General features: G+C 60.7%; 53 protein-coding genes (2 of these 53 cut by a window edge). 24 read left to right on the top strand and 29 right to left on the bottom strand.

All coding sequences use genetic code 11. The features are described from left to right. The 4 genes from GPL81_RS00960 to GPL81_RS00945 form a co-directional block, all read left to right on the top strand. A protein-coding gene (locus GPL81_RS00960; protein WP_160104846.1) for a M16 family metallopeptidase crosses the window boundary here: on the top strand, nucleotides 1-1,085 show its 3' portion. The gene continues 406 nt to the left of window position 1, outside the view; only the last 1,085 of its 1,491 coding nucleotides appear in the window; its start codon lies beyond the left edge, outside the window; its stop codon occupies nucleotides 1,083-1,085. Further along, nucleotides 1,085-1,693, top strand: a complete 609-nt coding sequence (gene rsmD / locus GPL81_RS00955; RefSeq protein ID WP_160104845.1) for a 16S rRNA (guanine(966)-N(2))-methyltransferase RsmD — start codon at nucleotides 1,085-1,087, stop codon at nucleotides 1,691-1,693. The genes GPL81_RS00960 and rsmD overlap by 1 nt, the downstream gene beginning before the upstream one ends. 63 nt (nucleotides 1,694-1,756) lie before the next feature. Beyond that, nucleotides 1,757-2,755 carry a hydrolase gene (locus GPL81_RS00950; RefSeq protein WP_160104844.1) on the top strand — a complete coding sequence of 333 codons (999 nt, stop codon included), beginning with the start codon at nucleotides 1,757-1,759 and terminating at the stop codon, nucleotides 2,753-2,755. A 3-nt stretch (nucleotides 2,756-2,758) separates the two neighbouring features. After that, nucleotides 2,759-3,604 (top strand): AraC family transcriptional regulator, encoded by an 846-nt coding sequence (locus GPL81_RS00945; RefSeq protein WP_160104843.1) that lies wholly within the window; start codon nucleotides 2,759-2,761, stop codon nucleotides 3,602-3,604. Nucleotides 3,605-3,709: 105 nt separating this feature from the next. Here GPL81_RS00945 and GPL81_RS00940 read toward each other — a convergent pair whose 3' ends face one another. Together GPL81_RS00940 and GPL81_RS00935 are read right to left on the bottom strand one after the other, a co-directional pair. Continuing rightward, complete coding sequence (locus GPL81_RS00940; protein ID WP_160104842.1) at nucleotides 3,710-4,564, bottom strand: sulfurtransferase; 855 nt, start codon at nucleotides 4,562-4,564, stop codon at nucleotides 3,710-3,712. A gap of 28 nt (nucleotides 4,565-4,592) precedes the next feature. Next, nucleotides 4,593-5,264, bottom strand: a complete 672-nt coding sequence (locus GPL81_RS00935; RefSeq protein WP_160104841.1) for a TetR/AcrR family transcriptional regulator — start codon at nucleotides 5,262-5,264, stop codon at nucleotides 4,593-4,595. 146 nt (nucleotides 5,265-5,410) lie between these two features. Here GPL81_RS00935 and GPL81_RS00930 point away from each other — a divergent pair, with 146 nt between their 5' ends. From GPL81_RS00930 to GPL81_RS00910, 5 genes are all read left to right on the top strand, one after another. Next, nucleotides 5,411-6,841, top strand: coding sequence for a coniferyl aldehyde dehydrogenase (locus tag GPL81_RS00930; RefSeq protein WP_160104840.1), 1,431 nt, complete (start codon nucleotides 5,411-5,413; stop codon nucleotides 6,839-6,841). A gap of 28 nt (nucleotides 6,842-6,869) precedes the next feature. After that, nucleotides 6,870-7,415: a twin-arginine translocation pathway signal protein gene (locus GPL81_RS00925; RefSeq protein WP_160104839.1), complete on the top strand. Its 546-nt coding sequence runs from the start codon at nucleotides 6,870-6,872 to the stop codon at nucleotides 7,413-7,415. A 154-nt stretch (nucleotides 7,416-7,569) separates the two neighbouring features. After that, a complete protein-coding gene (locus GPL81_RS00920) occupies nucleotides 7,570-9,165 on the top strand; it encodes a GMC family oxidoreductase (RefSeq protein ID WP_160104838.1) in 1,596 nt (531 codons plus the stop codon). Between the two features lie 115 nt (nucleotides 9,166-9,280). Beyond that, complete coding sequence (coaD, locus tag GPL81_RS00915) at nucleotides 9,281-9,760, top strand: pantetheine-phosphate adenylyltransferase (protein WP_096514383.1); 480 nt, start codon at nucleotides 9,281-9,283, stop codon at nucleotides 9,758-9,760. 183 nt (nucleotides 9,761-9,943) lie between these two features. Then, nucleotides 9,944-10,195, top strand: coding sequence for a YfhL family 4Fe-4S dicluster ferredoxin (locus GPL81_RS00910; protein ID WP_003195146.1), 252 nt, complete (start codon nucleotides 9,944-9,946; stop codon nucleotides 10,193-10,195). 142 nt (nucleotides 10,196-10,337) lie between these two features. Here GPL81_RS00910 and GPL81_RS00905 read toward each other — a convergent pair whose 3' ends face one another. The 3 genes from GPL81_RS00905 to GPL81_RS00895 form a co-directional block, all read right to left on the bottom strand. Beyond that, complete coding sequence (locus GPL81_RS00905) at nucleotides 10,338-10,658, bottom strand: multidrug transporter (protein WP_160104837.1); 321 nt, start codon at nucleotides 10,656-10,658, stop codon at nucleotides 10,338-10,340. A gap of 177 nt (nucleotides 10,659-10,835) precedes the next feature. Then, complete coding sequence (mutM, locus tag GPL81_RS00900; RefSeq protein ID WP_160104836.1) at nucleotides 10,836-11,648, bottom strand: bifunctional DNA-formamidopyrimidine glycosylase/DNA-(apurinic or apyrimidinic site) lyase; 813 nt, start codon at nucleotides 11,646-11,648, stop codon at nucleotides 10,836-10,838. After that, nucleotides 11,641-12,450: an HDOD domain-containing protein gene (locus tag GPL81_RS00895; RefSeq protein WP_178122552.1), complete on the bottom strand. Its 810-nt coding sequence runs from the start codon at nucleotides 12,448-12,450 to the stop codon at nucleotides 11,641-11,643. The genes mutM and GPL81_RS00895 overlap by 8 nt, the downstream gene beginning before the upstream one ends. A gap of 230 nt (nucleotides 12,451-12,680) precedes the next feature. Here GPL81_RS00895 and GPL81_RS00890 point away from each other — a divergent pair, with 230 nt between their 5' ends. From GPL81_RS00890 to ilvD, 3 genes are all read left to right on the top strand, one after another. Continuing rightward, nucleotides 12,681-13,877: a class I SAM-dependent rRNA methyltransferase gene (locus tag GPL81_RS00890; protein WP_008065056.1), complete on the top strand. Its 1,197-nt coding sequence runs from the start codon at nucleotides 12,681-12,683 to the stop codon at nucleotides 13,875-13,877. Between the two features lie 175 nt (nucleotides 13,878-14,052). Then, complete coding sequence (locus GPL81_RS00885) at nucleotides 14,053-15,264, top strand: MFS transporter (protein ID WP_425502492.1); 1,212 nt, start codon at nucleotides 14,053-14,055, stop codon at nucleotides 15,262-15,264. 258 nt (nucleotides 15,265-15,522) lie between these two features. Beyond that, nucleotides 15,523-17,364 carry a dihydroxy-acid dehydratase gene (gene ilvD, locus GPL81_RS00880; RefSeq protein ID WP_160104834.1) on the top strand — a complete coding sequence of 614 codons (1,842 nt, stop codon included), beginning with the start codon at nucleotides 15,523-15,525 and terminating at the stop codon, nucleotides 17,362-17,364. A gap of 185 nt (nucleotides 17,365-17,549) precedes the next feature. On the opposite strand, the gene GPL81_RS00875 is transcribed toward ilvD, so the two are convergent. After that, nucleotides 17,550-18,605 (bottom strand): HAD family hydrolase, encoded by a 1,056-nt coding sequence (locus tag GPL81_RS00875; protein WP_160104833.1) that lies wholly within the window; start codon nucleotides 18,603-18,605, stop codon nucleotides 17,550-17,552. A 240-nt stretch (nucleotides 18,606-18,845) separates the two neighbouring features. Here GPL81_RS00875 and GPL81_RS00870 point away from each other — a divergent pair, with 240 nt between their 5' ends. Continuing rightward, nucleotides 18,846-20,237 (top strand): L-cystine transporter, encoded by a 1,392-nt coding sequence (locus tag GPL81_RS00870; protein ID WP_160104832.1) that lies wholly within the window; start codon nucleotides 18,846-18,848, stop codon nucleotides 20,235-20,237. A gap of 120 nt (nucleotides 20,238-20,357) precedes the next feature. Here GPL81_RS00870 and GPL81_RS00865 read toward each other — a convergent pair whose 3' ends face one another. Next, a complete protein-coding gene (locus GPL81_RS00865) occupies nucleotides 20,358-20,870 on the bottom strand; it encodes a dihydrofolate reductase (protein ID WP_160104831.1) in 513 nt (170 codons plus the stop codon). 99 nt (nucleotides 20,871-20,969) lie between these two features. On the opposite strand from GPL81_RS00865, the gene GPL81_RS00860 reads away from it, so the two are divergent. Beyond that, nucleotides 20,970-22,340 (top strand): DUF2868 domain-containing protein, encoded by a 1,371-nt coding sequence (locus GPL81_RS00860; protein ID WP_160104830.1) that lies wholly within the window; start codon nucleotides 20,970-20,972, stop codon nucleotides 22,338-22,340. After that, complete coding sequence (locus GPL81_RS00855; protein WP_160104829.1) at nucleotides 22,333-23,697, top strand: GTPase/DUF3482 domain-containing protein; 1,365 nt, start codon at nucleotides 22,333-22,335, stop codon at nucleotides 23,695-23,697. Before GPL81_RS00860 ends, GPL81_RS00855 begins: the two co-directional genes overlap by 8 nt. A gap of 112 nt (nucleotides 23,698-23,809) precedes the next feature. On the opposite strand, the gene GPL81_RS00850 is transcribed toward GPL81_RS00855, so the two are convergent. From GPL81_RS00850 to GPL81_RS00825, 6 genes are all read right to left on the bottom strand, one after another. Further along, the gene (locus GPL81_RS00850) at nucleotides 23,810-24,367 is read right to left on the bottom strand and encodes a phosphonate degradation HD-domain oxygenase (protein ID WP_160104828.1); all 558 of its coding nucleotides are present in this window, start codon (nucleotides 24,365-24,367) and stop codon (nucleotides 23,810-23,812) included. A 177-nt stretch (nucleotides 24,368-24,544) separates the two neighbouring features. After that, nucleotides 24,545-25,570 (bottom strand): putative 2-aminoethylphosphonate ABC transporter substrate-binding protein, encoded by a 1,026-nt coding sequence (locus GPL81_RS00845; protein ID WP_160104827.1) that lies wholly within the window; start codon nucleotides 25,568-25,570, stop codon nucleotides 24,545-24,547. 33 nt (nucleotides 25,571-25,603) lie between these two features. After that, on the bottom strand, nucleotides 25,604-27,328 hold the full coding sequence (locus GPL81_RS00840) for a putative 2-aminoethylphosphonate ABC transporter permease subunit (protein ID WP_160104826.1): 1,725 nt from the start codon (nucleotides 27,326-27,328) through the stop codon (nucleotides 25,604-25,606). Beyond that, a complete protein-coding gene (locus GPL81_RS00835; RefSeq protein WP_160104825.1) occupies nucleotides 27,328-28,404 on the bottom strand; it encodes a putative 2-aminoethylphosphonate ABC transporter ATP-binding protein in 1,077 nt (358 codons plus the stop codon). Before GPL81_RS00835 ends, GPL81_RS00840 begins: the two co-directional genes overlap by 1 nt. A gap of 228 nt (nucleotides 28,405-28,632) precedes the next feature. Continuing rightward, a complete protein-coding gene (locus GPL81_RS00830; RefSeq protein WP_160104968.1) occupies nucleotides 28,633-29,496 on the bottom strand; it encodes a LysR family transcriptional regulator in 864 nt (287 codons plus the stop codon). Nucleotides 29,497-29,512: 16 nt separating this feature from the next. Further along, nucleotides 29,513-31,768, bottom strand: coding sequence for a heavy metal translocating P-type ATPase (locus tag GPL81_RS00825; RefSeq protein ID WP_160104824.1), 2,256 nt, complete (start codon nucleotides 31,766-31,768; stop codon nucleotides 29,513-29,515). 85 nt (nucleotides 31,769-31,853) lie between these two features. Between GPL81_RS00825 and cadR the strand changes: the two genes are divergently transcribed. Beyond that, nucleotides 31,854-32,303: a Cd(II)/Pb(II)-responsive transcriptional regulator gene (gene cadR, locus GPL81_RS00820; protein ID WP_160104823.1), complete on the top strand. Its 450-nt coding sequence runs from the start codon at nucleotides 31,854-31,856 to the stop codon at nucleotides 32,301-32,303. A 124-nt stretch (nucleotides 32,304-32,427) separates the two neighbouring features. Here cadR and GPL81_RS00815 read toward each other — a convergent pair whose 3' ends face one another. From GPL81_RS00815 to GPL81_RS00805, 3 genes are all read right to left on the bottom strand, one after another. Then, a complete protein-coding gene (locus GPL81_RS00815; RefSeq protein WP_096514361.1) occupies nucleotides 32,428-33,399 on the bottom strand; it encodes a thymidylate synthase in 972 nt (323 codons plus the stop codon). A gap of 49 nt (nucleotides 33,400-33,448) precedes the next feature. Beyond that, nucleotides 33,449-34,261, bottom strand: a complete 813-nt coding sequence (lgt, locus tag GPL81_RS00810) for a prolipoprotein diacylglyceryl transferase (RefSeq protein WP_096514360.1) — start codon at nucleotides 34,259-34,261, stop codon at nucleotides 33,449-33,451. A gap of 97 nt (nucleotides 34,262-34,358) precedes the next feature. Continuing rightward, a complete protein-coding gene (locus tag GPL81_RS00805) occupies nucleotides 34,359-35,141 on the bottom strand; it encodes a sulfite exporter TauE/SafE family protein (protein WP_096514359.1) in 783 nt (260 codons plus the stop codon). 131 nt (nucleotides 35,142-35,272) lie between these two features. Here GPL81_RS00805 and GPL81_RS00800 point away from each other — a divergent pair, with 131 nt between their 5' ends. Next, nucleotides 35,273-36,019 carry an NRDE family protein gene (locus tag GPL81_RS00800; protein ID WP_160104822.1) on the top strand — a complete coding sequence of 249 codons (747 nt, stop codon included), beginning with the start codon at nucleotides 35,273-35,275 and terminating at the stop codon, nucleotides 36,017-36,019. Between the two features lie 123 nt (nucleotides 36,020-36,142). Here the strand turns inward: GPL81_RS00800 and ptsP are convergent, their stop codons facing one another. Together ptsP and GPL81_RS00790 are read right to left on the bottom strand one after the other, a co-directional pair. After that, entirely contained in the window at nucleotides 36,143-38,422 is a 2,280-nt protein-coding gene (ptsP, locus tag GPL81_RS00795; RefSeq protein ID WP_096514357.1) for a phosphoenolpyruvate--protein phosphotransferase, read from the bottom strand. Between the two features lie 22 nt (nucleotides 38,423-38,444). After that, nucleotides 38,445-38,924 (bottom strand): RNA pyrophosphohydrolase, encoded by a 480-nt coding sequence (locus GPL81_RS00790; protein WP_007897732.1) that lies wholly within the window; start codon nucleotides 38,922-38,924, stop codon nucleotides 38,445-38,447. 143 nt (nucleotides 38,925-39,067) lie between these two features. On the opposite strand from GPL81_RS00790, the gene GPL81_RS00785 reads away from it, so the two are divergent. Beyond that, complete coding sequence (locus GPL81_RS00785) at nucleotides 39,068-39,724, top strand: histidinol-phosphatase (RefSeq protein WP_160104821.1); 657 nt, start codon at nucleotides 39,068-39,070, stop codon at nucleotides 39,722-39,724. A gap of 121 nt (nucleotides 39,725-39,845) precedes the next feature. Here GPL81_RS00785 and GPL81_RS00780 read toward each other — a convergent pair whose 3' ends face one another. Beyond that, nucleotides 39,846-40,271 (bottom strand): DUF2269 domain-containing protein, encoded by a 426-nt coding sequence (locus tag GPL81_RS00780; protein ID WP_121104194.1) that lies wholly within the window; start codon nucleotides 40,269-40,271, stop codon nucleotides 39,846-39,848. 39 nt (nucleotides 40,272-40,310) lie between these two features. After that, the gene (ilvA, locus tag GPL81_RS00775) at nucleotides 40,311-41,825 is read right to left on the bottom strand and encodes a threonine ammonia-lyase, biosynthetic (protein ID WP_121104196.1); all 1,515 of its coding nucleotides are present in this window, start codon (nucleotides 41,823-41,825) and stop codon (nucleotides 40,311-40,313) included. Between the two features lie 308 nt (nucleotides 41,826-42,133). On the opposite strand from ilvA, the gene rpiA reads away from it, so the two are divergent. After that, entirely contained in the window at nucleotides 42,134-42,805 is a 672-nt protein-coding gene (gene rpiA, locus GPL81_RS00770; RefSeq protein WP_160104820.1) for a ribose-5-phosphate isomerase RpiA, read from the top strand. 108 nt (nucleotides 42,806-42,913) lie between these two features. Here the strand turns inward: rpiA and GPL81_RS00765 are convergent, their stop codons facing one another. The 4 genes from GPL81_RS00765 to GPL81_RS00750 form a co-directional block, all read right to left on the bottom strand. Continuing rightward, a complete protein-coding gene (locus GPL81_RS00765) occupies nucleotides 42,914-43,831 on the bottom strand; it encodes an SdiA-regulated domain-containing protein (RefSeq protein ID WP_160104819.1) in 918 nt (305 codons plus the stop codon). Nucleotides 43,832-43,925: 94 nt separating this feature from the next. Next, a complete protein-coding gene (locus GPL81_RS00760; RefSeq protein WP_160104818.1) occupies nucleotides 43,926-44,852 on the bottom strand; it encodes an SdiA-regulated domain-containing protein in 927 nt (308 codons plus the stop codon). 227 nt (nucleotides 44,853-45,079) lie between these two features. Next, on the bottom strand, nucleotides 45,080-45,745 hold the full coding sequence (locus GPL81_RS00755; protein WP_160104817.1) for a fumarylacetoacetate hydrolase family protein: 666 nt from the start codon (nucleotides 45,743-45,745) through the stop codon (nucleotides 45,080-45,082). Nucleotides 45,746-45,782: 37 nt separating this feature from the next. Beyond that, nucleotides 45,783-47,177 (bottom strand): FAD-binding oxidoreductase, encoded by a 1,395-nt coding sequence (locus GPL81_RS00750; RefSeq protein ID WP_096514349.1) that lies wholly within the window; start codon nucleotides 47,175-47,177, stop codon nucleotides 45,783-45,785. Nucleotides 47,178-47,381: 204 nt separating this feature from the next. Between GPL81_RS00750 and serA the strand changes: the two genes are divergently transcribed. Continuing rightward, the gene (serA, locus tag GPL81_RS00745; RefSeq protein ID WP_077048552.1) at nucleotides 47,382-48,611 is read left to right on the top strand and encodes a phosphoglycerate dehydrogenase; all 1,230 of its coding nucleotides are present in this window, start codon (nucleotides 47,382-47,384) and stop codon (nucleotides 48,609-48,611) included. Nucleotides 48,612-48,676: 65 nt separating this feature from the next. Here the strand turns inward: serA and GPL81_RS00740 are convergent, their stop codons facing one another. After that, nucleotides 48,677-49,102 carry a DUF4399 domain-containing protein gene (locus GPL81_RS00740; RefSeq protein ID WP_096514347.1) on the bottom strand — a complete coding sequence of 142 codons (426 nt, stop codon included), beginning with the start codon at nucleotides 49,100-49,102 and terminating at the stop codon, nucleotides 48,677-48,679. A 135-nt stretch (nucleotides 49,103-49,237) separates the two neighbouring features. On the opposite strand from GPL81_RS00740, the gene GPL81_RS00735 reads away from it, so the two are divergent. Further along, nucleotides 49,238-49,822 carry a transporter substrate-binding domain-containing protein gene (locus tag GPL81_RS00735; protein WP_160104816.1) on the top strand — a complete coding sequence of 195 codons (585 nt, stop codon included), beginning with the start codon at nucleotides 49,238-49,240 and terminating at the stop codon, nucleotides 49,820-49,822. Between the two features lie 116 nt (nucleotides 49,823-49,938). Here the strand turns inward: GPL81_RS00735 and GPL81_RS00730 are convergent, their stop codons facing one another. Beyond that, the gene (locus tag GPL81_RS00730; protein ID WP_160104815.1) at nucleotides 49,939-50,424 is read right to left on the bottom strand and encodes a 2-thiouracil desulfurase family protein; all 486 of its coding nucleotides are present in this window, start codon (nucleotides 50,422-50,424) and stop codon (nucleotides 49,939-49,941) included. 2 nt (nucleotides 50,425-50,426) lie between these two features. After that, nucleotides 50,427-51,059, bottom strand: a complete 633-nt coding sequence (locus GPL81_RS00725) for a 2OG-Fe(II) oxygenase (protein ID WP_096514344.1) — start codon at nucleotides 51,057-51,059, stop codon at nucleotides 50,427-50,429. Between the two features lie 108 nt (nucleotides 51,060-51,167). Between GPL81_RS00725 and GPL81_RS00720 the strand changes: the two genes are divergently transcribed. After that, entirely contained in the window at nucleotides 51,168-51,911 is a 744-nt protein-coding gene (locus tag GPL81_RS00720) for a DUF2059 domain-containing protein (RefSeq protein ID WP_096514343.1), read from the top strand. 132 nt (nucleotides 51,912-52,043) lie between these two features. Here the strand turns inward: GPL81_RS00720 and bipL are convergent, their stop codons facing one another. After that, nucleotides 52,044-52,991, bottom strand: coding sequence for a phospholipase BipL (gene bipL / locus GPL81_RS00715; protein ID WP_160104814.1), 948 nt, complete (start codon nucleotides 52,989-52,991; stop codon nucleotides 52,044-52,046). A gap of 96 nt (nucleotides 52,992-53,087) precedes the next feature. Between bipL and GPL81_RS00710 the strand changes: the two genes are divergently transcribed. Together GPL81_RS00710 and GPL81_RS00705 are read left to right on the top strand one after the other, a co-directional pair. Beyond that, complete coding sequence (locus tag GPL81_RS00710; RefSeq protein ID WP_160104813.1) at nucleotides 53,088-53,669, top strand: DUF6436 domain-containing protein; 582 nt, start codon at nucleotides 53,088-53,090, stop codon at nucleotides 53,667-53,669. A 111-nt stretch (nucleotides 53,670-53,780) separates the two neighbouring features. Next, nucleotides 53,781-56,192, top strand: coding sequence for a penicillin acylase family protein (locus GPL81_RS00705; protein ID WP_160104812.1), 2,412 nt, complete (start codon nucleotides 53,781-53,783; stop codon nucleotides 56,190-56,192). Nucleotides 56,193-56,318: 126 nt separating this feature from the next. On the opposite strand, the gene GPL81_RS00700 is transcribed toward GPL81_RS00705, so the two are convergent. Further along, nucleotides 56,319-56,462 carry the 3' end of a GlxA family transcriptional regulator gene (locus GPL81_RS00700; RefSeq protein WP_160104811.1) on the bottom strand. It continues 822 nt past the right edge of the window, so the window shows 144 of its 966 coding nt (coding positions 823-966); its start codon lies off the right edge, out of view; its stop codon occupies nucleotides 56,319-56,321.

Raw genomic sequence — 56,462 nt, 5'->3', positions numbered from 1 at the left:
CCGATTTCGGTAACGGCGCCTACAAAGACATGGCCGTCGCGTCGCTGCGCAGCCTCAGCGCCGTGGACAAGCGTGAACCGGCCTTGAAGCTGTTCGCCGAAGTCGTCGGCAAACCGACCTTCCCCGCCGACTCCTTTACCCGCATCAAAAACCAGATGCTCGCCGGCTTCGAATACCAGAAACAGAACCCCGGCAAGCTGGCCAGCCTTGAGTTGATGAACCGCTTGTATGGCGATCATCCGTACGCCCATGCCAGCGACGGCACGGCGAAAACCGTTCCCGCCGTCACTCTGGCGCAGCTGCGCGGGTTCCACGAAAAAGCCTATGCGGCGGGTAATGTGATCATTGCGCTGGTCGGCGACTTGTCTCGCGCCGAGGCCGAAGCCATTGCCGCACAGGTATCCATTGCCCTGCCCAAAGGCCCGGCGCTGCCGAAAATCCCGCAACCGGCCGAGCCCAAGGCCAGCATCGGCCACATCGAATTCCCGTCCAAACAGACCAACCTGATGCTCGCGCAACTGGGCATCGATCGGGATGACCCGGATTACGCGGCACTGTCCATGGGCAACCAGATCCTCGGCGGTGGCGGTTTCGGCACGCGACTGATGAGCGAAGTGCGCGAGAAGCGTGGCCTGGCTTATGGTGTGTATTCGGGCTTCACGCCGATGCAGGCGCGCGGCCCGTTCATGATCAACCTGCAGACCCGCGCCGAAATGAGCGAAGGCACCCTGAAGCTGGTGCAGGACGTCCTCGCCGACTACCTCAAGACCGGCCCGACCGAAAAAGAACTCGACGACGCCAAGCGCGAACTGGCCGGCAGCTTTCCGTTGTCTACCGCCAGCAATGCCGACATCGTCGGCCAACTGGGTGCGATCGGCTTCTACAACCTGCCGTTGAGTCATCTGGAAGACTTCATGCAACAGTCCCAGGACCTGACCGTGGAGCAAGTCAGGGCCGCACTGAACAAACACCTGAGCACGGATAAAATGGTCATCGTCAGCGCTGGCCCGACTGTGCCGCAAAAGCCGTTACCGGCCCCTACTGATAAACCTGCCGAGCAACCGCTCGGGGTTCCGGAGCATTAATGGCCACTCAATCGAAATCCAAAAAGCCCGTGCACAACGGCGTCAACCAGTTGCGCATCATCGGTGGCGAATGGCGCAGCCGCAAGCTGAGCTTCCCCGATGCCCCGGGCCTGCGCCCGACGCCGGACCGGGTGCGTGAAACCCTGTTCAACTGGCTCGCGCCGTACGTTCCAGGTGCCAAGGTGCTCGACCCGTTCACCGGCAGCGGCGCGCTGTTTCTGGAAGCCTTGTCCCGCGGCGCAGCCATGGGCCAGGCGCTGGACGCCAGCAGCCTTGCGGTGTCCAGCCTCAAGGAGCACCTGGGCACGCTGCGTTGCACCACTGGCCAGGTCCAGACCGCCGATGCCCTGCGCTACCTGGAAACCCAAACAGCAACGGCCTATGACCTGGTGTTCCTCGACCCGCCGTTCAACCAGAACCTGCTGCCCGCCGTGTGCAAGTTGCTCGAAGAACGCCAGTGGCTGGCCGAGGATGCCTGGGTGTACACCGAGAGCGAATCCGCACCGTCGACACTCGGCCTGCCGGGCAACTGGCGCTTGCACCGGGAGCAAAAGTCCGGGCGGGTCTATTATTCGTTGTGGCAACGTATGGCAGAGATCGCCGGCTGATCGACCGGCCTGAACAAAGCGCACGCCTCTAACCAGGCGTGTGCTGCGGCTTCGAGAACAATCGTGTCCCATCCGTCAGAACGCTTCACCCCCGCCTTCGGCCTTGGCAACCCGCACTTGCAAACCTTGTGGGGACCGCTGTGGCGCAAAACGACTCATATCCAGCGCGAACGTGAACGTTTGTGGCTGGAGGATGGTGATTTCCTCGACCTCGACTGGCATGGCCCGCACAGCGCAGATGCGCCCTTGGTGCTGGTGCTGCACGGGCTGACCGGTTCGTCGAATTCGCCTTACGTGGCCGGGATGCAAAAAGCATTGGGTGACCGGGGCTGGGCCAGCGTTGCGCTGAACTGGCGCGGCTGCTCCGGCGAGCCCAATCTATTGCCGCGCAGCTACCATTCCGGCGCCAGCGAAGACCTGGCCGAAACCATCCAGCACCTGCGGGCCAAACGGCCTCTCGCGCCGTTGTACGCGGTCGGTTATTCCCTGGGGGGTAATGTCCTGCTCAAGCATCTGGGCGAGAGCGGCCATGACAGCGGCGTGCTCGGCGCAGTGGCGGTATCGGTACCGTTTCGCCTGGATCAGTGCGCCGACCGGATCGGCCAGGGTTTCTCGAAGGTCTATCAGGCGCATTTCATGCGCGAGATGCTGGCCTACATCAAGAACAAGCAACGCCAATTCCAGCATGACGGGCGCGAGGATGGCCTGGCGGCACTGGCAGCGCTGGGCTCGCTGGAAAACCTGCGCACGTTCTGGGATTTCGATGGCCGGGTGACCGCGCCACTGAACGGCTTCGTCGATGCAGAGGATTACTATCGTCGCGCGTCGAGTCGCTATTTCCTCGGGGAAATTCATACGCCGACCCTGATTATTCAGGCAGCCGACGATCCCTTTGTCTTTCCCCACAGCCTGCCGCAAACCGATGAGTTGTCCGCCTGCACGCAATTCGAATTACAGGCCAGGGGTGGGCATGTCGGGTTTGTCGACGGCTCGGTCCGGCAGCCGGGTTACTACCTGGAACGGCGCATACCCCAGTGGCTGGCCACAGTGAGGCGCGAGTAAGTCATGGGGACCGATCAGGGCGAATCGATCCATTTCTGGCAAACGGCGCCATTGGCCGGGGTCGAATTATTGTCGGCGCGCTACATCGAACACCGTTTCGCGCCCCACGTGCATGACGGCTACGTGATCGGCATGATCATGGCCGGTGCCCAGCGTTACCGCTATCGCGGTGCCGAGCACCTGGCGGGCAGCGGCACGCTGGTGCTGATCAATCCGGACGAACTGCACACCGGTCACAAGGGTACGGAAGACGGTTGGTTGTATCGGGCGTTTTATCCGGACAGCCGCCAGATTCTGTCGTTGCTCGCCGAACTCGAACTGCCGACCCACAACCTCCCGGTGTTTGGCGCCACGCTGTACCGCGACCCGGACCTGGTCAACGGTTTCTGCCAATTGCATCGCTTGTTGGAAAGCCCATCCACGGCCCTGCAACAGCAGACGGCCTGGCGCGAGCTGATGCTGTCATTGTTGCAGCGTCATGCGGCCGTTGCGGATGCCGGCAAGCCGGGCAAGGAACACCGGGCGGTGACGCTGGCCAAGGAGCTGCTGTACGCGCAGCTGGCGGCACCGCCTTCGCTGGAAGAATTGGCGGCAGCGGTGAATCTGTCGCCCTTTCACTTCGCCCGGGTATTTCGCCGCGCCACCGGCATGCCGCCGCACACCTGGCTGATGCAACAGCGCATTGCCCGGGCACGGGCGTTGTTGCAGGGAGGATGCTTGCCACTGGAAGTTGCCACGCAGCTGGGGTTTGCCGACCAGAGCCATCTGAGTCGGCAGTTCAAGCAGGTATATGGGGTGGGGCCGGGGGCGTATCGCAGTGCCCGGCAATTAATCACGGCACGTCTCTAATGTAGGAGCGAGCCTGCTCGCGATGGCGGTGTGTCAGTCAACATCTCAGTCGACTGGCACTCCGCCATCGCGAGCAGGCTCACTCCTACAAGGGGATTGCGGTGATCAGACGCCGGTGGCGATTCCGCGCCCAGGATCATTGATCCACTCGCTCCACGACCCGGCATACAACGCACCCAGTGGATAACCGGCCAGGCACAGGGCAAACAGGTTATGGCACGCTGTCACTCCGGACCCGCAATACGCCACCAGATCATTCGGCGAACGGTCACCCAGTTTCGCGGCGAATCGCTGCTTGAGTTGATCGCCCGGCAGGAAACGCCCATCGGCGCCCAGGTTGTCGGTGAACGCAGCGCATTGCGCGCCGGGAATGTGTCCGGCAATCGGGTCGATCGGCTCCATTTCACCCTTGAAACGCGGCAAGGCGCGGGCGTCGAGCAGGGTCAACTCGGGCTTGTCGAGGCGTTTGTGCAATTCTTCGGCACTGAGCAACAGTGAAGCGTCAGGCGTTCCGGTAAAGCTGCCGCGATTGTTCGCTGGTGCGTCAAGACTCAAGGGCAAACCCGCCGCGTGCCAGGCCTTGAGCCCGCCATCGAGGATGAACACCCCGTCACGCTTGCCCAACCAGGCCAGCAACCACCAGGCCCGCGCCGCGTAGGCGCCCGGACCGTCATCGTACAAAACCACTTCGCTGTCGTTGTCGATGCCCCAGGCCTGCAAACGCTCGATCAGGTCGGCCGGCTCGGGCAATGGATGACGCCCGGTCACCCCCTTGACCACTTTGCCGCTGAGATCACGCTCAAGATCGGCAAAACCCGACCCGGCGATGTGACCTTGCGCATAGCTGCGCTGACCATAATCCGGGTCTTCCAAGGCAAAACGACAATCCAGAATCACCAGCCCTGGCTGCTCCTTTTTCAGGTCCAACGCTTGCGGGCTGATCAGTTGCGCAATGGGCATAACAGGCTCCTTTGATTAGGTTTCGAACCTACTGTACTTCTTCCAGTGCCTGGGCCAGCGGCACGTAAAACTCCTCGAACAACGCGTCGACCGCCTCGCGCGCCTGATCGGTGACAAACCCGGCTTCCAGCACCAGCACCTGATAAACACCGCGCTTGATCGCCTGCTCGCTGAGGTGGCTGGAGTTTTCCCGCGTGGTGCACAAAAAACGCACCCAGGACGTGAGGATGATCCAGGCATTGAGGGTCAGGGACTCGATCTGCACCCGATTCATCTTCAGGATGCCGGCGTCGACGAAGCCTTCGTAGATGTGCGTGCCCTGGATCAGGCATCGCTGGGAAAAACGTCGATAGCGCCCGGCCAGGTCCGGATCGCTGTCGAGCAAGTGCTCGAGGTCGCGATGCAAAAACCGGTAACGCCACATCGCCGAGAGCAACTCCTTGAGGTAGAAGCGCTTGTCTTCCACTGTCGCCGCCCGGCCCTGGGGCGGACGCAGAAAGCTGTCTACCAGGCTTTCGTACTCGCTGAACAGCACGGCGATGATCGCCTGCTTATTGGGGAAGTGGTAGTACAGGTTGCCCGGGGAAATTTCCATGTGGGCAGCAATGTGGTTGGTGCTGATGCTGCGCTCGCCCTGCTGATTGAACAGTTCAAGGCTGTTCTGCACGATGCGCTCGCTGGTTTTTATCCTTGGGGCCATGGCTTGAGCTTAAATTCAGAGTGCGTTGACGGGCATCTTACGACCTATCCGGACAGGGATAAAACAAAGCTGCGCCTGGATGTCATTTGACTTTATAGAGTATAGACTCTAGAAAGTGCCTTATTACAATAAATCCGGAGCCGACCATGACTGCCGAAATTTCCTACCTCAAAGATCTGCAGCTTCCTCTGGAAGAACTCCAGGCCCTGTTTGACGCGCAGCGCGCCGCCTACGCCGCCAACCCCATGCCGCCTGCCGCACAGCGCCAACAATGGCTCAAGGCGTTGCGTGATTTATTGAATAGCGAACGTCAGGCCCTGATCGACGCGATCAGCCAGGATTTCAGCCACCGCAGCGCCGATGAAACCCTGCTCGCCGAGTTGATGCCCAGCCTGCACGGCATCCATTACGCCAGTCGACACCTCAAAAACTGGATGCGTCCTTCGCGGCGCAAGGTCGGCGTGGCCTTCCAGCCTGCCTCGGCCAAAGTGGTTTACCAGCCGCTGGGCGTGGTCGGGGTGATCGTGCCGTGGAACTACCCGTTGTACCTGGCCATGGGGCCACTGGTCGGTGCGTTGTCGGCGGGCAATCGGGTGATGCTCAAGCTCAGCGAATCGACCCCTTCCACCGGCTTGTTGCTCAAGCAATTGCTGGGGCGAATCTTTCCCGAAGACCTGGTTTGCGTGGTGCTGGGCGAGGCCGATATCGGCGTGGCGTTTTCCCGGCTGCGTTTCGATCATTTGCTGTTCACAGGTGCCACCAGCATCGGCAAACACGTGATGCGCGCGGCGGCGGAGAACCTTACCCCAGTCACCCTGGAACTGGGCGGCAAGTCCCCGGCTATCGTTTCCCGTGATGTGCCGCTCAAGGATGCCGCCGAACGCATCGCCTTCGGCAAGACCCTCAACGCCGGGCAAACCTGCGTGGCCCCGGACTATGTGCTGGTGCCGGAAGACCGTGTCGGTTCGTTCGTCGAGGCTTATCGCCAGGCGGTACGCGGCTTTTATCCGACACTGGCTGACAACCCGGACTACACCGCCATCATCAATGACCGACAACTGGCCCGACTCAACGGCTATATCAGCGACGCCACCAGTAAAGGCGCATTGCTGGTCCCGCTGTTCGAACAGGGTCAGGGACGTCGCATGGGGCATAGCCTGCTGCTCAACGTCAGCGACGACATGACGGTGATGCAGGACGAAATCTTCGGCCCGCTGCTGCCGATCGTGCCCTACAAGGAGCTGGATCAAGCATTTACCTACATCAACCAGCGCCCTCGCCCACTGGCGCTGTATTACTTCGGCTATGACAAGCGCGAGCAGAACCGCGTGCTGCATGAAACCCATTCCGGTGGTGTATGCCTCAACGACACGCTGCTGCACGTTGCCCAGGATGACATGCCATTCGGCGGCATCGGTCCCTCGGGCATGGGCCATTACCACGGCCACGAAGGCTTCCTGACGTTCAGCAAGGCCAAGGGGGTGCTGATCAAACAACGCTTCAACGCGGCGAAACTGATCTACCCGCCGTATGGCAAATCCATCCAGAAACTGATCCAGAAGCTGTTCATCCGCTAACGCTCAATACCATCGGGTAATAACAATAATGAGCCCAAGCCTTTGCGATTCTCCCGCGCTGTCACGGCGCGGCCTGCTCAAGTTCAGCCTGGGCGCCAGCGCCTTTCTCGCCACCGCCGGATTGGGGGCCAGTCTCAGCGGCTGTTCATCGAGCATTGTGGCCAGCGGTTTTGCGGCGCTGCGCAGTGGCGACCTGCTGTTTCTGCGAGCGCTGATCCCGGTGATGCTCGACGGTGCCGTGGCCGTTGAGCACATGCCCGGTGCGGTCGAAGGCACCTTGAAAAGCCTGGATTACAGCCTCGACCACTTGTCGCCGGAAATGCTCAAGCTGACCCGCCAATTGTTCGATGTGCTGGGCATGGCCGTGACCCGTGGACCGCTCACCGGCATCTGGGGCAGCTGGGAAAATGCCGGCGGCGACGAGATCCGGCATTTTCTCGCTCGTTGGCAGAACAGCTCGCTGAGCCTGCTGCGCATGGGCCACAGCTCCTTGTTGCAACTGGTGATGATGGCCTGGTATGGGCGCAAGGAATCATGGGCGCATTGCGGGTATCCCGGGCCTCCGACTGTTTGAGACCGCGTCGCGCCCATCGCGGGCAAGCCTAGCTCCCACAGGTTTGAGGTGGCCCACCCTTTTGTGAACGACTCAAACCCTGTGGGAGCCAGGCTTGCCCGCGATGGCGTCAGCCGCATCACCACCCAATTCAAAATAATAAGAGAACCTGAATATGCCCGTACCCGACCCGTTCCGCGAAGGCATGGCCCGTGGCTGGAAAACCCATGATGGCTCGCGACTGACCCAGGACCTGGTCCTGGAAGCGGATGTAGCGATCATCGGCAGTGGCGCCGGCGGCGGGACCACCGCTGAAATTCTCAGCGCGGCGGGCTACAAAGTGCTGCTGATCGAAGAAGGCCCGCTCAAGACCAGCAGCGACTTCAAGCTGCTTGAAGACCAGGCCTACGCCAGCCTCTATCAGGAAGGCATCGGGCGCATGAGCAAGGACGGTGCGATCACCATCCTCCAGGGACGGGCCGTGGGCGGCACCACGTTGATCAACTGGACGTCCAGTTTCCGCACCCCTGAAGCTACCCTGGAACACTGGGCCAAAGAGCACAACGTGAAAGGCCACAGCCCGGCGGACATGGCACCGTGGTTCGAGAAAATGGAGCAGCGCCTTGGCGTCGCCCCGTGGAGGGTCCCGCCCAACGCCAACAACGACGTTATCCGCAAAGGCTGCGAAAAGCTCGACTACAGCTGGCATGTCATCCCGCGCAATGTGCGCGGCTGCTGGAACCTCGGCTATTGCGGCATGGGCTGCCCGACCAATGCCAAGCAATCGATGATGGTTACCACCATTCCCGCCACCCTGGAAAAGGGCGGTGAGTTGCTCTACCTGGCCCGTGCCGAAAAGCTCCTCATCAGCGGTGACAAGGTCACCGGGCTGCAATGCGTGGCGATGGACGAACGCTGCGTCCAGCCCACGGGTCGCAGCATTACGGTCAAGGCACGGCATTACGTATTGGCTGGCGGCGGGATCAACAGCCCGGCGCTGTTGTTGCGTTCCGAGGCGCCGGATCCGCACCAACGCCTGGGCAAACGGACCTTTCTGCATGTGGTGAACATGTCCGCCGGGCTGTTCGACGAGGTGATCAACCCGTTCTACGGGGCGCCGCAGTCGATTTACTCCGATCATTTCCAATGGCAGGACGGCACCACCGGCAAAATCGGCTACAAGCTGGAGGTTCCTCCGCTGCACCCGGCACTGGCGGCGACGCTACTCGGCGGTTTCGGCCAGGAAAATGCGCAGCACATGGCCAACCTGCCCCACACCCACGCGATGCTGGCGTTGCTGCGTGACGGGTTCCACCCCGACAGCCCCGGAGGCAGCGTCGAGTTGCGCGGCGACGGCACGCCGGTGCTCGATTACCCGGTTTCACCCTATGTCTGGGAAGGGCTGCGCCGGGCGTTCCACAGCATGGCCGAGATCCAGTTCGCCGGCGGCGCCAATGCGGTCATGCCGATGCACGCCGATGCGCGGTATGTAAAAAGCCTGGGCGAAGCGCGCACGCTGATCGACAGCCTCAGCCTGGAGTTGTACCGCACGCGGTTGGGCAGCGCCCATGTGATGGGTGGTTGCGCCATGGGCGAAGACCCGAAAAACGCCGTGACCGACAGCCTTGGCCGGCATCATCAACTGGGCAATTTGTCGATACATGATGGCTCGCTGTTCCCCACCAGCATTGGCGCAAACCCGCAATTGTCGGTCTATGGCCTGACAGCGCAACTGGCCACTTCCTTGGCCGAACGTTTGAAAAACCCGTGAAAATGACGAATATTCCTATCGTCTATAGTGCTTTCTTACCCAACAGGCGACTTGGCCGACCGGTAAGGCTGCGATACCATCCGATTCCCCAACGCACTCCCGCCAGGACGACGCGATGAACCGAGTGTTGTACCCAGGTACCTTCGACCCTATTACCAAGGGCCATGGCGATCTGGTCGAACGCGCCTCGCGCCTGTTCGATCACGTGATCATTGCCGTGGCCGCCAGCCCGAAGAAAAACCCGTTGTTTCCTCTGGAACAGCGTGTGGCACTGGCCCGTGAGGTCACCAAACATTTGCCGAACGTTGAAGTCGTCGGCTTCTCGACTCTGCTGGCGCACTTCGCCAAAGAGCAGAACGCCAACGTGTTCCTGCGTGGTTTGCGCGCGGTCTCGGACTTCGAATACGAATTCCAGCTGGCCAACATGAACCGGCAACTGGCCCCGGACGTGGAAAGTCTGTTCCTGACCCCGTCCGAGCGTTATTCGTTCATTTCCTCGACGCTGGTCCGTGAAATTGCAGCCTTGGGCGGTGATATCACCAAGTTCGTACACCCTGTGGTCGCGGATGCACTGACCGAACGCTTCAAGAAATAAATCTCGATCTGTAGGAGCCGGCTTACTGGCGATCAATACAACGCGGTGTAACTGTTACGCCGCTTTCGCCGGCAAGCCGGCTCCTACAATCCGTCGTAGTCGCGTGCAGTACAGGCGCCAATGCGGCACAATTATGCGCATTGATATATTGCGCCCGGGCCCGCCGCCCCGGCTGGAGTTAGCATGTCCCTGATCATCACCGACGATTGCATCAACTGCGACGTCTGCGAACCCGAGTGCCCGAACGCCGCCATTTCCCAGGGCGAAGAGATCTACGTGATCGACCCGAACCTGTGCACGCAGTGCGTGGGCCACTACGACGAACCGCAATGCCAACAGGTCTGCCCGGTGGATTGCATTCCATTGGACGAAGCCCATCCGGAGACTGAAGAGCAGTTGATGGAGAAGTACCGGAAGATTACCGGTAAGGCTTGAGTCAGATATTTTTGTAGTGCTCTTGAGGGCCTCTTCGCGAGCAAGCCCGCTCCCACATTGGATCTGTGTCGCTCACAAGTCCCCTGTGGGAGCGGGCTTGCTCGCGAAGGCGTCATCAGCCACACCGAAGATGTAACTGACTTTACTCCCGCTGCTCAAACCCCTCCCCAATACACCCCAAACACCGCACGAACGCCGCTTTCGCCGGGTCGACCACCAAGGCCTGCCCCGCATCGCCCACACCGCCGCCCAATGCAGTAAAGGGCAGCGACACCACAAAGACGCCCGCACCAATCACCGTCGCCACGACCAGCAGAGGCCGGGCAATCAGCAGATCGCCAATCATCGCGTAAGCAGGTGGATTCTGGATGGCATAGCGCGGATCGCCGCTGCCGCTGCTGGCAGCGGCTGAAGCGCAGATGCCCAGCAACAGCGCGACGACAAGGGTTCGAAACGGATTCATGGCACGGTCCTTCGGCTAGACAGTCACGCACTGACTATAGACCGTCGACACAACACAACCCTGTAGGAGCTGCGATGCGGGGACCCGACTTGCCAGCGAAGAGGTCGGCACATACAGCATCGATGTCGCCTGACACGCCGCCTTCGCCAGCAAGCCGGCTCCTACAGGTCTGGCGTTTCAGCGCTGGCAGCGCGGGCAAAAGACACTGGCGCGTTGCCCGAGTTTCACTTCCCGCAATTGCGTACCGCAGACCTTGCAATGCTCGGCGCCTCGGCCGTACACGAACAGCTCCTGCTGGAAGTAGCCCGGCTGGCCATCACCCCCAATAAAATCGCGCAGCGTGGTACCACCGCGCTCGATGGCGGCGGCCAGGATGCGTTTGATCTCGATCGCCAGCTTCAGGTACCGAGCACGGGAAATGCTTTTGGCCTCGCGGCGCGGGTCGATCCCGGCGGCGAACAACGCTTCGGTCGCGTAGATGTTGCCGACACCGACCACCACTGCGTTGTCCATGATGAACGGCTTGACCGCCATCGAACGCCCGCGGGACAGCTGGAACAGACGGTCGCCGTCGAACAGGTCGGTCAGCGGTTCCGGCCCCAGGCGAATCAACAATTCATGGTTGAGCGGATCGAGGCTCCAGAGCATCGCGCCAAACCGGCGCGGGTCGGTATAGCGCAAGGCCAGGCCCGACTCCAGTTCGATATCCACATGTTCATGCTTGGCGGCCGGCAGGCCGGCTTCCACCAGACGCAAATTCCCCGACATGCCCAAATGGCTGATCAAGGTGCCGACTTCAGCGTTGATCAGCAGGTACTTGGCACGCCGTTCCACCAGCACGATGCGCTGGCCGGACAGGCGCACATCGAGGTCCTCGGGAATCGGCCAGCGCAAGCGACGCTCACGCACGATCACCCGGCTGACGCGCTGGCCCTCCAGGTGCGGGGCAATGCCGCGACGGGTGGTTTCGACTTCTGGCAGTTCAGGCATGGAGGTCGCGAATCGTTTGCTTGAGGGTTTCGAAATCGTAGTCCGAGAGGCCGACGTAATCGAGCACCAGATGCGCGATGCTATTCCATTCATGGTCTTCGGTCTGGTTGCCCAGCACCCGGTAGGACGCACAAATGTGCTCGGCCATCTTCAGGATCGCCAACAGATTCTTCAGCGAACTGTTGTTCGAAGACTCATCGCTGAAGATCGCCAGGGCATTGTGGTGATTGGCGATCGCGGCCGTGACATGGTCCGGCAGGCGCCAGGACTTGGCCGTGTAATAACCGACCACCGCGTGATTGGTGTTGAAGGCCTGGTTTTCAGTGTCCACCACCCGGCAATCGGGACCGGCGTTGGCGTAGGCCTGTTCCAGCACCGCCATGTAGTCGGGGAAACGCTGGAGCATCAGCGGCACGCCACAATCATGGAACAGACCCAGGGCGTACGCTTCGTCACCGGCTTGGGTACCGATGCGCTGGGCCAGGGTCAGGCAGGTCATTGCCACATCCTGCGCGGTGTCCCAGAAGCGGTTCAGGGTGACGATGGTTTCGTCGTTCATCTCGCCCTTGATCGACTGTGCGTTGATCAGGTTGATGATCGAGCGGCTGCCCAGCAGATTCACCGCGCGCTGGATCGAGGCGATCTTGTTGGTCAAACCGTAATACGGCGAGTTGACGATTTTCAGCAAGGAACCGGAGAGGCCAGGGTCCTGGGAAATCAGCTTCGCGATCACATCCAGATCCGGGTCGGGCATGTACTGCTCCATCTGCAGATCCACCATGATCTGCGGTTGGGCCGGCACACTGATGCCTTGCAGGGATTGCTGGATCTGTTCGGGAGTCAACTCTTGGGACATAGGTACACACTCTGGGCCAAGCGCAGATTCTAGCTTCTAAAAGTTGGATCCGACACCTTGAAGGGTCCATCGGCTGAAGTTTCCAGATCCCTGGCCTGACTCACCGCATGTCCATCCGCCGCGCCGTGGCCTTGCGCAACAGGCTATACTCCCGCTCTTTTTTCCGGAGCGACGTCATGTCCCTGCCTAGCCTGCGCCTCAAAGCCAACGCCGACCGCCGTCTGCGCAACGGTCATTTGTGGGTCTATAGCAACGAAATCGATGTAGCGGCGACCCCTTTGCACGGTTTCAAGGCCGGCGATCAGGCGATCCTCGAAGCCGCCGGCGGCAAGCCGTTGGGCATTGTCGCCATGAGCCCGAACAACCTGATCTGCGCCCGCCTGCTGTCGCGTGACATCAAGCTGCCGCTGGACAAATCACTGCTGGTGCATCGCCTGAACGTGGCCCTGTCGCTGCGCGATCGCCTGTTCGACAAGCCGTTCTACCGCCTGGTCTACGGCGATTCCGACCTGTTGCCAGGCCTGGTGGTCGACCGTTTTGGCGACATCCTGGTGGTGCAGATTGCCTCGGCGACCATGGAAGCCCACAAGGATGACGTGATCGCGGCGCTGACCCAAGTGCTCAAGCCAAGCGGCATTCTGTTCAAGAACGACTCCGCGGCCCGTGATGCCGAAGGCCTCAACCGCTACGTCGAAACCGTGTTCGGCCTGGTGCCGGAGTGGGTGGCGCTGGAAGAGAACGGCGTGAAATTCGAAGCACCGGTCATCCAGGGCCAGAAAACCGGCTGGTTCTACGACCACCGCATGAACCGTGCTCGCCTGGCACCGTATGCCAAGGGCAAGCGCGTACTGGACCTGTACAGCTACATCGGCGGCTGGGGCGTGCAAGCGGCGGCATTCGGTGCCAGCGAAGTGTTCTGCGTCGATGCTTCGGCCTTCGCCCTCGACGGCGTCGAGCGCAATGCTGCGCTGAACGGTTTTGCCGAGAAGATGACCTGCATCGAAGGCGACGTGTTCGAAGCCCTGAAAGAGCTGAAAGCCAGCGAGGAACGTTTCGACGTGATCGTGGCCGACCCTCCGGCGTTCATCAAACGCAAGAAAGACATGAAAAACGGCGAAGGCGCCTACCGCCGCCTGAACGAGCAAGCCATGCGCCTGCTCACCAAGGATGGCATCCTGTTCAGCGCATCCTGCTCGATGCACCTGCCGGAAGACGACCTGCAAAACATCCTGCTGACCAGCGCCCGTCACCTGGATCGCAATATCCAGATGCTGGAACGTGGCGGCCAGGGTCCGGATCATCCGGTGCATCCGGCCATCCCTGAAACCCGCTACATCAAGAGCATTACTTGCCGGTTGTTGCCAAACAGCTAAGCCGAACACCGCGCCCATCGTGGAATGCATTCCGCTATGGGCGCGGATTGCGCTGATCAGCACGGACAAGAACGGTCCGACATTTGATCAGGATCGTTCCTACCTCTCCCGCATTGACTTTGCCTGCCGTCGAATCGACTCTCGATCACCCCTCACGGATCGAGCTGCCTGACCGATGATGCACAACGTAAACCCCAAGAAAAAAGCACCCGCCGTTGCCTTGTTGATGACCATGACGATGCTTGGTGTTTTCTGTCTCGACGTGCTGCTCCCCTCTTTCCCTGCATTGGCCCGACACTTTCGGACCACGCCCGAAGACATCGCGCTATCCATCAGCCTGTTCGCCGTCGGGATCTCGTTGTCACAACTGTTTATAGGGCCTCTATCGGATGCGATGGGACGCAAACGCCTGTTGTTGGCGGGGTTGGCGGTTTCAATCGTCGGGGCCGCGGGTTGCGTCCTGTCGAGCGAGTACGCCTGGTTCCTGACGTTCCGTGTGGTCCAGGCCCTCGGCTGCGGCTGTTTCATCCTCGCGCAGGCGCTGGTTCAGGATCTGTTCGAAGGTGTGGAGCGTGATCGCCTGAGGATCCTCATGGTGACGTCCACCGGGATTTTCATTTCCGTCTCGCCATTAGCCGGTGCCGTTTTGCAAGAGCTACTGGATTGGCCGGGCAGTTTCATGGTGTTTGCTGCACTTGCCGCCGGGGTGTTCCTTTGTGCCTGTTTCAGTCTTGAAAAAAACCATGGCGGTGCAATGGGTGGTCAACCCAACTTCATTCAGTCTTATCGACGGGTCTACAGCCACTTCGAGTTTGTGAGTTACTGGCTGATATCGGCCTTTGCCTTCGCCTGCCATTTTTCATTCATTGTTATTTCACCGCTGATTTTCATGGAGCGCCTTCAGCTCTCGGCCCATGATTTCTCGCTGACCCTGCTGATCTACGGAGTGGCCTATCTGGTCGGGGGAGCCATCGCGACCCTGTTGAGCCGCCGTATCGGCAGTGACTATCAGATCATTATCGGGTTGAGCCTCATCCTGCTGTCGGGTTTGAGCATGCTCTACATCTCGGGCCGGTTTGCCCTGTCACCCTCGACCGTGCTGATTCCGATGATTATCTGTACAGCAGGCACCACCATCGCGCGCCCAGCCGCCACCTCCAGAGCCATGAGTTTTTTTCCGAACAACGCCGGGACCTCTTCATCGGCCGGCAGCACACTGGTCTTCATTTGCGGCGGGTTGATCAGCGCGCTTGTCAGTTTGAGCCACGCGTCCGTGCACGATACGCTCGGCTACAGCTTTATCGCCCTGAGCGTGCTGGCGCTAGCCCTGAGCTATCGCATCAACAGCCGAAGTAAAAGTACGGTCCTCCGCCCGGACAGCCAGTAACGGCAACCAGTCGTCATCCCGCACGCTTCGTCAACACCGGATCAATGCTTCCCGGCATTCCCTCCAGCCACCAGCCGTGTAGAATCGCGAACATTCATCGCCAGTCATCCCCGGCGGGTTTATGAGCTCAAGCTGAAGCGCGCGGCGATCCCGCAAAGTTATCGGCAACCTATGGACACACGGCCATTTCCGAGTACTCCAGACGTCAATAGAAGCTCACTTCCCTTTTGATACCTGATTAGCCGCCCGGAGTGCTTCATGCCTGATTACCGCTCGAAAACATCCACCCATGGCCGCAACATGGCCGGCGCCCGCGCACTGTGGCGCGCCACGGGGATGAAAGATGACGACTTCAAAAAGCCGATCATCGCCATTGCCAACTCCTTCACCCAGTTCGTACCGGGCCACGTCCACCTCAAGGACCTGGGCCAACTGGTCGCCCGCGAAATCGAACGCGCGGGTGGTGTGGCAAAAGAATTCAACACCATCGCTGTCGATGACGGCATCGCCATGGGCCACGATGGCATGCTGTATTCGCTGCCGAGCCGCGAGATCATCGCCGACTCCGTCGAGTACATGGTCAACGCCCACTGCGCCGACGCCATCGTCTGCATCTCCAACTGCGACAAGATCACCCCCGGCATGCTGATGGCGTCCCTGCGCCTGAACATCCCGGTGATCTTCGTGTCCGGCGGCCCGATGGAAGCCGGCAAGACCAAACTGGCCAGCCACGGTCTCGACCTGGTTGACGCCATGGTGATCGCCGCCGACTCCAGCGCTTCTGACGAGAAGGTTGCCGAGTACGAGCGCAGCGCCTGCCCGACTTGCGGTTCGTGCTCCGGCATGTTCACCGCCAACTCGATGAACTGCCTGGTTGAAGCCCTGGGCCTGGCCTTGCCGGGCAACGGTTCGACCCTGGCCACCCACAGCGACCGCGAGCAGTTGTTCCTGCAGGCTGGCCGCACCATCGTCGAGCTGTGCAAGCGTTACTACGGCGAGAACGATCAGTCGGTGTTGCCGCGCAACATCGCCAACTTCCAGGCGTTCGAAAACGCCATGACCCTGGACATCGCCATGGGCGGTTCCACCAACACCATCCTGCATTTGCTGGCGGCTGCCCAGGAAGCCGAGATCGATTTCGACCTGCGCGACATCGACCGTCTTTCGCGCAACGTGCCACAACTGTGCAAGGTCGCGCCGAACATCCAGAAGTACCACATGGAAGACGTGCACCGTGCCGGCGGGATCTTCAGCATCCTCGGCTCGCTGGCCCGTGGCGGCCTGCTGCACACCCAGTTGCCGACCGTGCACAGCCGCAGCATGGAAGAAGCCATCGCCAAGTGGGACATTACCCAGACCAACGACGAAGCCGTGCATCACTTCTTCAAGGCAGGTCCTGCGGGCATCCCGACGCAAACCGCGTTCAGCCAGTCGACCCGTTGGGAAACCCTGGACGACGACCGTGAAAACGGCTGCATCCGCAGTGTCGAGCACGCCTACTCGCAAGAAGGCGGCCTGGCTGTGCTGTACGGCAACATCGCCCTCGACGGTTGCGTGGTGAAAACCGCCGGCGTCGATGAGTCGATCCACGTGTTCGAAGGCAACGCCAAGATCTTCGAAAGCCAGGACAGCGCCGTGCGCGGCATCCTCGCCGACGAAGTGAAGGAAGGCGACATCGTCATCATTCGCTACGAAGGCCCGAAAGGCGGCCCGGGCATGCAGGAAATGCTGTACCCGACGTCCTACCTGAAATCCAAAGGCCTGGGCAAAGCCTGCGCCCTGCTCACCGACGGCCGCTTCTCCGGTGGTACTTCCGGTCTGTCCATCGGCCACGCTTCGCCTGAAGCGGCTGCCGGTGGCGCGATCGGTCTGGTGCAGGACGGTGACAAAGTGCTGATCGACATTCCGAACCGCTCGATCAACTTGTTGATCAGCGACGAAGAACTGGCTGCACGCCGGGTCGAGCAGGACAAGAAAGGCTGGAAACCGGTGGAAATGCGTCCACGTAAAGTGACCACCGCCCTGAAGGCCTACGCCCTGTTGGCGACCAGTGCCGACAAAGGTGCTGTGCGTAACAAGGCGATGCTTGACGGGCTGTAAGCGTCAGCCGCCCCCATAAAAATGCCCCGCCAAGTGCGGGGCATTTTTGTTTCTACCGGTCACCTTTCACCTGTAGGAGCGAGCCTGCTCGCGATGGATGAGAGAACGCTGCAGGGTATCAGGCAGCCGGCGTCATCGTTAACGACCATCGCGAGCAGGCTCGCTCCTACAATGAATCAAAATCCTTACTGGATCTCTTGCGGCGTGACGATCACCCAGTTCTTATCGGCAGTCACGGTGAGTCCTTCCTTGGCCTGGGCTGCAGCATTCTTGGCCATCATGCCGTTGATCTGGGTCATATATTTGTCCTTGCGGTTGACCCACAGGTGGATGCCGCCCTTGGCCACGTCGACGCTGTGGAACAGCATGTAGCCGTCGCTGCTCGGGGTATCGCCGCCAACCAGCACCGGCTTTTTCCATTCATCGATGTAGGTCAGGATCGCCGCCTGCTTGCCAGCCATCCAGGTCGCCGGCGTCCACAGGTATGGGGTCAGCTCCAGGCCGAGGTTGGCCTTTTCGTCATACTTGCCGGCGGTGATCTGCTTGCGCGCGGTAGTCAGCTCGCCGGTCTTGGGGTCCTTGAGCAGCATCGACACGCCGATCACGTTCTGCGGTTTGACGTTGTAGCCGTACTTCGGATCGGCCGCGACCATGCGCACCAGCTCTTCGGAGGCAGCGGTCATCACGTAGACCTCGATGCCGTTCTCCATCAACTTGTTGTAGAGCTCTTGCTGGCCGGTGAAGATTTTCGGCGGGTTGACGTCGAGCGTCTTGACCACGTCGCCGTCGTAATACGTGGCCGGCACCGGTTTGCCGGCCGCCATCATCTCATCCACATAGCCCTTGAGCTCTTGCAGCGTAAAGCCGGAAAACACCTGGGCGACCCATGGATAGCAAACCATGTCGTCGACTTCACAGAGGCGGTAGTAGTAGCTGAACAGGCTTTCCTTATGGTCGGCGGTGTCTTTGAACGGCATCAGTTTCAGGGAGGGGTCGAGTTTGTCGCGGGTGATCAGGCCCTTGTTCTCCATGAACGGCAGCAGCGACTCTTCGAGGTCGTAGCGGTAACTGGTGTTGTCCATGTCGAACACCGCGTAGTTACCCTTGTTGGCGTTGGCGGCGATCATCGCGTCCAGCGCCTTGGCCTGATCGGCCGGCCAGTGTTTCAAATCCGTGGCGAATACCTGGCCGGCGAGGCCCAGGCAAAGAGCTGCAGCCAGTAATGTCGGTGCGAACTTCATTGATGTTTCTCCCTGAGTGAAAGACATCGACGCTAACAAATAAGTGTGACAGTCCTCGTCTGCCAGCGACCGTCATCATGCCCATCGCGCCAGCTGCATCCCTGAGGGCGACACACGCTTATTCCAAAAACGACAGTTGCCAGACGTTTTTGGTATTAATTCATTGGAAATCAAGCTGTTAGGCTTGCCGGTTCGCAGCTGCCCCGGAAGGCAGTTGGCACATGTCTAATGGGAGTTCCAATGAATCTGCCGCTGATTCTCAATCTGCTGGTGTTCCTCGCCCTGCTCCTGGGTCTGGCACAAACCCGCCACTCAACCTGGAGCCTGGCGAAAAAAGTCCTGCTCGCGCTGGTACTCGGCGTGGTGTTCGGTGTGGCATTGCACACGGTGTACGGCACCGGTCATCCCGTGCTGAAAGCCTCGATCGGCTGGTTCGATCTGGTAGGCAACGGTTACGTGCAATTGCTGCAAATGATCGTGATCCCGCTGGTCTTCGCCTCGATCCTCAGCGCCGTGGCCCGCCTGCACAACGCTTCGTCGCTGGGCAAAATCAGCTTCCTGACCATCGGCACGCTGCTGTTCACCACGGCCATTGCGGCGTTGATCGGCATCGGCCTGACCAATCTGTTCGGCCTGACCGCCGAAGGCCTGGTGGCCGGCACCCAAGAACTGGCCCGCCTGCAAATCATCCAGTCCGATTACGCGGGCAAGGTCGCCGACTTGAATGTGCCGCAATTGTTGCTGTCGTTCATCCCGCAAAACCCGTTCGCCGACCTGGCGCGGGCCAGGCCGACGTCGATCATCAGCGTAGTGATCTTTGCCGCCTTCCTCGGTGTCGCAGCGCTGCAACTGCTCAAGGATGACGTGGAAAAAGGTCAGAAAGTGATCAACGCCATCGACACCCTGCAAGCCTGGGTAACCCGCCTGGTGCGCCTGGTGATGAAGCTGACCCCGTACGGTGTGCTGGCGCTAATGACCAAAGTGGTCGCCGGCTCCAACCTGCAGGACATCATCAAGCTCGGCAGTTTTGTCGTGGTGTCCTACATCGGCCTGGGACTGATGTTTGTCGTCCATGGCCTGTTGGTGTCGGCGGCGGGGATCAATCCGCTGCGCTTCTTCCGCAAGATCTGGCCGGTGCTGACCTTTGCGTTTACCAGCCGTTCGAGCGCCGCGACCATTCCATTGAGCATCGAAGCGCAGACCAGCCGTCTGGGCATTCCACAGTCCATCGCCAGTTTCGCCGCTTCGTTTGGCGCAACCATCGGCCAGAACGGCTGTGCCGGTCTGTACCCGGCGATGTTGGCGGTGATGGTTGCGCCGACCGTGGGCATCAACCCGCTGGACCCGCTGTGGATCGCGACGCTGGTGGCGATTGTCACGCTGAGTTCGGCCGGTGTCGCCGGAGTTGGCGGTGGTGCGACCTTTGCCGCGTTGATCGTATTGCCGGCGATGGGCTTGCCGGTGTCACTGGTGGCGTTGCTGATTTCGGTCGAGCCGTTGATCGACATGGGGCGTACGGCGTTGAACGTCAGTGGTTCGATCACTGCAGGTGCGATTACCAGCCAGGTGATGCAGCAGACGGATAAAGCGTTGCTGGATGCGGATGAGCATTCGGCGTTGGCTCACGCTTAAACTCTTCAGCGCCTGATCTGGCCTCATCGCGGGCAAGCCCGCTCCTACAGGGATTGTTGGTGTTCACACAATGTGTGTTTCAACACGGATACTGTGGGAGCTGGCTTGCCAGCGATGCTCTTAGGCTTTTTCCCACACTTCGAAGTTGTACGCCGGCTTGTCACCTTCCGCCGCATTCGGCACATCGGAAACCAGTTTCCATTCCTTCAAATCAAACTCCGGAAACCACGCATCCCCTTCCGGGCTCAGCGCCACGCGCGTCAAATACAAGCGATCAGCCTGCGCCATCCCCTGTGCATACAACTGCGCACCACCAATCAGCATCAACTCATCGACACCCTGCTCCTTCGCCCACTCTTCGGCGCGAACCACGGCGGCTTCCAGCGACGGGTAAACCTCGGCGCCTTCCAGCAGCAGATCCGCCTGACGGCTGACCACGATGTTCAAGCGCCCCGGCAGCGGGCGACCGAGGGAATCCCAGGTCTTGCGACCCATGATGATCGGCTTGCCCAAGGTCGTGGCCTTGAAGTATTTGAAGTCCCCCGGCAAGTGCCAGGGCATGCTGTTGTCGACGCCGATCACACGGTTTTCACCGAGGGCTGCGATCAGGCTGAGGGGGAGTGATTTAGTCATGCCGGCGAGGATACCAGAGGCTCGGCTTCTCGCAACGTAGCCCCCCGACAAGCGCCACAGCGGTTATGCTCACAGCTCAATTAAGCGACGGGATGCCGCGTGACTGAACTGAATAATCTCTGGCTGACAGAAACCATCCGCCTGCGCGAAGAACACGCAGGTCCCTTGGAGGATCTGGAAGCCAATCGTCTGGCCCGCAGCGCCGGCGGCGATTTACCGACACGCATTCAACGCCGAGCCCTGTGGCTGGCCGAACGGGATGGCCTGAGTAGCGCGCTCGTTCATTGGCTGCAAGGTGCGCGGCTGGCGCTGATCGTATTGGCGGTGCTGGCCGTGGTCAGCGGTGCCGGTCTGGCGTTCGCCGCACTGGGTGACGGGCAGACGCCGGTCAATGTGTTCTGGGCCTTGGGCAGTCTGCTCGGGCTCAATCTGATTCTGCTGTTGAGCTGGGCCTTGGGCCTGGTGTTTGCCGGCGAACACGGCGCCAGCCTCGGGCGCCTGTGGTTGTGGCTCAGCGAAAAACTCGCCCGCGATGCCAAAGCGGCGCAACTGGCGCCTGCCTTGCTCTTGTTACTGCAACGACAAAAACTCAATCGCTGGGCAATCGGCGTGCTGGTCAACGGCTTGTGGTGGCTGGCGATGTTGAGTGCGCTAGTGATGCTGCTGACGATCATGGCCACCCGGCGCTACGGTTTCGTCTGGGAAACCACCATCCTCGGTGCGGACACCTTTATCACAATGACCCAGGGCCTCGGCACCCTGCCAGCGCTGCTCGGCTTCAGCATACCGAGCGTGGAAATGATTCGCGCCAGTGGCGATGCCGCGCTGAATATCGAAAGCGCCCGCCAGGCCTGGGCGGCTTGGCTGGTTGGCGTGTTGCTGGTCTATGGCGTGCTGCCGCGACTGCTGCTGGCGCTGTTTTGCCTGTGGCGCTGGAAAACCGGTCGGTCGTCCTTGCATCTGGATTTGAACCTGCCCGGCTACGCTCAATTGCGCGAACGCCTGATGCCCACCAGCGAACGCCTGGGCATCAGCGATGAAGCGCCTGCGCAATTGCATCGCGTCGAAAGTGGCGTCAGTGACCAGCAAAGCGACGGCGCACTGCTGGTGGCCATCGAGCTGGACGATCAACACCCATGGCCGCCACAACTGCCGAAAAACGTCAGCAACGCCGGCATTCTCGACAGCCGCGAATCACGGCACAAACTCCTCGAACAACTGAGCCGTTTCCCCCCGGCTCGTCTGGCCATCGCATGCGATCCACGGCGCTCGCCGGATCGCGGCAGCCTGGCATTGATCGCCGAATTGGCCCGCAGCGCCAGCGCCACCCGCGTCTGGCTGCTGCAAGCGCCGCCCGGTGATGCGCTGGATGCCGATCGCCTCGGTGATTGGCACGTGGCCCTGCAACAGCTGGAACTGCCGTTCGCCGATAGCGCCCCGTTGAATTGGCTGGAGACGGGTCATGACTAAGCCTTTGAAGCTCGCCGTGGTCGGCCATACCAACGTTGGCAAAACCTCGTTGCTGCGAACCCTGACCCGTGACGTCGGCTTCGGCGAAGTCTCCCATCGCCCCAGCACCACGCGGCATGTAGAGGGTGCTCGTTTATCCGTGGACGGCGAGCCTTTGCTCGACCTCTTCGACACCCCTGGCCTGGAAGACGCCATCGCCTTGCTCGATTACCTCGAACGCCTGGAGCGCCCCGGCGAACGCCTCGATGGTCCGGCACGACTGAGCCGTTTTCTGGAAGGCAGCGAAGCGCGGCAGCGTTTCGAACAGGAAGCCAAAGTGCTGCGGCAACTGCTGACCTGCGATGCCGGCCTCTACGTGATCGACGCCCGCGAGCCGGTACTGGCCAAGTACCGCGACGAACTGGAAGTATTGGCCGGTTGTGGCAAACCACTGCTGCCGGTGCTGAATTTCGTCAGCAGCGATAACCACCGCGAGCCGGCCTGGCGTGAAGCGCTGGCGCGTCTCGGCCTGCATGCATTGGTGCGATTCGACAGTGTCGCGCCACCGGAGGATGGTGAGCGCCGACTCTATGAAAGCCTCGCACTCCTGCTGGAACATGCTCGCCCGCAGCTGGAGCGCTTGATTGCCGATCAACAGGCTCAACGCCTTGCGCGCCAGCAAAGCGCGGCGCGACTGATTGCCGAATTATTGATCGATTGCGCCGCCTGTCGGCGCAGTGTGGTCAGCGATGCAGAACAGGAACAGCAAGCCATCAACGAACTGCGCAAAAGCGTTCGCCAGCGGGAACAGCGCTGCGTCGAAGGCCTGCTCAAGCTCTACGCATTTCGTCCACAGGACGCAGCCGCGAGCGACCTGCCGCTGCTGGACGGGCGCTGGGGTGATGATCTGTTCAATCCGGAAACGCTCAAACAACTGGGCGTGCGGGTCGGCGGTGGGATCGCGGCTGGCGCAGCCGCCGGGGCCGGGGTCGACTTGCTGGTGGGCGGTATTACCCTCGGCGCCGCCGCACTGGCCGGGGCCATCGCCGGCGGTGCCCTGCAAACCGCGCGCAGTTATGGCAGCCGGTTGCTGGGCAAGATCAAGGGCCAGCGTGAATTGACCGTCGATGACCATGTGCTGCGGCTATTAGCGTTGCGCCAACGGCAACTGCTGCAAGCGCTGGATGCCCGTGGGCATGCGGCGATGGACAGTATTCAAGTAGCCACGCCGCAGGACAAGAGCTGGCGCGAAGGCAAACTGCCAGAAGCCCTGAACAAGGCGCGTGCGCATCCACAGTGGTCGTCGCTCAATGCCCACCCGAAGCTGAATCAGGCTGAGCGGCAGGAGCAGGTGGAGGAACTGGCGCGGCAACTTTAAATGCTGCGGTGTGTGGACTGGCCCCTTCGCGAGCAGGCTCGCTCCCACAGTTGACCGCATTCCCCTGTGGGAGCGAGCCTGCTCGCGAAGGGCGCACCACGGTTCAGAGGTTTTAGGCTGCCAACAGCCGCAACGCCTTTTCCTTCAAAAGACCAAGATCAATCACCGGCACATGCATCTCCTTGGCCAGCTCATCCCACTGGCGCATGCGCAAACTCACTTCGCACAACGGGTCCTGCTCGAAGGCATCTGCTTCGGCGTCGGTCATCACCCCGCCCTGATATTCCAGCGTGCGGCGACTGGCCTCGCTCAAACGCTCGTAATACCCAGGCTCCCTGAGCGTCAGATATCGCTTGGCCTGCACGTGATACTCCACCAACCGTGCCATGCGTTCGCTAAAACCTGCGCTGCGCAGGTAGTCAGCGCCCAGACGTTCATGACTGACCACGCCAAAGCCGCCCATGTTCTCGGCACCCTCGGCACAGATGTGCCCGATGTCGTGGAAGAACGCGGCCAGCACCACTTCGTCATCGAAGCCTTCGGCCATTGCGCACTGCGCGGCCTGGGACATGTGCTCGATCTGCGATACCGGCTCGCCGATGTAATCGGCATCGCCGAAGCGTTCGTACAGGGCGAATACCTTGGCGACGGTTTGTTCGTTGGGGTTCATCAGAAGTCTCTCGATGAATTGGAATGTGTGCTCAATGGTAGACCGCAATCGCGGGCAAGCCTTGCTCCCACAGAGTTTAAGTCGTACGCAATATTTGTGACCGACATTAAACCTGTGGGAGCAAGCGGGCGGCGATCCGACTTGCCCGCGATGTGGCCCTATCAGGCGAAAAATGGCTTACTTGGCCGCCACTTTCTCGGACTTGCCGTCATAACGCTTGCGCCATTCGGTCAGGATCTCGTCGCGATTCTTCGAGGCCCAGGCGAAGTCGTTTTTGATCAGGCGCTGCTCATAATCGGCCGGCAATTCGGTCTGCGGCTTGGCGATACCCGGTTGTGCGAGTACGGCGAAGTTCTCTTTATAAAGCTCCATCGCCTCAGGGCTGGCCGAGAAGTCCGCGAGTTTCTTCGCAGCGTCTTCATGCGCGGTGCCTTTGATCACGGCAGTCGCTTCGATCTCCCAACCCAAACCTTCTTTCGGCAGGATGATGTCCAGCGGCGCGCCCTGGCGCTTCAGTTGAACTGCCGGGTATTCGAAGGAAATACCAATCGGGAACTCACCGGCAGCGGCCAGTTTGCAGGGCTTGGAGCCGGAGTGAACGTACTGGCCGATGTTCTGGTGCAGGTCGTCCATGTACTGCCAGCCCTGCTTCTCGCCGAAGGTCTGCAACCAGGCGCTGACGTCGAGGAAACCGGTGCCGGAGGACGCCGGGTTCGGCATGACGATCTTGCCTTTGTATTCAGGCTTGGTCAGGTCTTGCCAGCTGACTGGCTTGGTCAGGCCCTGCTTCTCGGCTTCGACAGTATTGAAGCAAATGGTCGCGGCCCAGACGTCCATGCCGACCCAGGCGGGCGGGTTGGCGGCGTCGCGGTAGTTACCGCCGATTTTGCCCAGGTCTTTTGGCGCGTAGCTTTGCAGCATGCCTTGCTGATCGAGGATCGCCAGGCTGGAAGCCGCCAGGCCCCACACGGCGTCAGCCTGCGGGCGAGCCTTTTCGGCCAGCAGTTTGGCGGTGATGATGCCGGTGGAATCGCGCACCCACTTGATTTCGACGTCCGGGTTGGCCTTTTCGAAAGCGTCCTTGTAGGTCTTCAGTTGTTCGGCTTCGAGGGCGGTGTACACCGTCAACTCGGTTTTCGCAGCGTATGCGTTCAGGCTGAAAGCAGTGAGGACAGCAGCGGCCAGGGCCATAGGCTTGAACATGATCTTTTCCTGTTGTTGAGTTGAGGGATTGAATCAATGACCGGGCGCGGTCTGCCGCCAGGCTTGTGAGCGGCGCAGCAAACCGCGCGAGGCCCAGGCCAGCAGCAGGGATACGCCCGCCGAGGTGAACAGAATCAGGGTCGACATCGCCGCCGCGCCGCCGACGTTGCCGGCGTCGTCCATGTTCAGCACTGCCACCGCCGCAAGGATCGTGTCGGGGCTGTAGAGGAAGATCGCCGCCGAGACGGTGGTCATGGCCGAGACGAACAGGTAGCGCACGATGTCCAGCAGCGCCGGCAGGCAAATCGGCACGGTGACCCGCAGGTAGTGCCGGTACAGCGGCGCCTTGAGCGACAGCGCGGCCGCTTCGAACTCGGCGTCGAGCTGGCGCAATGCGGTGGTGGCGGTCATCTGCGCGGTGGTCAGATAGTGCGCAATGGTGCAGACCACCAACAGGGTCATGGTGCCGTAGAGCACGTGCAGCGGATTGCCGGTGAGGTTGAAGAAGAAGACGTAACCCAGGCCGAGCACCAGGCCCGGCACCGCCATCGGTACGAAACTGAGCATGCGCAGGGTCAGATTCAGGCCGCGCTGGCCCTTGGTTTTCTCCATCAGGTAGGCACCGGTGAAGATCAGCACGCTGCCGATCAGCGCCGTGCACAACGCCATCTTCACGCTGTTGCCATAGGCCAGCCAGCCACCGCCCGCGGTGTCATTGAACTGATAGTGGTTCAGCGACAGCGACAGGTTGTACGGCCAGAACTTCACCAGCGACGAGAACACCGCCATGCCGAACACCAGCAGCAACGCGGCGCAGATCAGCAGCACGATGGCCAGGTAGCAACCGTCGCGCAGTGTCGACGGCGCCGGCTTGAAGACCTGCGCCCGACCGCTCATGGAATCGCCATGACGCCGACGCAACCAGGCGTCGACACCGAAGCTGAACAGCGCCGGCAGCAGCAACACCATGCCGATCAAGGCGCCGCGACCGAACTGCTGCTGGCCGACCACGGCTTTGTAGGCTTCCAGCGCCAGCACCTGATAGTCACCACCGACCACCACGGGCACGCCGAAATCGGTGATGGTCAAGGTGAACACCAGGCAGAACGCGGCGAACACTGCCTGACGCGTCGCCGGCCAGGTGATGCTGCGAAAGGCTTTCGCGGGACTGGCGCCCATGCTGGACGCGGCATCGAACAGGCGCGCATCCGCCAGGGACAGGGCTGACAGCAGAATCATCAAGGCATGTGGGAAGGTGTAGATGACCTCACCCAGTACAATGCCCCAGAAGCCGTAGATGTTGTCCGAGAGCAAACCGCGCAGCATGCCCTGGTTGCCGAACAGATAAACCAGCGCGATACCGGGCAGCATCGACGGCGCCATCAGTGGCAGCAACGAAATGCCGCGCCAGATGCCTCTGCCAGGTATCAACGTGCGTTGCAGGGCGTAGGCAAACAGGTAGGCCAGCGGTACGACGATGGCCGCCACACTGAGGGAAACCTTCAGGCTATTGCCCAGCAGCCAGTGGAAGTTAGCGCTGGTCACCAACTCTTTGGCTGCAACCCAACCACCGCCCTGCCCGGCCTCGGCACTGAAGCCACGCCAGAAGATCGCCAGCAATGGCATCAACACGGCAACGCCGAGCATCACCAGCAGCAGGACTTTTCCGCCGACCACAAACAGCCGATCACCGATCTCGGCACGAGAAACTGGCCGCTCCTGCTTGCGCGGTAGCGGCAGCGCGATGTTCGCGCTCATCAGGCAAACACCTGCAGGCTGCGCGGTGGCAAGGCGACCATGATCTGCTGCGCGCCAAGACGCGGCATGGCTTCCGGCGCCAGTTCCGCCAGCAAGGCGTGGCCGGGCAAATGATCGAGTTCGAAGCTCATGCGGCAGCGGTTGCCGAGGAAAGTGATTTCGCGAACCTTGGCCGGGAACAGGTTTTCTTCGTGCACCACCGGGTTGACGTTGATCGCTTCCGGGCGACAGAACAAACGACCTGATGCAGCCCTGGCGCTGCCGTCGACCAGACGCAGGTTCATCCCGCCGACCTGGGCGTGACTGTCGCTGCTGCTGTGGAACGGCAGCCAGTTGCCCTGGCCGACGAACTCCGCCACGAACGGCGTGGCCGGGCGGTTGTAGATTTCCTGTGGCGTGGCGTACTGCTCGACCTGGCCGTTGTTCATCACGGCGATGCGGTCGGCCATCAACATGGCCTCGTCCTGATTGTGGGTAACCATCAGGGTGGTGATACCGAGCTCCCGCTGCAGTTGACGCAATTCGGTGCACAGGTGCTCACGAACGCGGGCGTCGAGGGCCGACATCGGCTCATCGAGCAGTAACAACGACGGCGCCGGGGCCAGCGCCCGAGCCAGTGCGACCCGTTGCTGCTGACCGCCGGACAATTGGCCGGGGTACTTTTTCTCACTGCCGCTCAGGCCAACCAGTTCGAGCATCTGCCCGACACGCTGGCGCACTTCATCGCGACCGCTGCCGGCCAGGCCGTAGGCGATGTTCGCTTCGACGGTGAGATTGGGAAACAGTGCGTAGGACTGGAACAGAATGCCGTAGTCCCGAGCCTGAGGCGCCAGGTGGGAAACGTCGCGACCGCCCAGGTACAACTCGCCACTGTCCTGTTTCTCCAGGCCGGCGATGCAGCGCAGCAGAGTGGTTTTGCCACAACCGGAAGGTCCGAGCAGGCACACCAGCTCACCGGCCGCCACGTCGAGGGACACATTGTCGAGCGCGGTGAAGGCACCGAAACGCTTGTGCACGCCGCGCACTTTCATCGGCGCGCCGGGGTTGGTCAGGGCAGTTGCGATCGAGTTGTTCATGGACGGACCTCATCTAGCAGATGAAGGCCATCCTAGAGTTGTAATGCGTCCGTCATATGGCAGTGAGGCAAAATCGGCCGATAGTGGTATTCGGGATTTTTGGTTCAAGTTTTTTTTGCCTGTACTGACCTCATCGCTGGCAAGCCAGCTCCCACAGGGTTCTCCAGTGAACACAGATCTGTGGGAGCTGGCTTGCCAGCGAAGAGGCCAGCACAGGCAATGGAGATCTCAGACCGGAGACATTTCCTGCGCCACCCCGAGAAACGCTGCCGGCAACCGCGCGTTTTTTCGCTCCTTGAGGCAGTACAGATACTCCGGCAGCAAGGGCGCATTCTCGATGGTCAGCACCCGCAGCTGGGGATCGTGGGGCACTTCCTGGCGGGCGATGAGGCTGATGCCGATGTTGCGCAGCACCGCTTCGCGGATCGACTCGCGACTGCCGATCTCCAGCAATGGCCCGACATTCACGCCGGCGCCGGCCAGCAGCTCTTCTGTCATGCGCCGGGTGGTCGAGCCCGGTTCGCGCATCAACAATGTATGCCCTGCCAATGCACTGAGCGGCACATGGTCGTGGACCGCCAACGGATGACTGCGATGCACCGCCAGCACCAGCGGATCGCTGCCGAGCACCCGGCGAATCAACCGTGTGTCCTCCAGCAACTGCGAGGACGCCGCGACATCGACCCGGTAATCCTCCAACGCTTCCAGCACCTGCTGCGAGTTGCCGATTTCCACCGACACTTCCACCTGGGGCAGGCGCTCGCGAAAAGTTTTCACCAGATCGAGGATGTAATACGGCGCGGTGGCGGCGATGCGCAACGTGCCCTGGACCTGCCCGCTGTTGCGCAGGAAAAACTCGATGTCGGCTTCCTGCTGCATCAGCGCCTTGACCATCGGCAGCAGGCGCGCGCCCTCTTCACTGACACTCAGGCGACGCCCGCCACGGTAAAACAACTCCACCGAGTACTGGCTTTCGAGATTGCGAATCTGGGTCGTCACCGTGGGCTGGCTCAGGCCGAGCTTCTTTGCTGCCAGGGTAATGCTGCCCAGGCGGGCAACCATGTAAAACGCCTTCAGCTCGGCACTCAGCACAAGCATCCCTCTTCGTCTATTTGCGCAGCAGGCGCAAACCGTTGAACACCACCAACAGGCTCACGCCCATGTCGGCAAACACTGCCATCCACATGGTAGCGAGCCCGGCGAAGGTTACCCCAAGAAAGATCGCCTTGATGACCAGTGCCAACGCAATGTTCTGTTTGAGGACGCTTGAGGTCTGCCTCGACAGGCGGATGAACGCCGGGATTTTGCGCAGATCATCGTCCATCAGGGCGACATCGGCGGTCTCGATGGCGGTATCGGTGCCGGCAGCGGCCATGGCGAAACCAATCTCCGAACGCGCCAGAGCCGGAGCATCGTTGATGCCGTCGCCGACCATGCCGACGCGGTGACCCTGCGTATAAAGCGCTTCAATGGCTTGCAGCTTGTCGCTCGGCAGCAGGTCGCCCCGGGCCTGATCGATGCCGACTTGCGCGGCAATCGCTTCGGCGGTGTGGACATTGTCGCCGGTAAGCATCAGGGTTTTGATGCCCAGTTCGTGCAGTTGCCGGATGGCTTCGCGGCTGGAGTCTTTCACCGTATCAGCCACGGCGAACAGCGCCAACGGGCCCGACCGGTCGAGCAACAGCACCACCGACTTGCCCTGTTTTTCCAGGGCGAACAGCTTCTCCTCCAGCGCTGGCGAGCACAGCCCCAGATCTTCCACCAAACGATGGTTGCCCAAATGGTAGAGCTGGCCGTTGATAACCCCGCGCACTCCGCGCCCACCGAGGGCCTCGAAGTTATCCACAGTCAGCGGCGCGTGCTGTTTATCCACAGCCGCGCTGGCGATGGCCCGCGACACCGGGTGATCCGAACGACCGGCCAGCGCCGCCGCAATCGCCGGCGCCGATGCATCGGCGGTGGGATCGAGTGACAGGTAATCGGTTTGCACCGGTTTGCCATGGGTGAGAGTGCCGGTCTTGTCCAGAGCCAGATAATCGAGCTTGTGACCGCCCTCCAGATAAATGCCACCCTTCACCAGAATGCCCTTGCGCGCCGCAGCGGCCAGGCCGCTGACGATGGTCACCGGGGCGGAGATCACCAGTGCACAGGGGCAGGCGACGACCAACAGCACCAAGGCGCGGTAGATCCAGTCAAACCACAGCACATTCATGAACAGCGGCGGGAGCACTGCCACCGCCAGAGCGAGGATAAATACCGCCGGGGTGTAGATTCTGGAGAAGCTGTCGACGAATCGCTGGGTCGGCGCACGCGCGCCCTGGGCCTGTTCGACCGCGTGGATGATTCGCGCGAGCGTCGAATTGTTCGCGGCAGCGGTGACGGCATATTCCAGGGAGCCCGCCTGGTTGATCGTGCCGGCGAACACCTTGTCGCCGACAGTCTTTTCCACCGGCAGGCTTTCCCCGGTGATCGGCGCCTGATCGATGGTCGAGCTGCCCGCCAGCACCTCGCCGTCCAGGCCGATGCGCTCGCCGGGCCGCACCCGCACCCGTGCACCGAGTTCGATGGTTATCACATCTTGCGCGACCCAACTGCCGTCGGCCTGCAACACCGTTGCCTGTTCCGGGGTCATCTGCATCAGGCCGCTAATAGCATTACGCGCGCGGTCCAGGGACTTGGCTTCGATCAACTCGGCCACGGTGAACAGAAACATCACCATCGCCGCTTCCGGCCACTGGCCGATGAGGATCGCGCCCGTCACCGCGATGCTCATCAGCGCATTGATGTTGAGGTTGAGGTTCTTCAGGGCGATCCAGCCCTTTTTATAGGTGCCGAGGCCGCCGCTGAGGATCGAGACCAGTGCGATGACTGCCACAACCCAGTTCGGCGCTACCGCGGTGAAGTGGATCACTTCGGCCACCAACGCGGCGACGCCGGACAGCGCCAATGGCCACCAGGGCTTTTTCACCGGTGTCGGCAGCGGTGCTTCGACGCCCTGCTCCAGCGGCTCGGCGTGCATTCCAAGGGACTTGATGGCGTCGATGATCGGCGCGGTACTCGTCAGGTTATGGGTGACACCCAGCACCCGATTAATCAGATTGAACTCCAGCTGCTGCACGCCGGTCAGTTTTCCTAACGTGTTCTGAATCAGCGTTTGCTCGGTCGGACAGTCCATGGCCTCGATGCGGAAACTGCTCAGCCGCGCATCGGCACTTGACGCTTCGCTCAACTTGATCAGCGCGGGCGCCACGGCTTTTGACGAACAGCAAGCATCACCATGGCTGCCATGTGCATGTGCAGTCACGGGCTTGAGTTTACTGCCGGGAGCATCGTCGGTTTTGTGAGTGTGCAGGGAATCGCTCATTGATTGCGTCCATAAGAGTACCTGTTGCCAAGTAAAGACCCTGTAGCCACTATAGGGTCAAGCACCCTTTTTGGAGATCGTCATCATGAAGATCGGAGAGTTGGCGAAACTCACGGATTGCGCGGTTGAAACGATTCGCTACTACGAGCGTGAAAACCTGCTGCCGGAACCGGCACGCAGCGACGGCAACTACCGCGTCTATACCCAGGCCCACGCCGAACGCCTGACGTTCATCCGCAACTGCCGAACCCTCGACATGACCCTCGAAGAAATCCGCAGCCTGCTGGCTTTTCGCGACAGCCCGCAGGACCAGTGCGAAAGCGTCAACGCGCTGATCGACGAGCACATCCTCCATGTAAAGTCACGAATTGACGGCTTACTGGCCTTGCAGACGCAACTGCTCGACCTGCGCCAACGCTGCAGCGAAGGGCCGGATATCGATCAATGCGGGATTTTGCAGCGGTTGGAAGTGAGTGGGGGGGTGGTGGCGACGGAGGTTGAGCATTCACATGTCGGAAGAAGTCATGGGCATTGAAGACGCCACACCATCCTGTAGGAGCAAAGCTTGCTCGCGATAGCGGTCTGTCAGACACATAAATGTTTAATGTGCCGCCGCCATCGCGAGCAAGCTTTGCTCCTACAGGGTCTACGGCAGCCCTTTAGACCGCCATCGGCGCGGTCATCGGCGCATGGTGCTCGTAGCCTTCCAGCGAGAAATCCCCCGGCTCGACCAGCTCCAGCCACTCCGGCTGATACACACCGGTCTTGGCAAACTCCGGCACGCGGTCGGAGATCTTCAGTTTCGGCATCGGGAAAGGCTCGCGCTTGAGCTGTTCGTTGAGCATGTCCAGATGATTTTCGTAGACGTGGGCGTCACCGATGAAATAGGTGAACCAGCGCGGCGTGTAGCCGGTCAGACGACCGATCAGGCTCAGCAGCGCCGCGCCTTCAGTCAGGTTGAACGGCGTACCCAGACCCAGGTCGTTGGAGCGGATGTAGAGGGTCAGAGAGATCTCTTTGGTCTCGACATTCGGGTGGAACTGGTAGAGCAAGTGGCACGGCGGCAGGGCCATTTCATCGAGCTGGGCGACGTTCCAGCCATGGAACAGGATGCGGCGACTACCCGGGTCCTTGATGATGGTGTCGACGCACTGACGCACCTGATCGATGGCTTTGTACAGCACCACGTAGGCCTGGCCATCTTCTTCACCTTCGGCGATCTGACGGTAGCCTTGCTTCAGGGTCTGCTCGATGGCGGCCTGATTGCTGACCGGAATCTGCTTGTACGCCGGCCATTTGCGCCATTGCACGCCGTAGATTTCGCCGAGGTCGTCCTCGCCCTGACGGAACGGGTTGGCCAGCCACTGGGCGTTTTCATTGGCGTTCTGGTCCCAGACCTTGCAACCCAACGCGCGGAATTCGGCGGCGTTGTTCACGCCACGCAGAAAACCACACATCTCGCCAATGGCTGATTTGAACGCCATCTTGCGGGTGGTGATCGCCGGGAAACCTTCCTGCAGGTCATAACGCAGCATCGCGCCGGGAAAACTGATGGTGTTCACACCGGTGCGGTTGGCCTGCTTGGTGCCGTTCTTGATGACGTGGGCGACCAGTTCGAGATATTGCTTCATGAGTTACCTGTGTCCTTGAACCCGCAGCCGTCGCTGCGGGATTCGAATTTTATACGGCTGCCGCTGGCGTTGCCGGGGCGCGGTGATACGCCAGCCAGATCAGGAACAACCCGCCGACGATCATCGGTACGCACAGCACCTGGCCCATGGTCAGCCAGTTCCAGGCCAGATAGCCCAGTTGTGCGTCCGGTACACGGACGAATTCGACGATGAAACGGAAGATGCCATAGAACAGCGCGAACATCCCGGACACCGCCATGGTTGGCCGCGGCTTGCGCGAGAACAACCACAGGATCAGGAACAGCGCCACGCCTTCCAGCGCAAACTGGTACAGCTGCGACGGATGACGCGGCAGCTGTGCCGGGTCACTGAACGGCGGGAAGATCATTGCCCACGGCACATCGGTCGGCTTGCCCCACAACTCGGCATTGATAAAGTTGCCGATGCGCCCGGCCCCCAGGCCGATCGGCACCATGGGTGCGACGAAATCCATCAGCTGGAAGAACGACTTGTTGTTCTTTTTACCGAACCACAACGCCGCCAGCATCACGCCGATAAAGCCGCCGTGGAACGACATGCCGCCCTTCCACACTTCGAAAATCAGCGTCGGATTGGCCAGATAGGCATGCAGATCGTAAAACAGCACATAACCCAGGCGACCGCCGACAATCACCCCCATCGACATCCAGAACACCATGTCGGAGAGTTTTTCCTTGGTCCAGGTCGGGTCGAAGCGGTTCAACCGGCGAGACGCCAGCAGCCAGGCACCGCCAATACCGACCAGGTACATCAAGCCGTACCAGTGGATTTTCAGCGGACCGATGGCCAGGGCCACCGGATCGATCTGCGGGTAAGGCAGCATTGCGACTCCTTATAAGCGTTCAAATCTTAAAAATTCCCGGGCGACGCTGCCACCTCAGGATTAAGCCAGTATTGCGCTGCGCGTCAGAGCAGATGCTTCAGACTAGAAAGTTCAGACCAACGCAGAACAGCAAAGCGGCAAACAGTCTTTTCAGCAACTTTGGCGACAGATTGTGGGCCAGCCGCGCACCGAAGCGGGCAAAAACCATGCTGGTCAGGGCAATGCCCAGCAGTGCCGGCAAATAAACGAAACCCAGACTATGGGCCGGCAGCAACGGATCGTGCCAGCCCAGAATCATGAAACTTAATGCACTTGCCAATGCGATCGGCAGGCCGCAGGCCGACGAGGTTGCCACCGCCTGCTGCATCGGCACGCTGCGCCAGGTCAGGAACGGCACGGTCAACGAACCGCCGCCAATCCCGAAAATCGCCGAGGCCCAACCGATCACACTGCCCGCCACGGTCAGACCGACTTTACCGGGCACCGTTCGGCTGGCCTTGGGCTTGAAGTCCAACGCCAGCTGCGCGGCGATCACCAGGGCGAACACACCAATGATTTTTTGCAGGTTGGGTCCGGAGATCGCTTCGGCGGTCAGGGCACCGAAACCGGCACCGATCAGGATGCCGACGGTCATCCACACGAAGATCGGCCAACGCACGGCGCCGCGACGGTGATGCTCGCGTACGGCGTTGACCGAGGTGAAAATGATCGTCGCCAGCGACGTACCGACGGCGAGGTGAGTCAGGATCGAAGGGTCGAACCCTTGCGCCTTGAAACTGAATACCAGCACTGGAACGATGATGATCCCGCCGCCCACGCCGAACAGCCCGGCCAGCACCCCGGCACAGGCGCCGAGCGCCAGATAGAGCAGAAATTCCATGCTTTTCCCCACCCAACCCCAAAACCGGAGCGGCATGGTAACGGATGCATGGCCTTGGGCTCCACTGGATGGCGATGGATACCCGCACGTTGACTGCGTAAAGTGGGCAAAAAACACACTGGGATCACCTTATGTGCCTGATTGTTTTTGCCTGGCGACCGGGTCATGCCCAGCCGCTGATCGTGGCGGCCAACCGCGACGAGTTCTACGCCCGCCCCAGCCTGCCGCTGGCGCCATGGCCCGAAGCACCTCAGGTGGTCGCCGGTCGCGACCTGGAGGCCGGTGGCACCTGGCTCGGTGTCGGCGCCAACGGGCGCTTTGCTGCCCTGACCAATATTCGCGATCCCCATCGACCGCCAGGTCGCAAGTCCCGGGGTGAGCTGGTGGCGCAGTACCTTACCGGCGAAAAGCCAATTGATGACTATTTGACCGACGTTGTCGCACGTTCACCGGAGTACGGCGGATTTAATCTGCTAGTCGGCAATAACCATGAACTCTGGCACTTCAATGCCCGGGAATCGGAAGCGGTCATGCTGCCGCCCGGGGTATATGGGCTATCGAATGCCGGCCTGGATACACCATGGCCGAAACTGCTCAAGGCCAGAGCCGCCCTGAGCGAAGTGCTGGACGATCCGCAACCGCAGGCGCTGCTGGCATTGCTTGGCGATACACAGCAAGCGCCGTTTGCCGAGTTGCCGGACACCGGTGTGGGACTGGCCACCGAGACGCTGTTGTCGAGTGTGTTCATTGCCAGTCAGAGCTATGGGACTCGGGCGAGTACGGCATTGATTGTGCGGGCGGATGGGACGCGGCATCTGGTCGAAAGAAGTTTCGGGCCGTATGGCGGGCATCTTGGGGAAGTGGAGATCAGGCTTTAGATTTTCGGCGTATTTGATGACGCCATCGCGGCGGTGCGGCGATCCGACAAGCCTTGCTCCCACAGATTGCGAACGACACAAATCCGTGGGAGCAAAGCTTGCTCGCGATGGGCACACGCAGATCTAGAGGGTCTTGACCGAAGCCGGATTGATCATCCGCGCCAACCCAAGGTTTTTCAGCGCCAGTTGCAGCGAGCTGTGGATGACTTGCGGGTTGTCGATGGTCATCAGCTCGGCCAGCAATTCCCTGGCCTTGCTCAGGTTGATCTGGCGCAGCATCCACTTCACCTTCGGCAAGTTGGTGGCGTTCATCGACAGGCTGTCAAAGCCCATCGCCATCAACAACACCGCCGCCGCCGGATCACCGGCCATTTCGCCGCAGATACTCACCGGCTTGCCTTCGGCATGGGCGTCGCGCACCACGTTTTGCAGAGCTTGCAGCACCGCCGGGTGCAGGTAGTCGTAGAGGTCGGCCACCCGTGGATTGTTACGGTCCACGGCCAGCAGGTATTGGGTCAGGTCGTTGGAGCCGACCGACAGGAAGTCCACCTGCCGCGCCAGTTCCTTGGTCTGGTACACCGCCGCCGGAATCTCGATCATCACGCCAACCGGTGGCATCGGCACGTCGCAGCCTTCGTCGCGCACTTCACCCCAGGCCCGATGGATCAGGTGCAGGGCTTCTTCCAGTTCATGGGTGCCAGAGATCATCGGCAGCAGAATCCGCAGGTTGTTCAAGCCTTCACTGGCCTTGAGCATGGCACGGGTCTGCACCAGGAAGATTTCCGGGTGGTCGAGGGTGACGCGGATGCCGCGCCAGCCAAGGAACGGGTTGTCTTCCTTGATTGGAAAATACGACAACGACTTGTCGCCGCCGATGTCCAGGGTGCGCATGGTCACTGGTTGCGGATGGAACGCGGCCAGCTGCTCGCGGTAGATCGCCAGCTGTTCCTTTTCGCTCGGAAAACGCTGGTTGATCATGAACGGTACTTCGGTGCGGTACAGACCGACGCCTTCGGCACCACGCTTCTGCGCCCGCGCCACGTCGGCCAGCAAACCGGTGTTGACCCACAGCGGCATGCGGTGGCCATCGACCGTAATGCACGGCAGATCGCGGAGTGCATCCAGCCCCAGGGCCAGTTGTTTTTCTTCCTCGACCACTTCGGCGAACTGCTTGCGCAGCACGTCGCTCGGGTTGGTGTAGACCTCACCGTGATAGCCGTCGACGATCATCTGGATGCCGTCGACCTTGGAGTACGGCAGGTCGACCAGGCCCATCACGGTCGGGATGCCCATCGCGCGCGCCAGGATCGCCACGTGGGAGTTGCCGGAACCCAGCACCGATACCAGACCTGCCAGCTTGCCTTCCGGCACCTCGCCGAGCATGGCCGGCGTCAGTTCTTCGCTGACCAGAATGGTATTGTCGGGATAGACCAGGGTTTGCTGGCGCTCTTCCTGCAAATAAGCGAGCAGGCGACGACCAAGATCCTTGACGTCGGACGCGCGCTCACGCAGGTAGGCATCGTCCATCAATTCAAAACGGTTGACGTGATCGGTAACGACCTGGCGCAAGGCGCCCTGGGCCCACTGGCCGGTCTTGATCACAGTGGTCACTTCACTGCCCAGTGCCGCATCGTCGAGCATCATCAGGTAGACGTCGAACAGCGCACGCTCTTCAGGACGCAACTGCGTGGCGAGCTTGGCGGACAACGTGCGCATGTCGGCACGCACGCCTTCGATGGCGGTCTTGAACAGCCCCAGTTCGGCGTCGATGTCGTCAATGGTCTTGTCGGGCACCACGTCCAGGTCGGCCGGCGGCAGCATGACCACCGCGGTACCAACCGCCGCACCCGGCGAACCCGGCACGCCGATGAACTTGGCTTCCTGAATACCCTTGCCCTGACGGCCCAGGCCACGGATCGAACCGGTGGCCTCGGCATGGGCGATAACCCCGGCGAGCTGCGCGCTCATGGTCACGAGGAAGGCTTCTTCACCTTCGTCGAACTGGCGGCGTTCTTTTTGCTGAATGACCAACACACCGACAACGCGGCGGTGGTGGATGATCGGTGCCCCGAGGAATGAAGCAAAGCGCTCTTCACCGGTTTCGGCGAAATAGCGATAGCGCGGGTGATCCGCGGCGTTTTCGAGGTTCAGGGGTTCTTCACGCGTGCCGACCAGGCCGACCAGACCTTCATTGGGAGCCATGCTGACCTTGCCGATCGAGCGCTTGTTCAAGCCCTCGGTGGCCATCAGCACGAAACGGTTGGTCTCGGGATCGAGCAGGTAGACCGAGCAGACCTGGCTGCCCATGGCCTCTTTGACGCGCAACACAATAATCCCCAACGCCGCCTTGAGATCCTTGGCGGAGTTAACTTCCTGGACGATCTTGCGCAGCGTATTGAGCATGGCTCGGGGTCGAACTCCGTCGTCAGTCGCGCGCTAAAAGGCGCGGGGCAAGCTCTTTGAGAGCGCGTCGATACACCTCGCGCTTGAATGTCACCACCTGACCCAACGGATACCAATAGCTGACCCAGCGCCAGCCATCGAATTCCGGTTTACCGGTCAAATCCATCCGCACCCGCTGCTCGTTGGAAATCAGGCGCAGGAGAAACCATTTCTGCTTCTGGCCGATGCACAGCGGTTGGCTGTGGGTCCTGACCAGACGTTGCGGCAAACGATAGCGCAACCAGCCCCGGGTGCAGGCGAGTATTTCAACATCTTCGCGCTCCAGGCCCACTTCTTCGTTCAACTCGCGGTACAAGGCGTCTTCCGGCGTCTCCTGGGGATTGATCCCGCCCTGAGGAAACTGCCAGGCATCTTGATTGATACGGCGAGCCCATAGCACCTGGCCAGCATCATTCGTAAGAATGATCCCGACATTAGGACGGAAACCATCGGGGTCGATCACGGCAACAACCTCGCAAACGCATGTCGCCGCATTGTTCCACAAAGGTTGTGAAGGCAGCAACGCGCCGACCTACGTTATGTGCACTCTTGTGAAAAGTCCGTATTCTGGACGCCTTTCTTCCGACTTTTCAGCGAGTAACTGCAATGCGGCTGGCTTTATTCGACTTGGACAACACGCTTCTGGGCGGCGACAGCGACCACGCCTGGGGCGATTACCTTTGTGAGCGCGGCTTTCTCGACGCCGTCGCCTATAAGGCACGCAATGATGAGTTCTATCAGGATTACCTCGCCGGCAAGCTGGATAACGATGCCTACCTGAACTTTTGCCTGGAAGTCCTCGGCCGCACCGAAATGGCCACGCTGGATCTATGGCACAGCGACTACATGCGTGATTGCATCGAACCGATCGTGTTGCCCAAGGCGATCGAACTGCTGGCCAAACACCGCGACGCCGGCGACCAACTGGTGATCATCACCGCCACCAACCGTTTCGTCACAGGCCCGATTGCCAGGCGCCTGGGTGTCGAAACCCTGATCGCCACCGAATGCGAAATGCAGGGCGGCCGCTACACCGGGCGCAGCACCGACGTGCCGTGTTTCCGTGAAGGTAAAGTAACGCGCTTGAATCGCTGGCTGGAAGAGACCGGGCACAACCTGGAAGGCAGCTATTTCTACAGTGATTCGATGAATGACTTGCCGTTGCTGGAGCAGGTGGCGAACCCGGTGGCGGTCGATCCTGATCCAAATCTGCGGGCTGAAGCCAAGAAGCGTGGCTGGCCAGTGATTTCGTTGCGCGACTGATATACCTATCGCGGGCAAGCCCGCTCCCACAGGGATCTGTGGCGTGACTGCAATCTGCGCCAAACAACAAAAACCTGTGGGAGCTGGCTTGCCAGCGATTCGGGCAACGCGGTCTCAAGCGTTAAACCGGCTTCGCGCCCATCAACCCGGCAATGGCGATAAAACAGACAAAACTGAACAACGCTAACGCAAAGGTAAATTTGCCCACGCCACCCGGCGTCTTGCGCACTTTGTTCAGTCGCACCAACAACCAGAACCACGCCAGCGCCGCCACGGTGTAAAGCACACTGGACGCCAGCAGCCAGGTCTGTCCCAACGGCCATCCTACCAAGTGCACCATCCACCAACCGGTAAACGGCATGCTCAGCAGCGCCAGGCCCATCAACAGCCAGATGAACACTCGCGGCCGTTGCAGGGTACGGCTCGCCGCCGTTGCGTCGCCTTGACGCCGGGTACGCCAGACCCAGATCCCCAAGCCCAGCGCACACACCAGCAACACCACCGTCGCCACCATGTGCGCCGCTTTCAGGGCCGTTAACGTTTCCATGGTTGGTTTTCCTTATGCCTTGCCCTTCAGCGTAGCCGTTCAGCCAAGAAACAGCTGATAAGCCGGGTTGTCGCTCTCATCCCAGTACGGATAGCCGATTTCTTCCAGCGCCGCCGGCACCAGATGACGCTCGTCATGAGGCACTTGCAAGCCGGCAACCACACGGCCATCCGCCGCACCGTGGTTACGGTAGTGGAACATCGAGATGTTCCAGCGCCCGCCGAGCTTGTTGAGGAAGTTGAACAGCGCTCCCGGACGCTCCGGGAACTCGAAGCGCAGGATCACTTCATCCACCACATGCGCCGCGCGCCCGCCAACCATGTGGCGGATGTGCAGCTTGGCCAGTTCGTTATCCGTCAGGTCGACCACAGGGAAACCCTGCTCGCCGAGGCTGGCGATCAACGCGCTGCGTGGGTCGGTGTCCGGGTGCGTCTGCACACCGACGAAGATGTGCGCTTCGCTGCCGGTGTTGTAGCGGTAGTTGAATTCGGTGATCTGGCGCTTGCCGATGGCTTCGCAGAACGCCTTGAAGCTGCCCGGCTTCTCGGGAATGGTCACCGCGATGATGGCTTCGCGGCCTTCGCCCAGCTCGGCGCGCTCGGCCACGTGGCGCAGGCGATCGAAGTTGACGTTGGCACCGGAGTCGATGGCCACGAACGTGTGCCCGGTGACGCCGCGTTGCTCGACGTACTTCTTGATCCCGGCCACGCCCAGCGCACCGGCAGGCTCGGTGATCGAGCGGGTATCGTCATAGATGTCCTTGATCGCCGCACAGATTTCGTCAGTGCTGACGGTGATGACTTCATCGACATGGTCTTTGCAGATATCGAAGGTGTGCTGGCCGATCTGCGCCACCGCCACGCCGTCGGCAAAGATGCCCACGGTCGGCAGCACGACGCGCTCACCCGCGGCCATGGCCGCTTGCAGGCAATTAGAATCGTCCGGCTCGACGCCGATGATCTTGATGTCCGGGCGCAGGTATTTGACGTACGCCGCGATACCGGCGATCAGCCCGCCGCCGCCCACCGGGACGAAAATCGCGTCCAGGCGCCCCGGATGCTGACGCAGGATCTCCATAGCCACCGTGCCCTGCCCGGCAATGGTGTGGGGATCGTCATAGGGGTGGATGTAGACGTAGCCTTTTTCGTCGACCAGTTTCAGCGAATAGGCCAGGGCTTCCGGGAATGAATCGCCGTGCAGTACCACCTTGCCACCGCGCGAACGCACGCCTTCGACCTTGATCTCGGGGGTGGTCTTGGGCATGACGATGGTCGCCTTCACGCCCAATACTTTCGCCGCCAGGGCCAGGCCTTGTGCATGGTTGCCCGCTGAAGCCGTGACCACGCCACGGGCGCGCTCTTCATCGCTCAACTGGGTCAGCTTGTTGTAAGCGCCGCGAATCTTGAACGAGAACACCGGCTGCAAGTCTTCGCGCTTGAGCCAGATCTCGTTGCCCAGCCGCTCGGAGAGCTGGCGGGCAGTCTGCAATGGGGTTTCTACGGCAACGTCATAAACGCGCGAGGTGAGGATCTTTTTGACGTACTGTTCAAGCATCGGAAAGCATCACTGAGCGGGTTGGGCAGGACCATGGAGTCTAACCCGGCTTTTGTCCGCACGACCACACTAAACCGGTGGTTTTAAGCCTCCGGAGGCTATCCTCACCTGTGGGAGCAAAGCTTGCTCGCGATGAGGCCATCACATTCAACAATAATGTTGGCTGCTCGATTGCTTTCGCGAGCAAGCTTTGCTCCCACAGGGATCGCGTCGGTCTGCCACATCTGCCAATCGGGCAATGACCTTCCCCGCCCCGAAGCCTATAATGCCGGCCTTTCGTTTCCCCTCTTCGGCACCTCGGAGCCCGCATGACCCAGGATCAACTCAAACAGGCAGTGGCTCAGGCCGCCGTCGACTTCATCCTCCCGAAACTCGACGACAAAAGCATCGTCGGAGTCGGCACCGGCTCCACCGCCAACTGCTTCATCGATGCCCTGGCACAACACAAGGGTGCATTCGATGGCGCAGTCGCCAGTTCCGAAGCCACCGCCGCCCGCCTCAAGGGCCATGGCATCCCGGTGTACGAACTGAACACTGTCAGCGACCTGGAGTTCTACGTCGACGGCGCCGATGAAAGCGACGAGCACCTGAACCTGATCAAGGGCGGCGGCGCCGCACTGACCCGCGAGAAGATTGTCGCGGCCGTGGCCAAGACCTTCATCTGCATTGCCGACGCCAGCAAGCTGGTACCCGTCCTCGGCGCGTTCCCGCTGCCGGTAGAAGTGATCCCGATGGCCCGCAGTCACGTGGCCCGTCAACTGGTCAAGCTGGGCGGTGATCCGGTCTACCGTGAAGGCGTGCTGACCGACAACGGCAATATCATCCTTGATGTATACAACATGGAAATCACCAACCCGGTGGAGCTGGAAACGCAGATCAATGCGATCGTGGGCGTGGTCACCAACGGCTTGTTCGCCGCGCGTCCGGCGGACTTGCTGCTGCTGGGCACCAGTGAAGGCGTGAAGACCCTCAAGGCCTGACACCTGCCCTGTAGGAGCAAAGCTTGCTCGCGATAGCGGTATGTCTGGCACACCGCGTGATCGTTCATCGCGAGCAAGCTTTGCTCCCACAGGGATCGGTGAGGCGAGTTAGTTTTGTGCGGTTTTTTTGAAGACGTAAAACAGGTTCGGCTCGCTCACCAGGTACATCGTCCCGTCGTCGTCCATGGCAATCCCTTCCGCCTGCGGCACGGCCTTTTGCAGCCCCTGACTTCCCTTGCTCAACGACAGGGTGCTCAGCGGTCGTCCGTCCACATCCAGCTCCAGAATCAGCCGTGACTCGTCGGACAGCGCCATCAAGTGACCGCTGCGCTCGTCATATTGCAGGCTCGACAGATCGCGCACGAACATCCCGGCATCACGCTTGGGGTTGTTGATGACGTGAACCGCGTAGGATTTTTCCAGATTGAAATGCGGAAAGCCGTGCACTTCATAGATCAGCATCGGGTCGCGCTCCTTGGCGACAAACAGGCGCTTGCCCACCGAGTCGTACGCCAACCCTTCAAACCCCTTGTTGCCGCTCGCGTGCACGCCGAGGGTCATCTGTTCAGCTTCGGCGGCATCCAGGAAGGTGGTGTCCCGCTCCAGATGAACCTTGATCAGCCGCTGCTGGTACTCGTCAGCGATGACGTAGGTGTCGGCGCTGATGAATTCAACCGCTTCCGGATCGCCGAATCCGATCAGTGCAATACGACGCAGGATCTTGCCGTCGAGGGAAAGCTCGATCAGCTCGGAGTGCTTGTTGGTGACGGTGAACAGGCTTTTGCGCACCGGGTCATAGGTCAATGCTGAAACATCGTCGGTCAGCCCTTCGATGACCTGCCCCTCCAACACCACCCGATACTGGTCCAGACCAATGGATTGGTCGTTCACCGGCTGCCAGAGCCTGTGCAGGTTAAACCAGCCACGCTCGAACAGACGCCCGTACTGGCCGACCGCGATCAACACGATCAGCGCAATCATCGTCACGATGAACATCAGTGTTTTGGGGCGGGCAAATCGACGCATTGGGCAAGGCTCGGAATCGAAACAGGCGGATGAAATATCACGCCTGTCTGAACTGAAGCTTAATGGCTGGCAGCGCCTACAGGAGTCGCAGCGATTACTTCTGTTTTTCGTAGCGATAGAACAGGTTCGGCTCACTCACCATGTACAGCGTACCGGCTTCGTCCATGGCCACGCCTTCGGCGCGGGGAATGGTCTTTTTCAGACCATGGAAGCCGCCCAGCAAGGCGATGAAACTGACTTGCTCGCCCTTCTTGTCCAGCTCCAGCAACAGGTGGGAGTCGGCGGACAGCACCAGCATGTGCCCGGTCCGCGGATCGATGGCGAGGGCCGACAGATTGCGAACATCCAGTGCATGACTGGCCAGTTTGAGCTTGTCACCGCTAAGGGCCTTGCCGTCACTCTTCCAGGCAAACAGCGCCGGCGGGCGCTCTTCACCCAGCAGCAGCTGTTGATTAGGCGAATCCCAGACGATGGCTTCGAACGCCTTGTTCTGATCTTTCGAAGGGCCGAGATCGTATTTGGGGAAATTGGCGATGTTCAGCTCACGGGTATCGGCATCGACCTTGACGACAGTGATCAGGTGATCGCGCTCATCGACAATCGCAAGCAGACCGTTACCCAACACGGTCACCCCTTCAGGGTTGCTCCAGCCCACCAGGGGCATCTTGCGCAGCACATCGCCCTGCAAGGACAACTCGACCAGAAACGGATTCTTACCCATGACCGAAAACAGGGTTTTGGTCTGAGGATCGTAGGCCAGGTCCGAAGCCTCATCCTTTTCCATGCCCGGCAGCGACTTGGCGTCGATCACCGCGTGATAATCCGGCAACCAGATACTCGCCTGGCGCTCGGCAGGACTTGCAAAGCGCTCCTTCACCCAAAGCACGCCACGATTGTCCCAATGCATGGCAAACGCGACGCCATAGGCGACAACCGCCACCAGGAAAAGCCAGACATACCATCGCAAGGCAAAGCGCGAGCGACGGGCAGATTTGAACGTGGAGAGCGGTTGAGTGGCCATCAGCGAATGGGTTCCAGAAAGTCAGGCTAGGGGTAATAGCACAAACGGGGCAGGCTCATGGATAAGCAGTCGGGGAATTATCCAGACACCCGGTGAAAAAATCGGGAAATGGCAGAAGACCAACCTGTAGGAGCAAAGCTTGCTCGCGATGACGGTGTATCTGGCGCACCGAGTCATCGTTCATCGCGAGCAAGCTTTGCTCCTACAGTGAGGACAGCGTTCCCGTATCAGCGAACGCTGCTGTTGAAACGGCTCGCGCCCGGCAGCTCCAGAACAATTTCATCGCCAACATTCAACGGGCCGACACCCACTGGCGTGCCGGTCAGAATCACGTCACCGGCCTGCAGCGAGAAGCAGCCGGCCATGTGCTGGATCATTGGCACGATCGGGTTGAGCATGGCGCTGCTGTTGCCATCCTGGCGGACTTCGCCGTTGATGGTCAGGCGGATGCCAATGTCAGTCAGGTCGGTAAAGGTGCCAGGGGATACGAACGGAGCAATCACCGCCGCACCGTCGAAGGACTTGGCGATTTCCCAGGGCAGGCCCTTGGATTTCAGCTCGGCCTGTTTGTCACGCAGGGTCAGGTCCAGGGCCGGAGCGAAACCGGAGATGGCATCGAGCACTTCTTCACGGCTTGGCCGGGTCGACAATGGCTTGCCGATCAGCACTGCGATTTCCGCTTCGTAATGCACCGAGCCACGCTCGGTCGGAATGCTGAAACCACCCTCCAGCGGCACGACGCAACTGCCCGGCTTGATGAACAGCAGCGGCTCGGTAGGTACCGGGTTGTCCAGTTCCTTGGCGTGTTCGGCGTAGTTACGGCCGATGCACACCACTTTCCCCAGCGGGAAGTGAATACGCGTACCGTCGACATACTGGTGCTGATAGCTCATGGACCGACTCCTGGTTCGTAGCTCTTGAATTCGAAAGTCAAACAGCGAAAATCTTGCCCGGGTTCATGATGCCGTTCGGGTCGAACACCGCCTTGAGGGCTTTCATGTACTCGATCTCAACCGGGGAACGGCTGTAGGTCAAGTAATCACGCTTGGTCATGCCCACGCCGTGCTCGGCGGAGATCGAACCGTTGTACTTCTCGACGGTTTCGAACACCCACTTGTTGACGGTGGCGCATTTGGCGAAGAACTCGTCCTTGCTCAGGTTTTCAGGCTTGAGGATGTTCAAGTGCAGGTTGCCGTCGCCAATGTGGCCGAACCAGACGATTTCGAAATCCGGATAGTGTTCACCGACGATCGCGTCGATTTCCTTGAGGAATGCCGGCACTTTCGAGACGGTGACCGAGATGTCGTTCTTGTACGGCGTCCAGTGGGAAATGGTTTCGGAGATGTACTCGCGCAGTTTCCACAGGTTCTGCAGCTGGGTCTCGCTCTGGCTCATGACGCCGTCCAGCACCCAGCCCTGCTCCACGCAATGCTCGAAGGTTTCCAGGGCGTGGTTGGCCACTTCTTCGGTGGTCGCTTCGAATTCCAGCAAGGCATAGAACGGGCAATCGGTTTCGAACGGCGCCGGCACGTCACCACGGCCCATGACTTTGGCCAGGGCCTTGTCGGAGAAGAATTCGAAGGCCGTCAGGTCGAGTTTGCTCTGGAAGGCGTGCAATACCGGCATGATCGCGTCGAAATCGGCAGTACCGAGGACCATCGCGGTGAGGTTTTTCGGCGCGCGATCCAGACGCATGGTCGCTTCGACCACGAAACCCAGGGTGCCTTCAGCGCCAATGAACAGCTGACGCATGTCGTAGCCGGTGGCGTTCTTGATCAGGTCGCGGTTGAGTTCAAGTACATCACCCTTGCCGGTGACCACTTTCATGCCGGCGACCCAGTTTCGGGTCATGCCGTAGCGAATCACCTTGATCCCGCCGGCATTGGTACCGATATTGCCGCCAATCTGGCTCGAACCAGCCGATGCGAAGTCCACCGGGTAGTACAGGCCCTTTTCCTCGGCCACGTTCTGCAAATGCTCGGTGACCACGCCCGGCTGACAAACGGCGGTGCGGTCAGTCAGGTTAACGTCGAGGATCTGGTTCATGTAATCGAAGGAGACGACCACTTCGCCATTGGCTGCCACGGCAGCGGCGGAAAGACCGGTGCGACCACCGGACGGCACCAGCGCCACCTTGTGTTTATTGGCCCACAGGACAATGGCCTGGACCTGCTCGGTGGTCTTGGGGAACACGATGGCGGTCGGGGCCGGAGCGAAATGCTTGGTCCAATCCTTACCGTAAGCATTCAGGGAGTCGGCATCGGTCAGCACCTTGCCAGGCTCAACCAGGGTCTTCAGCTCATCAATCAGGGCAGGATTGGTCATCGACAGAATTCTCGAACAATTCATGGTCATCCTGAGAACGCTTCACGTCGCAGGAATGAGTGTTTAGCGGGGCGCATATGCTAGCATACCGACCCCGCAGCATAGTGCCCAACGGCTGTTCTGCGGCGACGGTTTTGTTGCCGTCCGGGTCAGCATCTGTTGACCATTTCCTGCCATTTTTCTCCGGGATACAGGTTTACGCAGATGAGCAAGACTTCTCTCGATAAGAGCAAGATCAAGTTCCTTCTTCTCGAAGGCGTCCACCAATCGGCTGTCGACGTCCTCAAGGCGGCGGGCTACACCAGCATCGAGTACCTCACAGGTTCTCTGCCGGAAGCCCAGCTCAAGGAAAAGATCGCTGATGCTCACTTCATCGGCATTCGTTCGCGCACTCAACTGACCGAAGAGATCTTCGATCACGCGAAGAAGCTGGTTGCGGTCGGTTGTTTCTGCATCGGCACCAACCAGGTCGACCTGGACGCTGCCCGCGAACGCGGCATTGCGGTGTTCAACGCTCCGTACTCCAACACTCGCTCCGTAGCGGAACTGGTGCTGGCCGAAGCGATCCTGCTGTTGCGCGGCATCCCTGAGAAGAACGCTTCCTGCCACCGTGGCGGCTGGATCAAGAGCGCGGCCAACTCCTTCGAAATCCGTGGCAAGAAGCTGGGCATCGTCGGTTACGGCTCGATCGGTACTCAACTGTCGGTCCTGGCAGAAGGCCTGGGCATGCAGGTTTACTTCTACGACACCGTGACCAAGCTGCCACTGGGTAACGCCACCCAGGTCGGCAACCTGCACGAGCTGTTGGGCATGTCCGACATCGTGACCCTGCACGTACCGGAAACCGCTGCCACCCAGTGGATGATCGGCGAGAAGGAAATCCGTGCCATCAAGAAAGGCGGCATCCTGATCAACGCCGCGCGCGGCACCGTGGTCGAGTTGGACCACCTGGCCGCCGCGATCAAGGACAAACACCTGATCGGCGCCGCCATCGACGTATTCCCGGTGGAGCCTCGCTCCAACGACGAAGAGTTCGAAAGCCCGCTGCGTGGCCTGGACAACGTGATCCTGACCCCGCACATCGGTGGTTCCACTGCCGAAGCTCAGGCGAACATCGGTCTGGAAGTGGCCGAAAAACTGGTCAAGTACAGCGACAACGGTACTTCGGTATCGTCCGTGAACTTCCCGGAAGTGGCCCTGCCGGCTCACCCTGGCAAGCACCGCCTGCTGCACATCCACGAGAACATCCCGGGTGTGATGAGCGAGATCAACAAGGTCTTCGCCGAAAACGGCATCAACATTTCCGGTCAGTTCCTGCAGACCAACGAGAAGGTCGGTTACGTGGTGATCGACGTAGACGCCGAATACTCGGAACTGGCGCAAGAGAAGCTGCAACACGTCAACGGCACTATCCGTAGCCGCGTGTTGTTCTGATCGAGCGCGCTGCGCAATAAAAAAGGGAGCTCTCAGGAGCTCCCTTTTTCATGCCGGCCGGAAAGTCATTTCACCGTGATGGTGATTTTTTCCGAGACAATCGGCGGGTCGAACGCCATGTGGTTCTTGTCACCCAGTTCCAGTTGCAACGTGTGCGTACCTGGCTTGAGCTCCAGTTCGGTTTCGGTCTGGGCCTTGCCGAAGTGCTTGTGGTTGTCATCCACAGGGATGGCAGCGCCTGCCGGAACAATGCTCTTGGCATCCACCAACAGATGGTGATGGCCGGTGTTCGGGGTGGCATCACCCGCAGGCGCCAGCGCAATGCCCTTGACTTCAAACTTGACCTTGAACTTGCCATCGACAACGGCACCGCTGGCCGGCTCGACGATGCTCACCGAAGCGCCAACAGGAGCCGGCGTGGCCGCACTGGCCAGCACCGAAACACCCATCAGCAGGCCAGCCAACGCAGCACGTGACATAAAGGTTTTCATTCTCTTCTCCAGTTTTTCCGTAAAATTCGCGTGACCATCACAACTTCATGGTCAATCGTTGTCGAAGGCACTCGACAACCATAGCAAAGCGAGCCTGAATCAAAGGGTCGCGATAAAAAATTCAAAGGAGTGACCATGCGCTTTCTGCCTGGCCTGATCTGCCTGCTACCCCTTTTGAGCCCTTTGGCTCACGCCGAACTGATTGACGACGTAAACGACCGCGGTGAATTGCGCATTGCCCTTGAGGCTAATACACCCCCCTTCAATTTCAAGGAAGACGGCAGTCTTGCGGGCTTCGAAGTCGAATTGGGTCAATTGCTGGCCAACGAACTGGATGTGCGCGCCGACTTTGTCGTCACCGATTCCAGCGATTTGTTGACCGGTGTTGAAAGCGGCAAGTACGACATCGCCATCAATCACATAGCCGAGACCCCGGCACTCAAGGATCGTTTCGACTTCAGCGAACCTTACATTCATGCCGATGCGCAATTGATCGCACAAAAGGACGAGCCGAAGTCGATGCTACTGGTGCAGTCGCTGACAGAAAGCAAACCGAAAGCCAGTGGGCCTGTGAGCCTGGCGATTCCGTTTCAGAAGGGGAACCCGGCGTTTCATGCCAGCCTGGAAAACGCGTTGCAGCGGATCAAGGCCGATGGCCGGCTCGAGGCGCTGGAACAGAAATGGTTTGGGGCGGATTCGGGTGAGATGCCGAAGCCTTGAAATCGCTGGGCAACCCTGTGGGAGCGGGCTTGCCCGCGATGAGGCCATGAGATCCAACCTGAATGTGCCGCCGCCATCGCGGGCAAGCCCGCTCCCACAAGGTATTGTGGTGATTGTTAGTTCTGCGCAGCCAGCGCCTGCGCTGCCTCAGCCAGCTCCAGCTCACTAAAGACTTGCACCCCATTGCGCCTGAGCAACGCCGCCGTCACCCCTTCGCCGCTGACCTTCACGCCACTGAACGTCCCGTCATAGGTCAGCCGATTGCCGCAGGACGGGCTGTTGGCCTTGAGGATGGCAATGCGGATTCCGTGTTTTTGCACCAGCGCCAGCGCCTGATAAGCCCCGGACAGAAACTGCGCGCTGACGTCTTCGCCCTCGGTCGTGATCACCGATGCCTGCCCTTGCAGCACGTCGGCACCCTGCCCGCCCGGAATCTCCGCGGCCGCCCTTGGCGTCGGCAAACCGCCGGCGACTTCCGGGCACAGTGGCACGACCCGCCCTTCGTCGAGCCACCGCTGAAGCTGATCGAACGGCCCGCTGGCGCCGCCGTCATAGCGTACGCGGTGACCCAGCAGGCAGCGGCTTACAAGAATCTTCTGCATGATCAGAACGGCTCGTTGCCCCGACGCCGGAACCACCCGGTCAACGACAGGCGCTCACGGGTCGCGGGCAGGACTTCATGGGGAACCTCTCCCGACAGGAATACCACCAGGCATCCACCCGTCGGCACCACATCGTATGGCACGTCTGCATCCAGGTACATGCGCAACTGACCGCCGTGCTCGGGCAGCCAGGCGTCGTTGAGATAGACCACCGCCGACACCATGCGCCGGTCGTCGTCGCGGAACCGGTCGACGTGCTTGAGGTAGAACGCACCGGGCGGGTACATCGCGAAATGGCTTTCGAAATCTTCCAGGCCCAGGAACAGGTCGCGATTCATCGCCTCGCGCAGGCTGTCCATCAATTGCAAATAGCTGTCGCATGCCTCGGCCTGGCCGGGTTCGATCCACTGGATATGATCGCCGCGAATCCCCTCGCGGATCTCCGAGGAAGGTCCGCGCCCCACCGCTGCCGGAGCCAGTTCGCCCTCGGCTGCACGTTTACGGCACTCGGCCGCCAGCGCCCGGGTCAGATCCAGAGGCAGGAAAATATTCTGCTGTGACCAGCCGTTGGCAGCCAGGTCATCGACGATTCGTAACAGCAGCGGGTGATCAGAAGGTATTTGCATGGCGCGCATAGTATTCCTGCGCCTGGAAATCCGACAGAGCCACGCAGCGGGTTGATACGAATTCTCGACAAGACTGTATGCCACACGGAGAATAGTCGCCTGCTGACAGGAGTCCCTATGCGCCGTTTGCTTCTCTCCCTGCTGATGTTCTGCGTTTTGCCCGCCTGGGCAGACGGCCACGACCAGTTGTACAAGGTCGCCGGCTGGCCGGAACAACGCGCGCATTTCAACGACGCCCTCTCGGCCGCGCAACAACGCTACCAAAGCAGCCTGCCACCGGCGGTGTTCCAGGCGTTGGTCAACAACAGCAATCAGCGCTTTGATCCCAAGGCTGTGGACCGGCGCGCCGAAGCACAATTGCGCAAGAACCTCGCCGATCCGAAGCCTGCACTGGCGTTCTTTCAATCCCCGCTGGGCAAGAAAATCGTCGCCGCCGAGTTGCTCGCGACCCGCCGCGATCAACTGGCGAAAAACGCCAAGGGTTTACCCAAGATGCAGGCCAGCGACAGTCGCCTGCTGATCATCGGCCACCTGGCGCAGGCGTTGCCTGCACGCGAGGCGGGCGCCGAAGTCAGCCTGGCGATTGCCGGTGTCGCCGCCGACAGCCTGAGCTCGATGATCCCCGGCCTGCTCGGCGCGGGCCAGGCCCAGGGCATGCTGAACGGGCAGCGCCAGCGCTTGATGGACCAGATCGGCAGCGACCTGAACAACACGTTGCTGTATGTCTATCGCGACCTGTCGGATGAAGAGCTGGAAGAGTTCGCCACCTTTGCCGAGTCGGCCGAGGGCAAGGCTTATTATCAGGCGGCACTGGCGGCGATCAAGGCGGGATTGGCGGTGGGGCAGGCCAATCCCCAATAGTCTTCAGTGACAGTAAGGGCCTCATCGCGGGCAAGCCTTGCTCCCACAGTGGCCGGTGTGAATCCACAATATTGTGATCAACACATAAACCTGTGGGAGCAAGGCTTGCCCGCGATGAGGCCCTTATTGTCGCTAAAGATTCCGGCCCTTGATCCGCTTGGTCAAAAATCCGAAATACTCCCCCCGCAATGCCAACACTTCATTCGCCAGGTGATGCCGCGCCTCAGGCAGCATCAATACCTGAGGCCGGTCGAACTTCGCCCGCAGCACCTCAAGGTTATGCTCCCAATCCACCGTCATGTCCGCCTGCCCCTGCACAATCAACGGTCGCCGGGGGCTGGCGGGTGCGGCTTCGACGCGTTTGATCCAGCGCGCCAATGCCCCCACCCACGCCGTCGGCAGTCGTAGTGGCTGCAAGGGATCGGCTTGCAGGAACGGCAGGAAATCCGGGTCATTCGAATTTTCACTGAAACGCCGGGCGATGGCTTTGACGAATGGCCTGAGCAGGTAATAACTCAGTTGCGACCAGCCCCACGCCCGCGGCCGCACCAGCGGTGCCAACAGAATCACCTGGCCCTGGGCCGGACTGCTCGCCCCCGCATTCAACACATGGTCGATCACGATCGCGCCACCGGTACTCTGTCCACACAGGTGCCACGGTTGCGGCAGATCAAGTGATCGCGCCTCGGCAAACAGGCCTTGCAGTGCGTCCTGGTACTCGGCGAAATCCTTGATGCTCGCCCGCTCGCCACTGGACAGTCCATGCCCCGGCAAGTCGCAGGCAATCACCGCGAAGCCCTGTTCCAGCGCCCACTCGATCACATGCCGGTAGAGGCCGGTGTGATCGTAAAAGCCGTGGAACACAAACAGCGTCGCCTTCGCCCGCTCCGGCCACCAGACCTGGCTGACCAGCTCATAACCATCGACCTGAAAACGCCCCAGGCCACTGCGTACGTTTCGCGCAGCAAAATCCAGCCCGTAAAACCGCTGATAAGCCTGAGCCTCCGCTGACAGCGGCTGCCCCTCGGCCAATGGCCGCAGGCTCGCGCGCAGGTGATCAGGGTCGAAGTTGACAGGCATGGGCGATTCCAGAGCACTAAACGGACTTTATGGACCTGCGATATTCATCTGTCGCGGCAAGCATGGCAAGCTAGCCGACCTTCGAGGAATGAACCCATGCGATCGCCCTTGCGCGCCACCCTGTTTGCCAGCCTGCTCGCCGTGGTGTGCGCCGGCGCGTTGTGGGCGGCCTACGACTGGTTCCAGGGGCGCTACCTGCGCGCATTCAGCGAGCACACGGCGCTGTTCTCCGGCGACCCGCTGCGCCTGCCCGACACGCTCGCCGGCCCGGGCGCTATCCGCCTCGTCCATTTCTGGGACCCGGCATGCCCGTGCAATGTCGGCAATCAACAACACCTCAGTGAACTGGTCGAGCAATACGGCCCGCAGGGTGTTGAGTTCTACTCGGTGCAAAAACCCGGCAGCCATGGCCAGTTGCCGGGCAACTTGAGCCATCTGAAAACCCTCAGCGTCCTGCCCGGCTCCGAGCAGGTCCCCGCCAGCCCCGCCGTGGCCATCTGGGATCGCAGCGGCAAGCTGGCGTATTTCGGCCCATACAGTGAAGGCCTGACCTGTAATTCCAGTAACAGCTTTATCGAGCCGATCCTGCAGGCGTTAAACGAAGGTCGCGCCGTGAGTGCCACGCACACACTGGCGGTAGGGTGTTACTGCCCGTGGCCTGTCGATACAGCCAGGTAGGGAAAAAAGCGGCAATACGAATCCCTCCTACGGGCGATGGGCCAATTCGGTGAGCCGTGTTAAACAGTGGCACCAGGGAACTGCAGTCGCTCATAACAACAAGGAGTCACCATGAAACGTAGCCTGACCGCTCTCGGCTCGCTGATCGTCACGCTTGTCGCCGTTGGCGGCTGGTACGTCTACAGCAAGCAGCCGACACGCCAGGGCATGGTGGAACTGCAACACCTGCAAGGCTCGGTCACCGTGCGTTACGATGAACGCGGGATCCCGCACATCCGCGCCGAAAACGAACCCGACCTGTACCGTGCCCTGGGTTATGTCCATGCCCAGGATCGACTGTTCCAGATGGAAGTCCTGCGTCGCCTGGCCCGGGGTGAGCTGGCCGAGGTGCTCGGCCCGAAACTGCTCGACACCGACAAGCTGATGCGCAGCCTGCGCATTCGTGAACGCGCCGAAACCTATCTGGCGAATCTGGACAAACAATCGCCCACCTTCATCGCCATGCAAGCCTATCTGGATGGCATCAACCAGTATCAGGACAGCCACGCAAAACCCGTGGAGTTCGATGTGCTGGGCATTCAAAAACGCCCATTCACCGCCCAGGACACCATCAGCATCGCCGGCTACATGGCCTACAGCTTTGCCGCGGCATTCCGTACCGAACCGTTGCTGACGTTCGTGCGCGATCAACTGGGTGCCGACTACCTCAACGTTTTCGATCTCGACTGGCAGCCCAAAGGTGTGCTGGCGAACCAGCACAGCGGCGCCAAGCCGTCCCTGGCCAGCGCCGACTGGAAAGACCTCAACGCCCTCGCCCGCCTAAGCGAACAGGCACTGGCCGACAACGGCCTGCCGCAATTCGAGGGCAGCAACGCCTGGGTCGTGGCCGGCAGTCGAACCAAAAGCGGCAAGCCGTTGCTCGCGGGTGACCCGCACATCCGCTTTTCCGCGCCGTCGGTGTGGTACGAAGCGCAGCTCTCGGCGCCGGGCTTCGAGCTTTACGGTCATTACCAGGCCTTGATGCCGTTCGCCTCGCTGGGCATGAACCGTGATTTCGGCTGGAGCATCACCATGTTCCAGAACGACGACCTCGACCTGATTGCCGAGAAGGTCAACCCGGACAATCCCAATCAAGTCTGGTATCGCGGCAAATGGGTAGACATGGTGACCAGCGAACAGCAGATCGCGGTCAAGGGCCAGGCACCGGTGACCCTGACGCTGCGCCAGTCGCCCCACGGCCCGATCGTCAACGATGCGCTGGGCAACAGTGTCGGTAAAACGCCGATTGCCATGTGGTGGGGGTTTCTCGAAAGCCAGAACCCGATACTGGAAGGCTTCTATCAGCTCAACCGTGCCGACACCCTGGCCAAGGCGCGCAGCGCTGCGGCCAAGGTCCAGGCTCCCGGCCTGAATATCGTCTGGGCCAACGCCAAGGGTGACATCGGCTGGTGGGCCGCGGCGCAATTGCCCAAGCGGCCTGCCGGGGTACGCCCATGGTTCATCCTCGACGGCAGCAGCGCCGAGGCGGACAAGGACGGTTTCTACCCGTTCAGCGCCAACCCACAGGAAGAGAACCCGACGCGGGGCTACCTCGTCTCCGCCAACTTCCAGCCCGTGTCACCGACGGGCATGGAAATTCCCGGTTACTACAACCTGGCCGATCGTGGCCAGCAGCTCAACTATCAGCTCGGCGACAAGAGCATCAAGTGGGATCTGGAGTCCAGCCAGAAGCTGCAACTGGGCACCACTACAGCCTACGGTCCGCGCCTGTTGGCGCCATTGCTGCCGGTGCTGCGTACGGTGGTGAGTGACCCTGCCGAGTTGAAACTGGTGGAGCAACTGGCCCAATGGAAAGGCGATTACCCACTCGATTCCACCAGTGCCACCGTGTTCAACCAGTTCCTGTTCAACCTGGCTGACGCGGCGATGCGCGATGAATTGGGCAACGATTTCTTCGAAACACTGCTCTCAACCCGGGTGATCGATGCCGCGCTGCCGCGCCTGGCGGCGAACCCCGACTCACCGTGGTGGGACAACCGCAGTACCCTCGGCAAGGAAACCCGTGCCGATACGGTCAAGGTAGCGTGGCAGGCCAGCATCGCCCACCTCAAGGCCACCCTCGGCACCGATTCCGCGCAATGGCAATGGGGCAACGCGCACACCCTGACCCATGGTCATCCGCTGGGCCAGCAAAAGCCGCTGGACCGTCTGTTCAACGTCGGCCCGTTCGCCGCCCCCGGCAGTCATGAAGTGCCAAACAACCTGTCGGCGAGGATCGGCCCGGCACCCTGGCCGGTGACTTACGGCCCCTCCACCCGGCGCCTGATCGACTTCGCCGATCCGGCCCACAGTCTGACCGTCAACCCGGTCGGCCAGAGCGGCGTGCTGTTCGACCGTCACTATGACGATCAGGCCGAAGCGTATATCGAAGGGGTGTACTACCAGGCGCATCTCAATGAAGAAGAGGTGGTGGCGAATACACGGAGTACCTTGAAGCTGTTGCCGGCGCGGTCAGGACAATAGATCTCGGTTGTCTGGGCGGACGCCATCGCGAGCAGGCTCGCTCCTACAATGGGTCTTCCTGCACCGGACCACTGTAGGAGCGAGCCTGCTCGCGATGAGGCCCGGATAAACACCACAAAGTTCAGCTCAGACCATCGCCGCAAAATTCTGCCTGAACTGCTGCGGCGTCACCCCCAGCCTGCGGTTGAACACGCTGCGCATATGCTGGGCATCACGAAATCCGCACTGGTACGCCACGGTCTTGAGCGGTGCGCTGGTGCTTTCCAGCAT

It is taken from the genome of Pseudomonas izuensis (assembly GCF_009861505.1).
Lineage (GTDB): Bacteria > Pseudomonadota > Gammaproteobacteria > Pseudomonadales > Pseudomonadaceae > Aquipseudomonas > Aquipseudomonas izuensis.
The sequence above is the reverse complement of the archived record's forward strand: the minus strand, read 5'-3'. Positions and strand labels throughout refer to the sequence as shown.

Excerpts from the sequence above, each read along its gene's own strand:
- rsmD (WP_160104845.1), top strand. The coding sequence starts at position 1,085 with ATGGCCACTCAATCGAAATCCAAAAAGCCCGTGCACAACGGCGTCAAC.
- GPL81_RS00945 (WP_160104843.1), top strand. The coding sequence starts at position 2,759 with ATGGGGACCGATCAGGGCGAATCGATCCATTTCTGGCAAACGGCGCCA.
- GPL81_RS00940 (WP_160104842.1), bottom strand. The coding sequence starts at position 4,564 with ATGCCCATTGCGCAACTGATCAGCCCGCAAGCGTTGGACCTGAAAAAG.
- GPL81_RS00935 (WP_160104841.1), bottom strand. The coding sequence starts at position 5,264 with ATGGCCCCAAGGATAAAAACCAGCGAGCGCATCGTGCAGAACAGCCTT.
- GPL81_RS00930 (WP_160104840.1), top strand. The coding sequence starts at position 5,411 with ATGACTGCCGAAATTTCCTACCTCAAAGATCTGCAGCTTCCTCTGGAA.
- GPL81_RS00925 (WP_160104839.1), top strand. The coding sequence starts at position 6,870 with ATGAGCCCAAGCCTTTGCGATTCTCCCGCGCTGTCACGGCGCGGCCTG.
- GPL81_RS00920 (WP_160104838.1), top strand. The coding sequence starts at position 7,570 with ATGCCCGTACCCGACCCGTTCCGCGAAGGCATGGCCCGTGGCTGGAAA.
- coaD (WP_096514383.1), top strand. The coding sequence starts at position 9,281 with ATGAACCGAGTGTTGTACCCAGGTACCTTCGACCCTATTACCAAGGGC.
- GPL81_RS00910 (WP_003195146.1), top strand. The coding sequence starts at position 9,944 with ATGTCCCTGATCATCACCGACGATTGCATCAACTGCGACGTCTGCGAA.
- GPL81_RS00905 (WP_160104837.1), bottom strand. The coding sequence starts at position 10,658 with ATGAATCCGTTTCGAACCCTTGTCGTCGCGCTGTTGCTGGGCATCTGC.
- mutM (WP_160104836.1), bottom strand. The coding sequence starts at position 11,648 with ATGCCTGAACTGCCAGAAGTCGAAACCACCCGTCGCGGCATTGCCCCG.
- GPL81_RS00890 (WP_008065056.1), top strand. The coding sequence starts at position 12,681 with ATGTCCCTGCCTAGCCTGCGCCTCAAAGCCAACGCCGACCGCCGTCTG.
- GPL81_RS00885 (WP_425502492.1), top strand. The coding sequence starts at position 14,053 with ATGATGCACAACGTAAACCCCAAGAAAAAAGCACCCGCCGTTGCCTTG.
- ilvD (WP_160104834.1), top strand. The coding sequence starts at position 15,523 with ATGCCTGATTACCGCTCGAAAACATCCACCCATGGCCGCAACATGGCC.
- GPL81_RS00875 (WP_160104833.1), bottom strand. The coding sequence starts at position 18,605 with ATGAAGTTCGCACCGACATTACTGGCTGCAGCTCTTTGCCTGGGCCTC.
- GPL81_RS00870 (WP_160104832.1), top strand. The coding sequence starts at position 18,846 with ATGAATCTGCCGCTGATTCTCAATCTGCTGGTGTTCCTCGCCCTGCTC.
- GPL81_RS00865 (WP_160104831.1), bottom strand. The coding sequence starts at position 20,870 with ATGACTAAATCACTCCCCCTCAGCCTGATCGCAGCCCTCGGTGAAAAC.
- GPL81_RS00855 (WP_160104829.1), top strand. The coding sequence starts at position 22,333 with ATGACTAAGCCTTTGAAGCTCGCCGTGGTCGGCCATACCAACGTTGGC.
- GPL81_RS00850 (WP_160104828.1), bottom strand. The coding sequence starts at position 24,367 with ATGAACCCCAACGAACAAACCGTCGCCAAGGTATTCGCCCTGTACGAA.
- GPL81_RS00845 (WP_160104827.1), bottom strand. The coding sequence starts at position 25,570 with ATGTTCAAGCCTATGGCCCTGGCCGCTGCTGTCCTCACTGCTTTCAGC.
- GPL81_RS00840 (WP_160104826.1), bottom strand. The coding sequence starts at position 27,328 with ATGAGCGCGAACATCGCGCTGCCGCTACCGCGCAAGCAGGAGCGGCCA.
- GPL81_RS00835 (WP_160104825.1), bottom strand. The coding sequence starts at position 28,404 with ATGAACAACTCGATCGCAACTGCCCTGACCAACCCCGGCGCGCCGATG.
- GPL81_RS00825 (WP_160104824.1), bottom strand. The coding sequence starts at position 31,768 with ATGAGCGATTCCCTGCACACTCACAAAACCGACGATGCTCCCGGCAGT.
- cadR (WP_160104823.1), top strand. The coding sequence starts at position 31,854 with ATGAAGATCGGAGAGTTGGCGAAACTCACGGATTGCGCGGTTGAAACG.
- GPL81_RS00815 (WP_096514361.1), bottom strand. The coding sequence starts at position 33,399 with ATGAAGCAATATCTCGAACTGGTCGCCCACGTCATCAAGAACGGCACC.
- lgt (WP_096514360.1), bottom strand. The coding sequence starts at position 34,261 with ATGCTGCCTTACCCGCAGATCGATCCGGTGGCCCTGGCCATCGGTCCG.
- GPL81_RS00805 (WP_096514359.1), bottom strand. The coding sequence starts at position 35,141 with ATGGAATTTCTGCTCTATCTGGCGCTCGGCGCCTGTGCCGGGGTGCTG.
- GPL81_RS00800 (WP_160104822.1), top strand. The coding sequence starts at position 35,273 with ATGTGCCTGATTGTTTTTGCCTGGCGACCGGGTCATGCCCAGCCGCTG.
- ptsP (WP_096514357.1), bottom strand. The coding sequence starts at position 38,422 with ATGCTCAATACGCTGCGCAAGATCGTCCAGGAAGTTAACTCCGCCAAG.
- GPL81_RS00785 (WP_160104821.1), top strand. The coding sequence starts at position 39,068 with ATGCGGCTGGCTTTATTCGACTTGGACAACACGCTTCTGGGCGGCGAC.
- GPL81_RS00780 (WP_121104194.1), bottom strand. The coding sequence starts at position 40,271 with ATGGAAACGTTAACGGCCCTGAAAGCGGCGCACATGGTGGCGACGGTG.
- ilvA (WP_121104196.1), bottom strand. The coding sequence starts at position 41,825 with ATGCTTGAACAGTACGTCAAAAAGATCCTCACCTCGCGCGTTTATGAC.
- rpiA (WP_160104820.1), top strand. The coding sequence starts at position 42,134 with ATGACCCAGGATCAACTCAAACAGGCAGTGGCTCAGGCCGCCGTCGAC.
- GPL81_RS00765 (WP_160104819.1), bottom strand. The coding sequence starts at position 43,831 with ATGCGTCGATTTGCCCGCCCCAAAACACTGATGTTCATCGTGACGATG.
- GPL81_RS00760 (WP_160104818.1), bottom strand. The coding sequence starts at position 44,852 with ATGGCCACTCAACCGCTCTCCACGTTCAAATCTGCCCGTCGCTCGCGC.
- GPL81_RS00755 (WP_160104817.1), bottom strand. The coding sequence starts at position 45,745 with ATGAGCTATCAGCACCAGTATGTCGACGGTACGCGTATTCACTTCCCG.
- GPL81_RS00750 (WP_096514349.1), bottom strand. The coding sequence starts at position 47,177 with ATGACCAATCCTGCCCTGATTGATGAGCTGAAGACCCTGGTTGAGCCT.
- serA (WP_077048552.1), top strand. The coding sequence starts at position 47,382 with ATGAGCAAGACTTCTCTCGATAAGAGCAAGATCAAGTTCCTTCTTCTC.
- GPL81_RS00740 (WP_096514347.1), bottom strand. The coding sequence starts at position 49,102 with ATGAAAACCTTTATGTCACGTGCTGCGTTGGCTGGCCTGCTGATGGGT.
- GPL81_RS00735 (WP_160104816.1), top strand. The coding sequence starts at position 49,238 with ATGCGCTTTCTGCCTGGCCTGATCTGCCTGCTACCCCTTTTGAGCCCT.
- GPL81_RS00730 (WP_160104815.1), bottom strand. The coding sequence starts at position 50,424 with ATGCAGAAGATTCTTGTAAGCCGCTGCCTGCTGGGTCACCGCGTACGC.
- GPL81_RS00725 (WP_096514344.1), bottom strand. The coding sequence starts at position 51,059 with ATGCGCGCCATGCAAATACCTTCTGATCACCCGCTGCTGTTACGAATC.
- GPL81_RS00720 (WP_096514343.1), top strand. The coding sequence starts at position 51,168 with ATGCGCCGTTTGCTTCTCTCCCTGCTGATGTTCTGCGTTTTGCCCGCC.
- bipL (WP_160104814.1), bottom strand. The coding sequence starts at position 52,991 with ATGCCTGTCAACTTCGACCCTGATCACCTGCGCGCGAGCCTGCGGCCA.
- GPL81_RS00710 (WP_160104813.1), top strand. The coding sequence starts at position 53,088 with ATGCGATCGCCCTTGCGCGCCACCCTGTTTGCCAGCCTGCTCGCCGTG.
- GPL81_RS00705 (WP_160104812.1), top strand. The coding sequence starts at position 53,781 with ATGAAACGTAGCCTGACCGCTCTCGGCTCGCTGATCGTCACGCTTGTC.